This is a genomic window from Acidiferrobacteraceae bacterium (genome assembly GCA_037388825.1).
In the GTDB taxonomy this organism is placed as follows: domain Bacteria; phylum Pseudomonadota; class Gammaproteobacteria; order Acidiferrobacterales; family JAJDNE01; genus JARRJV01.
The window spans coordinates 1-55,914 of sequence record JARRJV010000014.1 but is presented as its reverse complement, the minus strand read 5'-3'; the positions used below and the strand labels follow the sequence as shown (position 1 = coordinate 55,914).

The following is a 55,914-nucleotide window of genomic DNA, read 5'->3' as shown; positions in this document are numbered from 1 at the left end:
CGGGTTTCGCGAGGTCGATCTCGCCGGGCAGCGGGGCTAGTTCCGGGACGATGCCGGCACCGGCCTCTCCGTCAATGAGCAGGCGCCCCATGGGACCTTCATCACCGATGTGGATGGGGCAGTCGCCGCGCAGCCGCTTGGCCGGCGGACAGTCCGACAGATCGGGCTTGTGTGCCTCGCGCGTATGAATGATCAACATGTCCAGTGCGCGGCATCCCTCGAGCAGGCGTTTCACCGTGGGAATGATCCCGGTCAGGCGGGTGACATCGTTCCCCAGGGACGAGCCAAAGCCGCCCGGCTCGACGAAGTCGCGCTGCATGTCGATGACAATCAGCGCCGGTTTTGTGGCTGTCAGCGGATAGGCAAAGGGTTTTGCGGCGATCTCGGTCATCAGTGCGTTCCGGCCATGAACTTGCCGATCTCGATCCGGTCGGCCTGATCGGGTGTGGTTTCGTGGACCAGCTTTCCGGACGACATCACCATCAGGCGATCGCTCATCTCCAGCAGTTCGTCCAGATCCTCGCTGACCATCAGCACCGCGGTGCCTTCATTCCGCGCGGTCATGATACGGCTGTGGATCTCATTGACCGCATTGAAGTCCAGTCCGAAACAGGGGTTGGCAATGACCATAACCTTGACCTGTTCGGACAACTCGCGCGCCAGCGTCGCCCTCTGTACGTTGCCCCCGGACAAGGTGCCAATGGGAGATTCCGGCGATTCGGTCTTGACGCGAAATTCCTGGATCAGTTTCGTTGCGTGCTGACGAATGGCCTTGCGGTTGATGAAAATTCCGTTTACGGCATAGGGCGCTTCACGGAAGACATGGAGGGCGAGGTTGTCGGCTACGCTCATTCCGGCGACGCAGGCATTTCGCAGCGGTTCTTCCGGAAGACAGTGGAACTGGTTCTCCCGAATCGATTTGGTATCGGGCGTGAACGGGTTTCCATCGATCGAGATGCTTCCGTCGAGTTTCTCGCGCTGACCGGCCAGCACCTCCACGAATTCACGCTGCCCGTTTCCGGAAATGCCCGCAATGCCAACGATCTCACCGGCGCGGACGCCAACCGAGAGATCATTGACCGCGATTTCTCCCTTGTCGCCCTCGCAGCGAAGGTGGTCCACGGTCAGCACCGGTTCGCCATCGACCGGGGGCGGCGTCCGGTCGAGTTTCTTTTCGCTCAGGGTGTCGCCCATCATCATTTCCGACATCGTTTTCACGTCGGTATCGGCCACACGAACGGAACCCACAAAGCAGCCTTTGCGCAGAACGGTTACCTCGTCGGCGAACCCGGTTACTTCACGGAACTTGTGGGTGATGATCAATACGGTAAGCCCGCGGGTCTCCACCAGTTCGCGTACCCGTCCGAGCACCTCATCCGCTTCGCTCGGGGTCAGCACCGAGGTCGGCTCGTCGAGGATCAGCAGGCGGCTGTCGAGGAGGAGCTGTTTCATAATCTCGACCTTCTGTTTCTCACCGGCTGCCAAGGTATTGACGTTGGCCTCCAGCGGTACCTGGAACGGCATGGTCGACATTCGTTCATCGAGTTGAGCGATCTCCTTTTTCCAGTTGATCGCCATGGGCAGATTGGGCCGCGCCAGGACCAGGTTCTCGGCAACCGTCATGTTCGGGATGAGGGTGAAGTGCTGATAGACCATTCCGATGCCAAGTTCGTGGGCATCGCGAGGGCTGTCGATTTCCACCTCGCGCTCGTCGAGCATGATCTGGCCTTCGTCCGGGTGGTAGTAGCCCATCATGCACTTCACGAGCGTACTCTTGCCGGCGCCGTTTTCGCCCAGCAGGGCGTGAAAGCTTCCCCGTCGCAGGCGCAAGGTGACATCATCCAGCGCTACGAGATCACCGAAGATCTTGCGGACGTTCAAGGCCTCTATGAGGTAGGCATAGTCCGTGGTCATGCGATGGCCTCCAGGAGGGACTCCGCCTTGGTAACAGCACCGAAGATGCCGCCTTTCTGCTTGACCATTTCAACGGCGGCAAGATGGTTGTTTGCATCGATTGCGCCGCAACAGTCCTCGAGTAAGAGGCAGTCGAATCCACGATCGTTGGCTTCGCGCAGCGTGGCATGTACGCAGACATCGGTGGTGATGCCGGTAAAAACCAGATTCTCGACTCCCCGTGTACGCAGCAACAGCTCCAGGTCGGTTGAAAAGAATGCGCCCTTTCCGGGCTTGTCGATGATGGCCTCACCGTCGGCCGGATAGAGTTCCGGAATAATGTCCCAGCCAGGCTCACCGCGAACCAGGACACGGCCGCAGGGGCCATCATCGCCAATCCCGGCGCCGAAATAGCGGCTGCGCCACAGTTTGCACTCGGGCAGGTCGGAAAGGTCGCCCCGATGACCTTCGCGGGTATGAAAGATGTGGTAACCAAGCTTGCGCAGTGCGTCGAGAACGCGGCGAATCATGTTGATGGGTTTCCGGGTGAGCGAGATATCGACCCCCATGCGATCGATGTAGCCGCCGATGCCACAGAAGTCGGTCTGCATGTCGATCACCATAAGAGCCGTATTATCCGGACGCAGCTCGCCATTGTAGGGCCAGGTATAGGGTTGTGCGTCGACGTAGGTGGCCATGGCTGGTTCGGAATCCTAGTCCAGTGCCTTTAGCACATGAGTCGAGGCGCTGACCGCCCCGAAGACGCCACCCTGCATCTTGATCATGCTGATAGCGGCGAGATGGTTGTCGTGATCCGTCGCCCCGCAGCAATCCTCCAGCATGACGCATTCGAAGCCACGGTCATTGGCCTCACGCATCGTGGTGTGCACGCACACATCGGTAGTAATTCCTGTGAGAATGATGTTCTCGATTCCGCGGGTGCGCAGGATCAATTCCAGGTCGGTGGCGCAGAAGGAGCCCTTGCCGGGTTTGTCGATGATGGGTTCACCATCCTGCGGATAGAGTTCGGGAATGATGTCCCAGCCAGGCTCACCGCGAACCAGGATCTTGCCGCAGGGACCGGGATCACCGATGCCGGCGCCAATGCGTTGGCTGCGCCAGCGCTTGTTGGCGGGCAGGTCAGACAGATCGGTGCGATGCCCTTCGCGGGTGTGAATCACCATCAGTCCTTTGGCGCGGGCGGCCTCAAGCACGTTCTTGATCGGTTCGATCGGCGCTCGCGTCAATGACAGGTCGTAGCCCATCTTGTCCACGTAACCCCCAACACCGCAGAAGTCGGTCTGCATATCGATGATGATCAACGCCGTATTCTCCGGGCGCAGATCTCCGTTGTAGGGCCAGGGGTAGGGATCGGCGACGACAAACTTGCTCATGGTGCTCCTCGGTTACGGATTGCCGGAGAACTGGCCGGGCATACCGGACAGGACCCGTTTGGCTGACGAACTGTAGATCATGATGAGCAGGGTCAGCACGTAGGGGGCGGCATTGAACAGGTAGTAGCCGCGGGTTACCCCTACCGACTGCAGGGCCGGGCCCAGGGCCGCGGCACCGCCGAACAGGAGGGAGGCGAAGAAGCAGTAGATCGGGTTCCAGCGCGCGAAGATCACCAGCGCCACCGCCATCAGACCCTGGCCGCTGGAAAGGCCTTCGCTCCAGGCGCCCGGGTAGTACAGGGACAGGAACGAACCGCCGATTCCGGCAAGAAAACCGCCGGCCATCGTGGAGAGCATGCGCACCCGGTTGATATGAAAGCCGAGGGCGAGTGAGGCATTGGCGCTTTCGCCCACGGTGCGCACCATCAGGCCCCAGCGCGAATACTTGAAAAACGCCCACATCGCCGGTGCCAGCAGTGCGCCGATCACAAACAGGGAGTTGATTCGCAGCGCTTCCTGCACCGCGGGATAGCTGCTCCAGCTCCCCAGGGCGAAAGCCGGCAGGTGCGGTGCCTGCGGGTGAATGAAGGGCTTGCCCAGAAAAAAGGCAAGGCCGGTGCCCAGGATCATCAGGGCAATGCCGACGGCGATGTCGTTCACCCGCGGCATCTGGCACAGGAAGGCATGGAGCCAGCCAAGGAGGGCGCCGGTGATTCCGGCCACCAGTACGCCCACCCAGGCGGAGCCGGTGAAATAGGAGGTGGCGAATCCGCTCATCGCCCCGAGAACCAGCGTCCCTTCGAGACCGAGATTGATACGCCCACTCTTTTCCGTCAGGCACTCGCCCAGGCTGACGAACAAAAACGGCGTGCCCACGCGGGCGGCGCCGCCAAGGACGGCGACGATCACTCCGAACATGCCGAGATTTCCGGGTTCGGTCATGCCGTCCTCCAGCGCGATGGCAATCGCAGGCGGCCGTACAGGGCCTCGCTGCCAAGAATGAAGACGAAGATGATCCCCTGCAGCACGAGCTCGGTCGCGTCCGGCAGATTGTATACACGCTGCACCAGTCCCCCGGCGGCGCGGATCCCGCCGAGCAGGATCGCCACCGGGATGACGGCAATGGGATTGTGCCGCGCTATGAACGCGATCAGGATCCCTTCGTAGCCATAGCCGGCGGCGAGGGAGGTATTGGCCGAGCCCTGTACCGCCGCGATCTCGATGCTGCCGGCGAGACCGGCGGCGCCGCCGCCCAGGAAGCAGGTGGCCAGGACCAGTTGCGCCACCGAAAGGCCGGCAAGCTGCGCGGCACGGCGGTTGCCTCCGGTCACATCCACGGAGAATCCGAATGTGGTAAAGCGCATGACGATCCACAGGCCGACACAAACCACCAGGCTGATGACTAGGCCCCAGTGGATGGACGTATTGCCGATCTCCGATATCTGAAAGGCGGAATCGATGGGATAGGTACTGGGATTGTTGAGCGAGGCCGGGTCACGCAGGGGTCCGACCACGAGAAAATCGAGTACGGCGATGGCGATGTAGTTCAGCAACAACGAGCTGATGGTCTCGTTCACGCCGCGGTAGTATTTCAGGGCGCCCACCATGGCGATCCACAGGCCGCCGCTAACGATGCCGGTCAGCAGCATGGCCCCCAGGCCGATGATTCCAGGAGTGCCGGAAAACCCGAGGCCCACGAGGGCGGACAGCAGGCCGCCGACGACGAAGGCACCTTCGGCACCGATATTGATCAGTCCCATACGCGCCGGCAGGGCGGTACACAGGGCGGTGAGCATCAATGGCGCCGAACCCAGCAGGGTATGTTGCCAAGAGAACCAGGTTCCGAATCCCCCGCGAAACATGGACTGGTAGACGCCGATCGGGTCGGCGCCTACCAGCAGGATGAATATGCCAAAGACGATCAGGGACGCGGCCAGGGCACCGATAGGTAATGCGGCTGACTCTATCCATTCTCGTCGAACATGCATGGCTCTCACCCTTTTTCCAACTCAGCTCTTGGTGGTACCAATGACGCCCTCCACCAGGAAGTTCATGCTTTCCAGCCAGATGTCCTTCTGGTGGTATTCCTTGCCCTTGGGAATGACGGTCTTGCCCGTGTTGTCCTTGATCGGCCCCTTGTAGACCACCATGGTTCCCTTCATGAACTTCTTGTGCACCTTGTTCGCAACCCTCTTTGCCTTGGCGCTGACGGCCGGACCGTAGGGAGAGCTCTTGACGATGCCTTCCTTCAGGCCGCCGCGCACCAGGTTGGGGATCTTCTTCTTGGTGCGGATCATCTCGGCGTAGTCGAGATAGACCTTGCCCCAGTTCCACTCAGCGCCCGTGAGGAAGCCCTTGGGCGCGAGTACAGCCTGGTTGGTGTGATAGCCGCAGCAGTAAACGCCACGTTTTTCCGCGGTCTGTATGATCACCTTCGGGCTGTCGACGTGGCAGGTCAGCACATCGATGCCTTCATCGACCATGGAGTTGGCCGCCTCGGCCTCCTTCACCGGGTTGAACCAGCCACCGGTGAAGACTACGTGGGTCGTGACCTTGGGGTTTACGCTGCGCGCCGCCAGGGTGAAGTTGTTGATATTGCGTAGCACCTGCGGAATGGGAATGGCAGCGATGAAACCAAGCTTATTGGTCTTGGTGGTAAGACCGGCCACGAGACCGGACAAATACACGGGTTCATCGATGTAGCCGAAGTAGCTGCCGACGTTGGTCGGCATCCCTTTTTTCCACAGTCCGCCGCAGTGCAGGAAGGTGACGTTGGGGTATTTCTTCGCTTCCTTGAGGATATGCGGATTGAAATAGCCAAAGGAGGTGGGAAACAGCACCTGCGCGCCATCGAGGTTGATCATGCTTTCCATAACCTTCTCGACCTCCACCGTCTCCGGCACGTTCTCCTGGTCGAAGGCGTTTACCCAGCTCAGCTTGCCGACCTCGGTCTTGCCTTGATAGTGCGACTGGTTGTAGCCGTAGTCGTCACGCGAGCCGACATAGATGAAGCCCATGTTGACCTTGTCCGCTGCCTCGGCCGTGCGCAGACCAAAGCGGTTGAGTACACCGGCGGCCCCCACGGCCGCAATCCCTTTGAGGATGCTGCGGCGCAGGGGGCTTTTCGGTGTAAAACCGGAATTACCATTCATGTTGTCTCTCCCGTCGTCCAATTACGTATTAATTAAAGAATCCACTTGAGCATTGCCTGCGGTATGCCTTCGTTAACGCCGCTGATACCGAACTTGTTGCTCCAGTACTGGTACTCGACGCCTGCCAGGATCTTGCCCTTGCCAGTCAGATCCACGAGGATCTGGGGTTGACTGATGATGTTGTCGGCCTTGGCGAATGATCCGCCGTTCTCACCGGCGGCATAGTCGAGGAAGCCGGTGAACTGCCACTTGGTCGGGCCAATCTTGAACGGCAACAACCAGTCGATAGTGACCTGGTAGCCGGTCTGGGAGGTACCCGCGACATCCAGTGTGCTTTGGCGTGCGTACAGGTTGAGATCAAAGTAGGCAAAGCCCGGGATCTTCAGCGGAAAGCCGACACCGTAGAGGGTACTGTGCAATCCCGCGCCGAATTCCGTGCCCAGGGCCAGCATGACGTCCTTCACCGGACCAAAGGCCAGGTTCTTGTTGAACATCTTGCCGAAGCTCAGGCGCGGAGAATACTCACCGTAAAACGTGGTGCCCGTGCTTTGCGGATTGATGACGTCGACGAAGAAGAAGTTGTCGCCGTACTTCCAGCCGTCCGCGTGTTCGAAGGTCGCGATGGTTTTGCTGCTGGCATTTACCTTGTACCCGCTGCCGGAAAGCAGCTGGATATCGGTCATGGACCAGTCGGCGGCCCGTGCCGCCTGGGTGGAGGCCAGTCCCAGGCAGGTCGCCGCAGCCAGGCAGGCGGCAAGCGACACCCGAGGGCTGCGGTGCTGCAGGGTTGGTATGCGTTGCATTGTTGTGACTCCTGTTTGGGTTGATAAATCCAACGTTGTATACAACAAAGCAATCCGCATGCCAGCACAACCAGCACCTTGCAATCCAGGCGCCAGAAATCATTCTTTCTTTAGAAAACAGTTACTTAAACTTTATATAGAAGGGCTTAGCGGAGCCCACCACGCCCGCGGAGGGCCCGCATCAGAGGATTGGTGCACCAAGGAGACACGGAGCCCGGAAAAGTCGCACCGGCCAGGTGCATCGGGCTTCAAGCGGACTTGCGACGGTGGCGCTGCTTCGCCAACTGGGTCAGGGTGAGCGTTTTGGCGAAGTTTTCGCTGCGGGTGATATGGGAGTTCATGGCGGCCTGGGCGCCGGCCAGATCCCGCCGGATCAGGCGTTGGCAGATTTCGAAATGCTCCTGGTAGGTGCGGTCGATGCGCTGATTCTCGGTGAAGTCCAGGCGGCGGATGACACGAATGTGGCGATTGAGATCATTGAGGTAGCGCGCCAGCACCAGGTTGCCGCCTCCCTGGGCCAGGGCGATGTGGAATCCCTCGTCCCGGGCCTCCATTTCGTCCGGGTTGTCGCTGCGGTCCTTCTGGTGCGCAGGGTCCCATTCCTGGGCCAGGGCCTGCAGCTCCTGGTCTGACATGAAGGTGACGGCGAGCTCCAGGGACAGGTTTTCCAGGTTCTGGCGCACGCGGTAGTACTGTGCCAGCGTGTCGATATCGATCTCGCGGATAAAGCAGCCCTGCTTGGGAATGACTGTCAGGTAGCCTTCCGCTTCCAGGCGCTGCAGGGCGGCCCGGACCGGCGTCCGGCTTACATCGAAGGTCTCCGCGAGTTCCGTTTCGGTGATGCGCGAGCCCGGATAGAGCTCGAAATCCAGGATCATGTCCCGGATCGAGCCGTAGATGTCTTTCGATGCCGTTTTCTTCATTCGCGCTGCCCGGCAGGCCTGTAGTGCCTACCTTACCGCAATGTGCGAAGTCGGGGCAGTGCCCAGGATCGGTATCAGGAATTTTCCGGTGAAGGATTCCGGGTGGGCCGCGATTTCTTCCGGCGTGCCCTCGGCAACGATAGTGCCGCCGCCTTCCCCACCCTCGGGGCCGAGGTCCACGATCCAGTCGGCCGTCTTGATCACATCCAGGTTGTGTTCGATCACCACCACGGTGTTGCCGTGATCCCGTAGCCGGTGCAGCACATCCAGCAGGTTCTGGATGTCATGGAAGTGCAGGCCGGTCGTGGGCTCATCCAGTATATATAAGGTACGGCCGGTGTCGCGTTTGGACAGCTCCCGCGACAGCTTGATGCGCTGGGCCTCGCCGCCGGAAAGGGTAGTGGCGCTCTGGCCCAGGGTGATGTAGCTCAGGCCGACGTCCATGAGGGTGTCCAGCTTGCGCTTGACCACCGGAATGGCGTCGAAGAAGTCGGCCGCAACCTCGACCGTCATCTCCAGCACCTCGTGGATGGTCTTGCCCTTGTAGCGGATCTCCAGGGTCTCGCGGTTGTAGCGTTTACCCTTGCAGACATCACAGGGCACATAGACGTCCGGCAGGAAGTGCATTTCCACCTTGATCAGGCCATCACCCTGGCAGGCCTCGCAGCGGCCGCCGCGCACATTGAAGGAAAAACGCCCCGGGTTGTAGCCGCGCGAGCGCGCCTCGGGCGTACCGGCGAACAGTTCGCGGATGGGCGTGAACAGGCCGGTGTAGGTGGCCGGATTGGAACGGGGCGTGCGCCCGATGGGGGACTGGTCGATGTCGATGATCTTGTCGAACTGCTCGAGTCCGTCGATGCCGTCGCAGGGGGCGGGTTCAAGGTTGGACTCGTACAGGTGCACGGCCACGGTCGCATACAGGGTGTCATTGATCAGCGTCGACTTGCCCGAGCCGGACACGCCGGTAACGGCCGTGAACAGGCCCACGGGAATGGACACATCCACATTCTTGAGGTTGTTGCCGCGGGCCTTGCGGATCACCAATTTGCGCTCGGGATCATTTTCCGTGCGCGAAACGGGGACCGGAATTTCCTTGCGGCGCGAAAGATACTGGCCGGTAATGGACGCCTCGTTTGCTTCAATGTCGGCCGGCGTTCCCTCGGCAACTACGCGGCCGCCGTGCACCCCGGCACCGGGGCCGATGTCAAGCACATGATCGGCGGCGCGGATCGCGTCCTCGTCGTGTTCGACCACAATTACCGTGTTACCCAGGTCACGCAGATGCATGAGGGTCGCCAGCAGGCGTTCGTTGTCTCGTTGGTGCAGGCCAATGCTGGGTTCGTCCAGAACGTACATCACGCCAACAAGGCCGGCCCCGATCTGGGAGGCCAGGCGAATCCGCTGGGCCTCGCCGCCGGACAGGGTCTCGGCCGAGCGTTCCAGCGACAGATAATTGAGACCGACATTGACGAGAAAGCCCAGGCGCGCGCGCACTTCCTTGAAGATCTTTTCCGCGATTTCGCCGCGCCGTCCCTCGAGCTTCAGCCCTTCGAAAAACTCCAGGGCCCGGCCCACGGGCAGGCGTGTGACTTCATGTAGCGGCTTGTCCTGCACAAAGACGTTGCGCGCCTCCACTCGCAGGCGCGACCCTCCGCAGGCCTCGCACGGCTGATGGCTCAGGTACTTCGCCAGTTCCTCGCGCACACTGTTGGATTCGGTATCCCGGTAGCGCCGCTCCATGTTCGGAATCACGCCCTCGAACGGGTGCTTGCGCCGGTAACTGGAACCGCGATCGCCGTGATAGACGAAGCTGATGGTCTCGTCCCCGCTGCCGTACAGAATGATTTCGCGGACTTTCTTTGGCAACTTCTCAAACGGCTTGTCGATATTGAACTTGTAATGCTTCGCAAGCGATTCCAGCATGGCGAAATAGAACGCATTGCGCCGGTCCCAGCCGCGGATGGCGCCCTGGGGCAGGCTGAAGGCCGGTTCGTGCACGATGCGATCGGGATCGAAGAACTGGCGAACGCCCAGACCATCGCACTCGGGACAGGCGCCGGCGGGATTGTTGAAGGAAAACAGTCGCGGTTCCAGTTCCGAAAGCGAGTAGCCGCAATGCGGACAGGCGTAGCGGGAGGAGAACAGAATCTCGTCGCCGGGGCCTTCATCCGGGACCGTGGCTACCAGCAACAGGCCCTCGCCCAGTTCCAGTGTGGTCTCGATGGATTCCGCCAGCCGCTGCTGTTGTCCATCGCGGATGGCAACGCGGTCGACCACCGCCTCGATCGTGTGCTTGTAGTTTTTCTTGAGCGGCGGCGCCTCGTCCAGTGAGATCACTTTCCCGTCAATGCGTGCGCGGACATAACCCTGGGTTCGCAGACCGTCGATGATGTGCGCATGTTCGCCCTTGCGGTCCTGCACCAGGGGCGCGAGCAACATCAGCTTGGTCCCTTCGGGCAGGGTCATGAGATGGTCCACCATCTGGCTTACGGTTTGCGCTTCCAGGGTGACACCATGTTCGGGACAGCGCGGTTCGCCGACGCGTGCATACAGCAGGCGCAGGTAGTCGTAGATCTCGGTGACCGTGCCGACGGTGGAGCGGGGGTTGTGGGAAGTGGACTTCTGTTCGATGGAGATGGCTGGCGACAGACCCTCGATCAGGTCCACGTCCGGTTTTTCCATCAGCGAAAGAAACTGGCGCGCGTACGCGGAAAGCGATTCCACGTATCGACGTTGTCCCTCGGCGTACAAGGTATCGAAGGCAAGTGAGGACTTGCCCGAACCCGACAGACCCGTAATAACAATCAACTTGTCGCGCGGCAGATCGACATTGATGTTGCGCAGATTGTGCGTGCGTGCGCCGCGGATTCGAATCGTTTCCATCTCTTTCCGTTCGTCGTGCAGGGTCTTTGGTTTGTGTGCGAGGGCGAACCTGCTACTATAGCGCCGCGTTTTCACCCCGGCAAAATCGACTCTAAGATGTTGCTTTTGTTCCGGAATTCGTCCCAATTGTTAATCTGATGTAAAAATGGCCTCTTCCCGCACCCGCAATCCCATGACGCCGCTGGAGCGGCGCGCCACATCGAGTCTCGCCGCGATCATGGCCCTGCGTATGCTGGGTCTGTTCCTCATGTTGCCGGTCCTGGCCCTGTACGCGGAAGACCTGCGCGGACACACACCGTTCCTCGTCGGCCTGGCCATGGGTATCTACGGCCTGACCCAGGCGCTGTTGCAGATTCCCTTTGCCATGGCGTCGGACCGCCTCGGGCGCAAACAGGTGATTGTGACCGGGCTGCTGATCTTCGCCGTTGGCAGCGCTGTTGCCGCCCTTGCCCACACCATCGAAGGTGTGATCATCGGGCGTGCAATCCAGGGCGCCGGTGCCGTGTCCGCGGCGGTGATCGCCCTGGTGGCGGACCTGACCCGGGACGAGCAGCGGACCAAGGCCATGGCTTTTATTGGCATCAGCATCGGCTCGTCGTTCATTATCGCCATGCTGGTGGCGCCGCCATTGCAGGGCATCATCGGGGTTCCGGGCATCTTCTGGGCCACCGGAGGCCTTGCCCTCGGCGGCATCGTACTGTTGTTGTTGGCGGTGCCGGCACCGCAGCGCTTCACCCCGGCAACCACGCCGGTTGCGGATCTGATGCGCATGCTGCGCAACCCGCGGCTGCGCCGATTCGATCTCGGTATCTTCACCTTGCACGCCACCATGACCGCGGTTTTTCTGATGGTGCCGACCCTGCTCAAGGAGCACGCCGGACTTGCGATCCATAACCAATGGAAGGTTCTGCTGCCGGCCATGGTGCTGTCGGTCTTTATCATGTTGCCGCTGGTCTATGTCGCGGAGCGCTATCGCAAGATTCCCACGGTGTTCCCGATCGCCATCGTGCTTATCATCGTTTCCCAGGGCCTGATGTATTTTGGCCGCGACTCCGCGGTCGACCTGACCATTGGCATGATGGTGTTTTTCGGCGGCTTCAACGTTCTCGAGGCCCTGTTGCCGTCCCTGGTGTCCCGCGCTGCGCCCCCGGAGAGCAAGGGCGCGGCCATGGGCGTGTACAACAGCTCCCAGTTTATCGGGGTATTCGTCGGAGGTGCCGTGGGCGGCTGGCTGTTTGGCACCTGGGGCGCCGAGGGCGTCGTCATCGGGGCCGTCGCGGTGCTTGCCCTGTGGCTTCTGCTGACCGTCATGGGCTCCATTCCGCTGTTGCCGGAGAATCCGGGCGCCTCCACCCCCGGGGCGCGAGAGGCCGAAAGCTAGCCGGCGCACGAAGAATTCCCGTTCATCGGGATTACACTGCCCGGCAGACCGGGCGGAGCGGCAAACCCGCCGCCCCGGCGTCAGCCAACAGCCCAGCATACCCAGGAGGAATCATGGCACGCGGTATCAACAAGGTTATTCTCGTCGGACATCTGGGTCGGGACCCGGAGGTGCGTTATGCACCCAGTGGCCAGGCCATCGCCAATGTCACCATCGCCACCTCCGAGCAGGGGAAGGACAAGAACACGGGCGAAAAACAGGAGCGCACCGAATGGCATCGGGTGGTGTTCTTCAGCCGACTGGCGGAGATCGTTGGTGAGTATCTGAAGAAGGGGTCCCAGGTCTACGTCGAAGGTCGTCTGCAGACCCGCAAGTGGCAGGACAAGGATGGCAACGACCGCTACACCACCGAGATCGTTGCCAACGACATGCAGATGCTGGGTGGTCGTGGTGGTTCCGGCGGTCCCTCGGAGACCTACAACCAGGAACCGTCCGCAGCCCCACAGCCGGCGGCGACTGGAGCCGGCGGCGGCGATTTCGACGACGACATTCCGTTCTGAGCCCGGCCTTAGCCCGGCGGCCAGGCCATCGTTCGGCCGCCGAGCACGTGCAGGTGCACGTGCCACACCGATTGGCCGGCATCGGCATTGCAGTTGATCAGACTGCGGTAGCCGCTGTCGGCAATACCCTCATCCGTTGCCACCTTCTGCGCCGCCAGATACATGCGCCCGATCAGTTCCGCCTGTTGCGGCGTGACATCGTTGAGCGTGGTGATATGTTCCTTCGGAATGACCAGAAAATGCACCGGCGCCTGGGGATTGATGTCGCGGAACGCCAGCACATGATCGTCTTCATACAACACATCGGGCTTGATCTCTCCCTGTGCCATTTTGCAGAACAGGCAATCGTTGGCCATGGCTCTCCTTCCTCGAGGTCGTTTCACCGATTAAACCACCGGCGTGATCGGGCTGTCGACCGCATGCAAAAGACGCACGCTTTGGAACGGCTATGGATCGATTGACGGTATCCGCCCTGCACAGCCAGGGCGTTATCGGGCCGTGCACGCTGGCGCTGGCGCCGGGGGAGTGCGTGTGTCTGTCGGGGCCTTCGGGTGCGGGCAAGACCCTCCTGCTGCGTGCCATCGCCGATCTCGATCCCCACGACGGCGAAGTAAATCTCAACGGCGAGTCCTGCACCGCCATGCGCGCACCGCAATGGCGTCGGCGCGTCGGGCTGCTGCCGGCGGAGAGCGCCTGGTGGTACGACACCGTCGGACCGCACTTCCCGAACGGCGATCTCCAGGTGCTGCAACAACTCGGGTTTTCAGCCGAGGTCCTGGACTGGCAGGTACGTCGCCTGTCCAGCGGCGAGCGCCAACGCCTGGCCCTTGCGCGCCTGCTGGCGAACCGGCTGCGATCGGCAATTGCGTCTGCAGGACGGGTGCGTGGAGCCAGCATGAGGACCGTGCTTCTGAGCCCTGGCGACCTGGCGCTGGCAGCGGTGCTGGTGTTCCTGCTTGCGGCGTTGTCGTTTCGCATGAAGCTGGGGGTGCACGGGCAGTTGCTGGTTGCTGCCGGCCGTACGGCGGCGCAACTAACGATCGTCGGCTTCGTACTCAAGCTGGTCTTCGACGACACACGTCTGGTGTGGGTTGTTCTGGTTACCGGGGTGATGCTGTTGGTGGCGGGCCGTGAGGTCATGGCGCGACAGCAGCATCGACTTGCCGGATGGTGGGGCTTTGGCATCGGCAGCGCATCCATGTTCGTGTCCTCGTTCGGCATCACTGTGCTGGCTCTGCTCACCATCATCCAGGTGCATCCCTGGTATGAACCCCAGTACGCCATCCCGCTCCTGGGTATGATGCTGGGCAATACCATGAACGGGATCGCGCTGGGCCTGGACAGGCTCCATGCCTCGGCAAGCGATCAGCGGTCCGTGATTGAGGCGCGGCTCATTCTCGGCCAGGAGTGGACCGAGGCCATGGCCGATATCCGCCACAGGGCAATGCGCACCGGCATGATCCCCATCATCAATGCCATGGCGGCCGCCGGCATCGTCAGCCTGCCGGGCATGATGACCGGCCAGATTCTGGCGGGTGCCCCGCCGCTGGAGGCGGTGAAGTATCAGATCCTGATCATGTTCATGATCACCGCCGGCACCGGTTTTGGTACGCTGCTGGCGGTGTCGGCGGCGGCGCGCCGGCTGTTCGACGAACGTCAGCGCCTGCGGCTGGATCGTCTGATCAAAACCGATATTTGATACCGGTACTGAAGCTGGTGTCGGTGGGTTTTACGCCGGCCGGTGGCCGGCTGTCGTGGTATATGTTGAGGGTCATGGCAAGATCCAGGGTCTTGCTGATGGATACGATGAGACCGGCTTCCTCGGACAAGCGAAAATCCGCCACATCGTTCATCGCGGGCTGGCAGTACGTGGTTGTCGCGAAGTGGGTATGGGAGCCAATGGCGTGTTTCCACACCAGATACAGGTTCGCTCGCCACAGGTCTTCGGTCCCGTTGCCACTGAGCTCCTCCTCCGAATAGAAGGCCCCGACCCCGAACCAGGCCGCCTTGTCATCCTGTTTCATGAGCGTGCGGCGCATGCCCCCGCCGAGCAGGGCGCGGTAGTTAAGTCGGCGAAATTCATTCTGTTCGATCTGGCCGAATCCTTCCCAGGCCCAGCGCGGATTCAGGGTCACCACGTGGCGTCCATGCAGGAATGATTTGTTCACATCTCGCACGCCGTTGGACTCGCCGAAATCGTAACTCCCGACCACAAAGTCCAGCACGTCGCCGCGCTTCCAGTTAACGCGCCCGCCGGTGCTGACGTGCAGGCCGCTGCTGTTGCCGCTCAGGCTGGTGGCACTCAGATCGAAGCGCCCGCTCACGCCTTCCGGAGGAGTCTTGGCGCGGATGTCCTCGATATTGACGATGGCGTATGCGGAATGGCTGGTCAAAACTGCCAGCACAAGGAAAAGCGCACGCAGACGGGTGAAGCCCTGCGCCTGGTTGTGGGTATTGCCATGCATTGACTGCATTGTACAGGATTCCGGACCCGCGCTGCGGTACCCACACTGTGCATGGCATAATGGATAGCGCGGCCGGACGGGTCGCGACTGTGATCCTACACCGGTTACCATCTCCATGAGTGCAAATCAGGCCTCAGCACAGCGCTGGCAATTCTGGATCGATCGTGGCGGTACCTTCACTGATATCGTTGCGCGACGACCGGACGGGCGCCTGCAAACGCGCAAGCTCCTGTCAGAGAACCCTGGCCGCTACGACGATGCCGCCCTGCAGGGCATACGCGAATTTCTGGGTCTGGGCAGTGATGATGCGATCCCGCCCGAGCAGATTGATTCGGTGAAGATGGGCACCACGGTTGCCACCAATGCGCTGCTGGAACGCAAGGGCGCCCGCACCCTGCTGCTGGTTACGCGCGGCTTTGGCGACGCTTTGCGCATCGCTTACCAGAACCGCCCGGCCATCTTTGCACGCCACATCCAGTTGCCACAGCTGTTGTATGAACGGGTGGTCGAGGTAGATGAACGCCTGGATGCGCGCGGTGAGGTGATCAGGTCCCTGGATGCCGATTCCGCGTGCGGCGCGCTAAAGGCAGCCTTCGGCGATGGTATACGCTCCGTGGCCATCGTACTTATGCATGCCTATCGCAACCCGGATCACGAAAGGAGGCTCGCGGCGCTTGCGCGGGAAGTCGGCTTCGAGCAGGTATCGCCCTCGCACGAAGTAAGTCCGCTCATGAAACTGGTGGCGCGGGGCGACACCACGGTCGTCGACGCCTACCTGTCTCCGGTCCTGCGGCGCTACGTAGACCGGGTGGCCGCTGCCCTGGGCGACACACGCCTTCTGTTCATGCAGTCCAATGGCGGCCTCGTGGACCACATGTACTTTCAGGGCAAGGACAGCATCCTGTCCGGGCCGGCCGGCGGGGTCGTCGGTGCGGTGCGCACAAGTACCGCCGAAGGCTTTGAACGAATCATCGGTTTTGACATGGGCGGCACCTCCACAGACGTATCCCATTACAGTGGTGAACTGGAACGCAGTTACGACAATCAGGTCGCCGGGGTTCGCATGCGCGTGCCGATGATGTATCTGCACACCGTCGCCGCCGGTGGAGGATCGATCGTCCAGCTGGATGGCCAACGCCTGCGCGTTGGTCCGGAGTCCGCGGGGGCGGATCCCGGACCGGCCTGCTATCGTCGCGGGGGTCCGCTCACGGTCACCGACTGCAATGTGATGGTGGGCAAGCTCAATGCTGAATTTTTTCCCCGGGTCTTCGGCGCGGACGGCAGGCAGTCCCTGGACACCGATGCAGTGGTCCGCGGTTTCGAACGCCTGGCCAGCGAAGTCGGTGCAGCCACGGGCGCAGCGCCATCACCGGAAGCCCTGGCCCATGGCGCTTTGCAGATCGCGGTGGAGAATATGGCCGCCGCCATTCGGCGGATCTCGGTGCAGCGCGGGCACGACGTCACCGACCATGTGCTGTGTTGTTTTGGTGGTGCCGGCGGGCAACACGCCTGCATGGTGGCCGATGCGCTGGGTATGAGCACGGTGTATCTGCATCCCCATGCCGGCGTGCTTTCAGCCTTCGGGATGGGTCTGGCGCAACTGCGCTGGATGGGAGAGCGGGCGGTGGAACGTCATGTGGACTCCGATCTGCTTAATGGGCTGGAGGCCGCGTACGGCGAACTCGAGGCGGAAGGCACGCGCGTATTGGGCGAGCAGGGCGTGGATGAGGTTCGCTGCCAACGGCGCATGTTGTTGCGCTACGAGGGCACCGATGCCGGACTGACGGTGGACCACGGGTCGGCGGAACAGGTCCGTACCGCCTTCGAGCGGGCCTACCGTGCGCGCTACGGCTTCACAGAGCGCGGGCGCGCCCTGGTGTGCGAGGCTATATCCCTGGAGGTGCTGGGCGGTGGCGTGGAGGATCCGGGTCCGGCGGCGGTATCGACCGCTTCGCCAGGGTCTCCGGTGGCCCACACCGAATTCTACGCTTTCGACTCTGCCCGCCGTGAAGCCCGGGAAATGGAGGCGGCGGTGTACCGACGCGAACAAGTGGTCGCCGGGCAGAGCATCGACGGTCCGGCGATGATCATAGAACCGGACAGTACCATCGTCGTCGAGGCCGGCTGGAGCGCGCGGCTGGGTTCCCATGGCGGCCTGGTGCTGGAACGGTTTGCCCAGCTGGGCAGGGCCGTGCTGGAAACCGGCGTTGATCCCGTCCGCCTCGAGATCTTCAATCAGTTGTTCATGTCCGTGGCGGAGCAGATGGGCGTCGTGCTGGAGAAGACCGCCCATTCCGTCAACATCAAGGAGCGCCTGGATTTTTCCTGTGCCGTGTTCGACGGTGACGGGGCGTTGGTGGCGAATGCGCCTCATGTTCCCGTGCACCTGGGCTCCATGGGCGAGAGCGTGCGCGCCGTCATTGATGCCGCCGACAAGCTTCACCCGGGGGATGCCTGGGTGCTGAATGCGCCCTACCAGGGGGGAACCCATCTGCCGGATATCACCGTGGTTACCCCGGTGTTCGACCAGGCCGGGCAGGAAATCCTGTTCTACGTTGCGTCGCGCGGACACCATGCCGATGTCGGCGGAATCAGCCCCGGGTCCATGCCGCCTCACAGCCGTGTGGTGAGCGAGGAGGGCATTCTCATCGAGCCTATGCCCCTGGTGCGCGATGGGCGCTTTCGCGAGCAGGAGCTGCGTGAGTTGTTCGGCGCGGGTCCCTGGCCGGCGCGCAAACCGGAACAGAATCTCGCCGACCTGCGGGCTCAGGTGGCCGCCAACGAGGCCGGCGCGCGGGAGTTGCGCAAGATGGTGGATCACTACAGCGCGGCAACGGTACGGGCCTACATGCAACATGTACAGGACAATGCCGAGGAATCCGTACGGACGGTGATCGACCGTTTGCACGACGGCAGCTGGTTGTGTCCCCTGGATGACGGGAGCGCGATCCGGGTTTCCATCCGTGTCGATCACGCATCGCGCAGCGCCACCGTGGATTTCACCGGGACCTCGGCCCAGCGCGCAAGCAATCTGAATGCACCAGGCTCCGTGTGCAAGGCGGCGGTACTCTATGTCTTTCGTTCCCTGGTGGACCGCGACATTCCTCTCAACGCCGGTTGTTTCAAACCACTGACGCTGATTGTCCCGCCCGGGAGCATGTTGAATCCCCAATACCCGGCGGCCGTGGTGGGCGGAAACGTCGAGACTTCGCAGTGCATCGTCGATGCTCTGTTTGCCGCCCTGGGCGAAATGGCAGCTTCCCAGGGGACCATGAACAACCTGACCTTCGGCAATATGGATTGGCAGTACTACGAGACGATCTGCGGTGGAACCGGCGCCGGCCCCGATTTTGACGGCGCCGATGCGGTCCAGAGTCACATGACGAACTCGCGCCTGACCGACCCCGAGGTGCTGGAATGGCGCTTTCCGGTGCGGGTGGAGTCATTTTCGATCCGTCGGGGCAGCGGCGGGCTGGGCCGGCATCGCGGTGGGGACGGGGTCGTGCGCAGTCTGTGTTTCCTTCAGCCCATGTCCGCGGCCATCCTGTCCGGGCGGCGCAAGGTCGTTCCCTTTGGGCTGCACGGCGGGGGCAATGGCGCCCCGGGGCGAAACCGGGTGTTTCGTGCCAACGGAACGGTGGAAAATCTGCCGGGCGCTGCCGAGGTACAAATGGATACCGGAGATATCCTGTCCATTGAAACCCCGGGTGGCGGTGGCTTCGGGGAATAGATTGAGGTCGGGAAACATCTGTAGCAAACGGCAGCTTTTCGGAAGCGACAAGGAGAAGAGATGACTCGATTTGTGCAACTTGTCCTGGTGTCCCTGTTGCTGGGCGTCGTGGGGACGGCGCTGGGCGACGACGATCTGGTGCATCGACTGGAAACGATGGGTCACGACCAGCGCTGGAATTCCTTTGTCGATCAGATCTATGCCCTGCACAAGAAACTGATTGCCGGCCGCGATGTAAGAACCAGCGACCGCATCGGCGGCTATTATCGTGAGCCGAAGTTCTATCGTGAGGTGACCTATACGGACCTGAAGACCGGGCAGGTGATCAGCCGTATCAGCTGGGAGCGTGCACACCCGGATCGCATCCACGTGATCCAGGTTTATCTCTACGACAAGCAGGGCAGAGTGATTCGGGACTATACAGGCGCCTATCGCACCACGGACCACGACTCACCGCAGGCGACGGAAATCAATCTGCACGCCTACCATGGAAAGCTGCATGCCTTCCGACAGTTCAATGCTTCCAACGAGATTTACTATGAAAAGTGCACCGGTACCTGGAACGGCAAACCGGTCGATATCCGACTGGACGACGAGGACCTGGCCAACTTCGAGGGTGAGTCGGATACCCCAATGACCACTCCGGAGTATGCCCGGTGCTTTGCCGGACTGCCGGAGAGCGCGGGGAAGTATCTGATCCCGCAGTAGGGTGCTGGGGAGAGGAACGTGCGCCGGGCGTTGGATTCCGGCCCGGCGCCGGAAGGGTTCCTGTCTAGACCATTTCCTTCAGGCCCTTGAGCGCGGTCACCTTGACGGTGTTCCGTGCCGGCTTGGCCTTGAACATCATTTTTTCGCCCGTGAACGGATTTACGCCTTCGCGTTCCGGCACGGCCGGCTTGTGTACCACTTTCACCTTCATCAGGCCGGGGACGTTGAAAACGCCAACGCTTTTCAGGTCAGTCTGCATCATACCTGCCAGGGCATCGAAGACAGCAGAGATGTCTTTTTTCTTGAGCCCCGTCTGCTCGGCGAGGTTGGAATAGATTTCTGTTTTGGTGGAAGGTTTTCCGTTAGCCATCAATCGCTCCTACGCAGTAGTTCGTAAGGTTGAAAATTCTGAAGACCGGGTTTCGGTTCTTGTCGTGCCGCGCTCGTGTCATCCGGGAACTGCGCTGCGAGGATTATTATGCGAATTCCTCGCTTCCTGCAAGCGATTAAGCAAAAAAACCGCGCACTTTTTGCCTTTGAGAATTATGGAATCGCGAAACCGTCTTCGGTTTGGTGAATAATCCATTCATTTGCAAACGCAATTTTTTGTTTGGTCCCGTCTGCAATCAGTTGCGGATTTCTTGCGGAGAAAGCGAAAATCCGGAATCCGGATGCGCTCTTTCCCGTTGGACGGACCGCCGGGTCCGGATCCGGCGGCCGTGGCCCCGCCCGCAAAACCGGCCATGGACTAATGCGCAGACGCCGGGCCGCCGCTATAATCCCGCCTTGCATTGGGCGGGCCCCGTCCCCACAAAGCAGCTGTCTACGACGGAATTCGAGGAATTGGTCATGCCGATCTATGAATATCGCTGTCAGTCCTGCGGCCACGAGCTGGAGGCCATGCAGAAGATGAGCGAGGCAGCACTCACGGATTGCCCCGACTGCGGGAAACCGGAACTGAAGAAGCTGATTTCGGCCGCCGGATTCCAGCTCAAGGGTACCGGTTGGTATGCCACGGATTTCAAGGACAAGGGCGGGAAAAAGGAGCCGGCCAAGGCCGAATCCGGGCACGCCTGCGCGGCCGGCGGCGCCTGTGGCTGCAAGTCCTGAGGCCTGACGGCCATGAGTCCGCTGCGCCGCTATCTTGTTGCCGGGCTGCTGGTGTGGGTCCCCCTGGGCGTGACGGTGCTGGTGATCCGTCTTCTGGTGGATCTGATGGATCGCACGCTGTTGCTCCTGCCGCTGGCCTGGCGGCCGGAGCAGCTGATCGGCTTCCGTATCCCCGGTCTCGGTATCGTGCTTGCGGCGGCCGTGGTCCTGGTCACCGGTGTGGTGGTGGCCAATCTGTTGGGACGGCAACTGGTGGCGCTGTGGGAGCGGTTCCTGGCACGGATCCCCCTGGTGCGATCGATCTACGCCGGCGCCAAACAGGTGGCGGAAACGGTATTTTCCGGATCCGGACGCTCTTTCCGCGAAGTGGTTATGATCGAGTACCCGCGTGCGGGCACCTGGACCCTGGCCTTCGTCACGGGTGACGGAATGCGGGAAGCGCGGGACCGGATCGGAGACGACGTCATCAACGTTTTCGTACCCACGACACCGAATCCGACGTCGGGTTTCTTTCTCATGGTACGGCGCGCCGATGTCGTGCCACTGAAGATTCCGGTGGAAGAGGGGCTGAAGGTCATCATCTCCGCGGGCGTACTGGTCCCGGAGAACAACAAATAGGCGGACCCCAAGACGGAGGGCCGCGCCAACAACCACCGGCGCATGCCGATGGGCGAAAGACAGGAAACCAGGTAGGAAATCATGCGTAGTCATTTTTGCGGGGAGGTAAACGAGACTCTCCTGGATCAGGACGTGGCCGTTTGCGGATGGGTGCATACACGTCGCGATCACGGCGGCGTCATCTTTATCGACCTGCGCGACCGCGAAGGTATCGTTCAGGTGGTATGTGATCCCGATACGCAGGAGGCCTTCACTACCGCAGAGGGTGCGCGTAACGAATTCGTATTGCGTGTCCTCGGGCGCGTGCGTCGTCGTCCGGCAGGAACCGAGAACCCCGAACTTCCGACGGGCCAGGTCGAGGTGCTGGTGAAGGAAATCGAGGTGCTGAACAAGTCCGATGCCTTGCCGTTCCAGCTGGACGAGTCCGATGTCGGCGAAGCAGTGCGTTTGAAGTACCGCTACCTGGATCTTCGGCGCGACTTCATGCATCGCAACATCCGCCAGCGACATCGCATCACCCGCAGTCTGCGACGCTTTCTGGAGGACCACGGCTTCATCGAGATCGAGACACCCATGCTCACGCGTTCGACGCCGGAAGGCGCGCGGGATTACCTCGTTCCCAGCCGTACCCACGGCGGACACTTCTTTGCCCTGCCGCAGTCGCCGCAGTTGTTCAAGCAACTGCTCATGATTTCCGGCTTCGAGCGCTACTACCAGTTCACCCGCTGTTTCCGAGACGAAGACCTGCGCGCCGACCGGCAGCCGGAGTTCACCCAGCTGGATATCGAGTTGGCCTTTGTCGACGAGGAGCAGGTCATGGGTCTGATCGAGGAGATGATCCGCACCCTGTTCCGGGAGGAGCTTGGTGCGGAGTTGCCCGATCCCGTGCCGCGTCTCGGCTACCGGGAGGCCATGAGCCGCTACGGCAGTGACCGGCCCGACCTGCGCATCCCGCTGGAGCTGGTGGAGGTCAAGGACCTGATGCAGGACGTGGAATTCAAGGTCTTCTCCGGACCGGCCAGGGATCCCCATGGCCGCGTGGCGGCATTGCTCCTACCGGCTGGCGGCGGCCTGACCCGCAAGCAGATCGATGACTACACTGCCTTCGTCGCGCGCTATGGCGCGAAGGGTCTGGCCTACATCAAGGTGAACGAGGTCGCCAAGGGCCGCGATGGCCTGCAGTCGCCGATTCTGAAATTCCTGCCCGACGATACCGTCAACGGGATTCTGGAGCGCACCGGGGCTGCCGACGGGGATCTGATCTTCTTTGGCGCCGACAACGCCCAGATCGTGAACGACGCCCTGGGGGCCCTGCGCGTGGCGCTCGGCGAGGACCAGGGACTGGTGGAGGCCGGCTGGCGCCCGGTGTGGGTGGTGGACTTCCCCATGTTCGAGTACGACTCCGAGACGAGACGTTACAAGGCCCTGCACCATCCGTTCACCTCACCGCAGGCAGACTATGAGGAAACCCTGGACAGCGATCCGGTCAATGCCATGGCCCGGGCCTACGACATGGTCCTGAACGGGACCGAGATTGGCGGTGGTTCCATCCGTATCCACCGTAGCGCGGTGCAACAGCGCGTATTCGCCGCCCTGGGAATCGAGGAAGACGAGGCGCGGGAGAAGTTCGGTTTCCTGCTGGATGCCCTGCGTTTTGGCGCGCCGCCCCACGGCGGGATCGCCTTCGGTCTCGACCGTATCGCCGCGATGATGGCGGGGGTGGAGTCCATACGTGATGTCATCGCCTTCCCCAAGACACAAAAGGCCTCATGCCTGATGACCGAGGCGCCGAGTGTTGTTTCCGACCTACAGCTTCGTGAGTTGAACATCCGGCTGCGCCGTCCGGTGGAAGCGGCAGGCGAAGGTGGTGGTGGCGAAAAGGTCTGACCCGGCCGCGGGCTACAAGCGGCCCGAATCCATCATCGTGGTGGTGCACACACGCGACGGCAAGGTCCTGCTGCTTCGCCGCACGAATCCCCCGGACTTCTGGCAATCCGTCACCGGCAGCATGCGGTGGGACGAGCGCGAGCCTCGTGCAACCGCAATCCGCGAATTGAGGGAGGAAACGGGCATCGACCCAGGCCAGGGTCTGCGCGACTGGCAGCGTGTCAATCGCTACGAGATTCTGCCGGAGTGGCGGCCCCGCTACGCCCCCGACGTACATATCAATCTCGAACATGTGTTCTCGCTGCAATTGCCGGCCCCTGTCGTCGTGGTGATGCGCGACCATGAGCACAGCGAGTGCGCCTGGCTGGACTTTGCGGCTGCCGAGACACGCGCCTCATCCCGTACCGATCGGGAGATCATTGCTGCATTGCGCATGGAATACGAACAGGGCCAGCCATGAGCGAAGCCCCGGAGGCGGTGGTGCTGTTGCCGGGCCTGTGGTTACCGTGGTGGGTCTTGTTGCCGTTGCGTCGGCGCCTGCGGCGGGCCGGCTACGCGGCCTGCATCTTCCGCTACCGCTCCATGAAGGACGATCTCTTTTCCACAGTCTCGGCGGCGGTGTGGTTCGAGCCCTGTTCCATTATTCGCCTCCATCCCGGCCCGGGCGCATCGTCAGTCTTGGCTCTCCCTTGTCGGGCACGCGCGCCGGCGCGCGCCTGGCCCGCTCTTCCCTGGGGCGCATGCTGATTGGTCGTGCGGTGATGGATGTGGTCGCAGGTGAGCCGCGAACCTGGGCGCCGCCGCGACGGGACTTCGGGGCCATTGCCGGCGACCGGCCCGTGGGCCTGGCGATGTGGATGGGTAACCTGGATCGGCCGCATGACGGGGTCGTGAGCCTGGCTGAGGCGCAGCCCTCCTGGGCCACGGATCGGCGGGTACTTCACCATTCGCACACGGGCATGCTGGCAGCGCCGGATACGGCGCGCCAGCTGTGCGAGTTTTTGAAAACCGGGAGGTTTGCGGACGAGGCCCGCAACCAGGCTTAACCGGACTGCTTGGCCTGCTCGGCGGCGATCTCGGCGCGTACCTGGTCCATGTCCAGTTCCCGCGCCTTGCCGATCAGTTCTTCCAGGGCCGAACCGGGCAGGGCCCCGGGTTGCGCGAAGATCACGATCTGGTCGCGGAAGATCATCAGGGTCGGAATGGAACGAATCTGGAAGTGTGCCGCCAGTTCCTGCTGTTCCTCGGTGTTGACCTTGGCGAACACCACGTCCTCATGATTCTCGGAAATCTGTTCGTAAACGGGGCCGAAACTCTGGCATGGACCACACCACGGGGCCCAGAAATCCACCAGGATCATGCCGTTGTTGTCGACGGTTTCGGAAAAATTCTCTTTCGTCAGTTCAAGGGTTGCCACAATATAGTCCTGTCGTCTGTCTGTGATCGGGTGTCCTGCCCTGTATGGGGGCGGTCCGCCGGTGAGACAAGCCCGGCGGGGGCGGGGGTTTTCGCAAGGGGGCCTAACGCTTCGTTTTCGTGCCCCAGGCGGACCAGATGAGGACCATGAGATCGCGCCCACCGGTGGCCAGGGTGAGGCCGTCCGGGGACAGGGCCAGGGCCTGTACGGCCCCGTTCTGGCCCGTGAGAATGTCCCGAATGGAACCGCTTTCCCGGTCCAGGACCGCCACGGCGTTGTTGCTCAGGCCCACGTACAGGGACATTCCATCGGGTGAGAATGCCAGGGATTCCACCCGGTCCACCCGGGCCTGCAGGGAACGCTGGGAGGCTCTTCCCCCGGGATTCCACAGGCTAATCGCGCCCCCCTGACCCCCACTCGCGATCCAATTGCCGTCGGGCGACAGGGCCAGGGCCGATGCGTGATCTGGCGCCGTGACGGCGTGAAACCGGTTCTGGCCGGTTTTTACGTCCCAGAGGGCCACGGAACCCTTGCCATCACCCGTCGCCAGCAGGGATCCATTGGCGGAAAAGGCGAGCCCGGTGATTGCGCCCTGACCGGCATGCAGCCGAATCCCGCGACCCTTGCCATCGGCCTTCTGAATCAACAGATTGCCCCGGTTGTCGCCCGCGGCAACCCATTTCCCGTCGTTTGAGGCGGCCAGACGGGTGATCGCATCTTCCGGGCCCGGCAGGCTTGCGATGGTGTCGCCCTGATCCAGGCCGCGGATGTCGATGCCGCCGCCAGCAGCCACGGCGAACCAGCCGCCGCTGGTCGTGGCGGCGATGATGCGACCGCCGTCGGCACCATCGGCCAACTGCTGCAGGCGTTGGCCGGTACGCGGGTCCCATAGCAGGACTTGCCCGGAATCGTCGGAAGACAGCAGGCGGCGGTCGCCGTCGAGGAAGGCGACGGATCGTACCGGGGCCGAATGTCCGATCAGCGTAAAGGCGAGCCGGGACGGGCGGTCCGAGATCTGTTCCCTCGGGCCTTCGCTTGCACCGGTCCCCGAGCCGCCCCAATACTGGAAGCCGATCCCGGCGAGCGCCAGGATCACCAGGCCCGCGAGCAGCCAGCGCCCGGCCTTCCAGCGGTCCACATAGCTGTCATCCGGATCATTGGCTGTCGCAGCTTCGGCAGGCGGTGCCGGCGCCGGTCGCGGGGGCGATGGGACCTGGGGCGGGCGTCGGCGCCCCAGGAGGCCCTCCTGCAGTTCCTGGGCGCTTTGGGGGCGTCGCTGGGGGGCGATCTCCATGGCCCAGTCGATGCACTGCAGGACGAATTTGGCGAAATCCGGGACGCCCACCCGGGCCAGCGACGCCAGAGGGTCGGGCTGGTTCTGCTGGATAGCCTGGGCGCGTTTCAGGCCGCCGGCGGGCGAGATGCCGGTAACGCAACGAAACATGGACGCACCGAGCGCGTAGACGTCGGTCCAGGGGCCCGGCGCGCCCTGGTCCGGATACTGTTCCAGTGCCGCGTAGGCAGGCGTCAAGGTGATGGGCTGGAGTTCCCCGGCAGCGCTGGTGGGCTGCCGCGCGGAGCCGAAATCGATCAGCATGGGGCTGCCGTCCTGGCGCAGGTAGATATTGTCCGGTTTGATGTCCAGGTGCAGCAGGCCCGCGTCGTGTATGGCCTGCAGTCCATTGAGAATGGGAAGAAAGACTCGCAGCAGCTCCTGCTCCGTCAGTTTGTTGCCGTGGGTGGCCAGATAATGGGCAAGACTCTGGCCTTGCTCATATTCCATGACCATGTAAGCGGTGTTGTGCGCCTCGAAATAGCGCAGGACCCGCACGATGTTCTGGTGCTTGAACTGTGCGAGGGCGCGGGCCTCTCTAAGAAACTGCTGCAGGCCCCAAAGGTAGAGTTCCTTGCCGCGGACGCCCGCCTCGGGCGCGTCGGCAATGTCGGAATTTTCGTCGCGCCGGGCCAGCGACGCAGGAAAGAATTCCTTGATGGCGACGCGTGTGCCCAGATTGTTGTCCGTGGCGAGGTAGGTGATGCCAAATCCGCCCTGGCCGAGGACGGCATCGATGCGATATTCGCCAAGGGTGTGCCCCAGGGAAAGCGCGCTTGCGTTGGCGGTTGATTCCATTGCTTATTTTCGCCTGCGTCAGTCCGTGCCAAGCCTTGCAGTTACGGTAGCCACAATCCGCCGACCGGGCAACTCTTGCGGCGACGTGTGTGGGTGATATCGCTATAATCCCGGGCCGTGAGCCCTACCATTAATATAGTCTGAAGGCGCCCTTGGAATCGGCTTCCCCAACGCCCAGGGTCGCGATGGGCTGGTTCTACGGCGGCTTGGCCGTCTTGCTGGGAGTCTTCATCCTGGTCTGGGCCACGGGCTCCAATCGGCCGCTTTTCCTGTTGCTCAACGCGGTCAGCCAGTTCACGGGCGACGACCTGTGGGCCCACATCACCTTACTGGGCGAAGGGCTGTTGGCATTCGCCATCTTGGGCCCCCTGGTCCGGCGCGATCCTGAGCTTGCCTGGTCGCTGATTATTGCGGCGGTACTCGGGACTCTTGCGATACACGGGCTCAAGCACGCCCTGCACCTGCCACGGCCGGCCAGTCTCTTGGCCTCTTCGCAAATCCATATCATCGGTCCGAGGTTGCTGACCGGCTCCTTTCCGTCCGGGCATGCAAGCACCGTGGTGTTGCTGGCGACCGTGGTGGGTCTGCACCACCGGCGGCCATGGATTCTGGTTTCGCTGCCGATTCCGGTGCTGCTTGTGGCCTTCTCGCGGGTGGTGGTGGGCGCCCACTGGCCCCTGGACGTGTTGGGCGGATTGGTGCTGGGATGGACGGTGGGCCACATCAGCGTGTGGTTGGCGCGCCGCTGGCCGATCGGCCTGGGCAGGAAGTGGCAGATCGGAATCATTATTCTGTCCCTGGCCTGCGGGGCAGCTTTCTGGGATGCCAACACCGGGCAGGTTCTGGCGCGGAATTTCCAGCACCTGTTGAGCGCGTTGACCGTGGTGCTGGGTCTGTGGGCCCTCTACGGTGTTTTCCGGCGTCAGAGCGACGCTCCGAGCTAGGCGCTTGTTCGGGTCCTTGCCGGGACATCGGCGGCCGCCGTGCGCCGGCGGCTACCGCAAAATCGAAGCACAAGAGGATCCACACATGGCCGGCCATAGCAAATGGGCCAACATCCGTTTCCGCAAGGGCGCACAGGACGCCAAGCGCGGAAAAATCTTCACCCGCCTGATCCGTGAAATCACTGTCGCGGCCCGTATGGGCGGCGGCGATGCGTCCGCCAATCCCCGTCTGCGCACCGCCATCGACAAGGCCCTGGCGCAGAATATGCCCAAGGACAATATCGAGCGCGCGATCAAGCGTGGCACCGGCGAACTGGAAGGCGTCCAGTATGAGGAGGTACGCTACGAAGGCTACGGTCCCAACGGCGTCGCGGTGATGGTGGATTGCGCCACCGACAATCGCAACCGTACGGTTTCCGAGGTCCGTCACGCCTTCTCCAAGCATGGTGGCAATCTCGGCACTGACGGTTCGGTGGCCTATCTGTTCACGCGCATGGGCGTGCTGGCTTACCCCAGCGAAACCGACGAGGACAAGGTCATGGAAGCGGCTCTGGAGGCCGGCGCCGACGACGTCGTGCAGGAAGGCGACGGAAGTATCGAGGTACAAACCACACCGGAAGAATTCGATGCCGTGTGCACGGCCATGAAGAGCGCGGGACTGGAACCCGAAGTGGCTGAAGTAACGGAACGCGCGTCCACCGAGGTCTATCTCGATGGCGAAGAAGGGGAAAAGATGCTGCGCTTGCTGGATGCCCTGGAAGAGCTCGACGATGTGCAACAGGTGTACAGCAACGCCGATTTCTCCGAAGAGTTGCTGCAACAGGAGGCGGGCTAGCGTGTCCGCGGGGGAGCGGGGCTGAGCATGCGAATCCTCGGCGTCGATCCTGGCTCCCGTCTTACCGGCTTCGGAATCGTCGAAGTGGGCGAACGTGGCCGTCTGGTCTACGTCGCCTCCGGTTGTATCCGCACGCCCCCGGAAGAACTGGCCCCACGCCTGAAGTCGATTTTCGACGGAATTATCGAAGTAATCGCGACTCACAACCCCGATGTCATGGCGATCGAGAAAGTATTTCTCGCGCGCAATGCGGACTCGGCCCTGAAGCTCGGTCAGGCCCGTGGCGCGGCCATCTGCGCCGGTCTACACCATGATTTGCCCCTGGCCGAGTACACGGCCCTGCAGATCAAACAGGCTGTGGTGGGTACCGGTCGTGCGCAGAAGAACCAGGTACAGCACATGGTGACGGCCCTGTTGCAGTTGTCCGGCACGCCCCAGGCCGATGCGGCTGACGCCCTGGCCTGTGCCATCTGTCATGCCCATAGCAGTTCCGGCATTGCCGCGGCGTTCGCGGGCATGAAGAGGGCACGCCGATGATCGGGCGCTTGCGCGGTACCCTGGTTCATAAGGAGCCACCGGTGCTACTGGTGGATGTCGGTGGTGTCGGCTACGAACTCGAGGCACCCATGGCGACGTTTTATGATCTTCCAGTCGTGGGGGAAACCGTGACCCTGCACACCCACCTGGTGGTCCGCGACGATGCCCACCTGCTCTATGGCTTCTCGCGCGAGTCCCAACGTCGCCTTTTTCGCAACCTGCTCAAGGTCAGTGGTGTCGGTCCGCGCGTGGCCCTGGCCCTGCTTTCGGGGCTCAGCGAGCAGGAGTTTGCCGATTGCGTCGCCAGCGAGGACATCGCCCGCATCAGCCGGGTCCCCGGTATTGGCCGGAAGACCGCCGAGCGCCTGATCGTGGAAATGCGCGACAAGGTGCAGGGAGGTACAGTGGAGCCCGGTGGGCCGGCAGCAGCGAGCGATGTGCCCCTGAATGCCGTGGGCGAGGCGGTGAGTGCGCTCATGGCCCTGGGGTACAAGCCGAATGAGGCCAGCCGCCTGGTGCGGGGCGTGCAGACCGAAGGCCTGGGTACCGAGGACATTATTCGACAGGCGCTCAAGGGCGCCGCGGGGTAGGGGCAGGAAATGATCGAAAACGACCGACTGATATCGGCCCATGTGATGTCTACACCGGAGGAGCTGGCCCACGATCGCGCCCTGCGTCCGCATCGCATTGGCGAGTACATCGGCCAGCCCCATGTGCACCAGCAACTGGAGGTCTTCATCGCCGCCGCGCTCAAGCGCAAGGAGCCGCTTGACCATGTGCTCCTGTTTGGCCCGCCCGGCCTGGGCAAGACCACCTTGGCCCATGTGATCGCCAACGAGATGGGGGCCAACCTGCGTCAGACCTCGGGCCCGGTGCTGGAGCGTCCGGGAGACCTGGCAGCGCTCTTGACCAACCTCGAACCCAACGACGTGTTGTTTATCGATGAGATCCATCGCCTCAGCCCGGTTGTGGAGGAAATCCTGTATCCGGCCATGGAGGACTACCAGCTCGACATCGTGATTGGCGAGGGACCGGCAGCCCGTTCGATCAAGCTGGATCTGCCACCCTTTACGCTCATTGGTGCGACCACCCGTGCCGGCCTGCTCACGTCACCGCTGCGCGACCGTTTTGGTATCGTTCTTCGGCTGGAGTTCTATCGGCCTGATGACCTTGCCAGAATCGTGCAACGTTCTGCCGGTATCCTGAGCGTGCAAACCACTTCCGAAGGCGTGCAGGCCATCGCCGCTCGTTCCCGTGGTACGCCCCGCATTGCCAACCGCCTGCTGCGGCGGACCCGCGACTTCGCCGAGATCAAAGGCGATGGCACGCTGACCGGCGACATTGCCGCGTCTGCACTCAGCATGTTAGAAGTGGATGAACAGGGTTTCGATACCCTGGATCGGAAGCTGATCCGCACCGTGATCGAGAACTTCGACGGCGGCCCGGTAGGCATCGACAGTCTTGCCGCAGCCATCAGCGAGGAACGCGGCACCATCGAGGACGTGGTCGAACCGTTTCTGATCCAGCAGGGTTTTCTCATGCGTACGCCGCGGGGCCGGGTCGCCACGCGCAAGGCGTGGGAGTATTTCGGACTGGCTGTGCCGCAGGCGGCGGCGCGGCTGCAAGAGGATTTGTTTGACGAATCCTGACCCCTTTTCCGCCACCGTTCGTTTACAGGAATACCAGGCGGTATCGTGAGTACGTTTACACTTTCCATGCGCGTCTACTACGAAGACACCGATTCCGGCGGGGTCGTGTATTACGCGAACTACCTTCGTTTCATGGAGCGCGCCCGAACCGAATGGCTGCGGTCCCTGGGTTTCGAGCAGGACGAACTTTTGCGCGATAACGGAATCCTATTTGCCGTGCGTACCGCGAGACTGGATTTCCTGAAACCGGCGAGATTCAACGATCTGCTGGAAGTGACGGCGGAACCGGAGCGGCAGGGCAAGGCCAGTGTCGACTTTCGCCAGCAGGTACGCCGCGGCGAGGAACTGTTGTGTACCGGGGAGATTCGCCTGGCGTGTATCGACGCCGAGCGTTTTGTCCCGGCGCCGATTCCGGAGGAGATTGCACGCCGGTTTTCGTCCGCAGGGAGCCCGGCGGCGGGAACTGTAAAGGCGCGCACGGTACGATGAACCCGGTATCACAAAAGGTATCCATCCTTGGGCTGGTTGGCGAGGCGAGTCTGCTGGTGCAGCTCGTGATGCTGCTCCTCCTTGCGGCCTCATTCGTGTCGTGGACCATGATCTTCCGCAAGTGGTTTCAGCTTCGCCGTGCGCGCCGCATTGCCGACGAGTTCGAGGATCGCTTCTGGGGAGGCGCGTCCCTGGATCAGCTGTATACCGAACTCAATCGGCGGGACACCGACGCCATCGGTATGGAAGACATATTCCTCAGCGGCTTTCGTGAGTTTCGCCGTTTGCTCACCCACGCCCACGGGACCACTACCGAGATGCTGGATTCCGTGCGCCGCTCCATGCGCGTGGCCATGACCGCCGAAATCGATGAGCTGGAAACCCATTTGTCCTTCCTGGCCACGGTTGGCTCCACCAGTCCCTACGTAGGTCTGTTCGGCACCGTGTGGGGCATTATGAATTCCTTCCGCGCCCTGGGTGCGGTACAGCAGGCATCCATCGCCCACGTCGCGCCCGGTATCGCCGAGGCCCTGATCGCGACGGCCATGGGATTGTTTGCGGCCATTCCCGCGGTCATTGCATACAACCGTTACTCGAATCGCGTGGAGCGCCTTATTACCCGCTACGAGATATTCATGGAGGAATTCTCCAGCGTGATCCAGCGCCAGCTGGTGAGGGCGCCGAAATGACCGAGCCTTTGTTACGACGCCAGCCACGCAAGCCGATGTCGGATATCAATGTCGTACCCTACATCGACGTGATGCTTGTTCTGCTGGTGATCTTTATCATCGCCGCGCCCCTGTTGAGTCAGGGGGTGAAAGTGGACTTGCCCCAGGCCGCTGCGCGGGCCGTAGATACGAAAGATCCGGAAAACTTGGTGGTGACTGTGGATCGTGAGGGTCATTACTATCTGGACGATCGGCCTATCGATGAAAAGGCCCTGCGACGCAAGGTCGGCGCCATCCTCGCGGCGCGGCCACTGACCACGGTGTTGATCCGGGGCGATCGTCGTGTGCCCTACGGGACCGTTGTGCAGGCGATGGTGCTGCTGCAAAACAGTGGCGCGCCCAGTGTAGGCTTGATCACGGAACCGCCCCCGCGGCGGTGATGTCGGTGGCGATTCGGCACCGATCCCATGCCAAGGATTCGGCCCGGGCGCTGGGTCTTGCCCTGTTGGTGCATGGCACCGTCCTGGCCCTGCTGGCGATCCAGTTGCGATCCAGTGCGCCGCTGGCGACGCCGGCACCGGTAATCCAGGCCAAGGTAGTTCGTGCTACCAGCCAGGCACCGGAGCCTAGCGCGGCCCAACGCGCGGCGGCGCGCAGGGAAGCGGAAAGCCGCAAACGGGCCGAGGAGCGGGCGCGGCAACAGCAGGCGCGGCACGAGGCGGAGCTGAAGCGTAAAGCGGACGCGCGCAAACGGGCCGAGGCAAAGCGGAAGGCCGAGGCAAAGCGGAAGGCCGAGGCAAAGCGGAAGGCCGAGGCAAAGCGGAAGGCCGAGGCGGAACGGCAGAAACGCGCGCAACATCAGTTGCAGCAACAACTGGCGGCAGAAGAGGCGCAGCGCGCGAAGGACGCAGAACGTGCGCGGGCCATGCAGGAGGCGGCGGGATTCAAGTCCAGGATCTTCGCGCGCATCAGCCGCAACTGGATTGTTCCGCCTCAGGTCGATCGCGGTCTGTCGTGTACGGTACTGGTGCGCCTGGTCCCCGGCGGCGAAGTGCTCAGTGTCGCAATCAAGAGGCGGAGCGGGGACGCGAATTTCGACCGCTCGGTGGAGAACGCGGTATACAAGTCGTCGCCTTTACCGGTACCGGACGATGCGGCGGCCTTTGAACAATTGCGGGAACTCGAGCTGACGTTCTCGCCCAATGACATACAGCGGTAGATCATATGCGCAGCCTGGTATCCATTACATTGCTTCTTGCAACCCTCCTGCCTGCAGCACCGGCAGCGGCCATACTCAAGATCGAAATCACCCAGGGTGTGGCAGGCGGGATCCCGATTGCGGTGGTCCCGTTCGGCCGACCCAAGGGTGCACCAATGCCGCAGGATGTCGCCGCCATCGTCCGGGCCGACCTGGCGCGCAGTGGTCGCTTCGCGCCACTGGCGGCTGACAAGCTGCCGGCAAGGCCAACGCGCAACCGGGACGTAGTCTACAAGGACTGGCGCCTGGTGAAGGTGGACGCGCTGGTGATTGGAACTGTCCAGCGAAGGAAGGATGGGCGCTACCAGATCGAATTTCGCCTGATGGATGTGTACAAACAGCGGCAGCTGACCGGCTATCGCTACGTGGTTGCAGAGAAACGCCTGCGCGCGATCGCGCACCAGATCGCAGACCGAATCTACGAAAAGCTTACCGGCGAGCCGGGTGTGTTCAACACACGTGTTGCCTACGTGAGCCGCCAGGGTGTGGGGAAGAATGTCAGGTTCCAGCTGAATGTAGCCGATTCGGATGGCTACAATCCGGTGGCGATCGTGACCTCGCCCGAGCCGATTATGTCGCCGGCCTGGTCTCCTGACGGCAAACAGATCGCCTACGTGTCGTTCGAAGCCAAGCGCTCCATGATTTACCTGCAGAGCGTAATCACCGGCAAGCGCGAGCGGCTGGCCCAGTACCCCGGGATCAATAGCGCGCCGGCATTCGCCCCCGATGGGCGACGGCTGGCCATGACCCTGTCCCGCGATGGGAACGCGGAAATCTACGTCATGGATCTGAAGACCAAGCACCTGAAGCGTTTGACCTTCGATCCCGCCATCGATACGGAACCGACCTGGTCTCCGGATGGCAGTCAGATCATTTTTACCTCGGATCGTGCCGGCGGCCCGCAGCTGTATCGCAAGTCCGCCTCAGGCGGAGCACCCACGCGTCTGACCTATGAAGGAAGCTACAATGCTCGTGCGCGCTATGCACCGGATGGCAAGTCGGTCGCCTTTGTGACCCGCAGGAACGGCCGCTACGACATTGGTGTCATGAACCTGGGCAGCGGTTCCGTGGACGTTCTCACCAATACCCGTCTGGACGAGTCCCCGAGTTTCGCGCCCAACGGGAGCATGATTCTGTACGCAACCGAGATTCAGGGACGAGGTGTATTGGCCTCGGTCTCTTCCGACGGGCGTGTGCGCCAGCTGTATACCCTGACCGATGCCGACATCCGCGAACCGGCGTGGTCCCCCTATCTTCCCCGTTGATGCACTGAAGGAGTCGACGATGAAAATGCCTGCGAAACTGATCTGGACCGCGATGCTGCTGCTCGCCCTGGCCGCCTGCCAAACGGAACCGTCCAAGGAGGGCGGGCCGGAAGGCGCCGGGGGCGAGGTGACCACCGGGACCGCGGGGGGGACCGGGGAAGTCGGTGGTGAGGTCCTGGGGGGTGAAGAGCAGCCTGTGGTAACGACTGTTAACTTTGCGTTCGACAGCAGCGAGGTTGACGACCACAATCGCGAAACCGTCGAGGCCAATGCCGCCTGGCTGGTCGCCCACCCGGACGTGAAGGTCCGCCTGGAAGGAAATTGCGACGAACGCGGGACGCGGGATTACAATCTGGCCCTCGGGGAACGTCGCGCCAAGGCCGTGATGCGCATGATGGTGGTTCTGGGTGTCAGCCGCGATCGGATGGAAACGGTGTCGTACGGCGAGGAGAAGCCATTGGATCCGGGGCACAACGAGGCTGCATGGGCGCGCAACCGACGGGTGGAGATTGTCTATCCATGAATGTCCGGGCCGTACTGACGACGACACTTTTGGGATTCCTGGTAATCGCGGGATCGCCGTTATCCACTTACGCGGGCTGGCGATCCCAGGGTCCCGAAGACCAGAAGGCCGCGGACAAGGACGCCCCCGCGAACATTTCAAAGGAAACCCTGGTCGAGTTGTTGCAGCAACTGGATTCGCTGCAGACCGAGGTGCGCCAGTTGCGCAATCAGGTGGAGGTCCAGGGGCACGATCTCGAGGAATTGCGTTCGCGCCTGCAAGATCTCACGGCCGATCTCGATCGCCGGGTGCGCAGCCTGGAGCGCGTGGGCGGGCCTGCGCCACCCGCAACGGGTTCGGCGGCGGCTGGAAACACCGGCCCGCAACCGGCCACTTCCAGTGCGATTCCTACGGCAACGGAGCAGCACGCCTACGATGCCGCGTTTCAGCAAATGAAGCAGGGGGACTACACGGGTGCGGGGCGGGCCTTTCATGCCTTCATTGCGAAGTTTCCCTCCAGCCCGCTGGCGCCCAATGCCCAGTACTGGATTGCCGAGACCAGCTACATCAAGAGAAATTTTGCCAAGGCACTGAAGGACTACATCAAGGTACGGGAAACCTATCCGGGGAGCCGCAAGGTTCCCGATGCAACGCTGAAGATCGGCTACACCTACTACGAGTTGCATGAATGGGACAAGGCGCGCACCTTTCTGAACGAGGTTGCCTCGCGCTATCCGAATACCGTGCTGGCGCGCTCCGCAAAATCCCGATTGGCCCTGATGCAGAAAGAGGGCCACTAGATCCCGCGTGAGTGCGATGTCCACTTCCGAAACACGCGCGCGGGAACGCGTCCGAGTAACAGAGATCTTCCACTCCGTGCAGGGGGAGGCGAGGTCCGCGGGCTGGCCGACGGTTTTCGTTCGCCTGACCGGCTGTCCGCTGCGATGCGGCTACTGTGACACCGAGTACGCATTCACCGGCGGACATTGGATGAGTTACGATGACATACTTTCCGCCGTAGCACCCTACGGAACGCGCTATATAACGGTGACGGGGGGAGAGCCCCTTGCCCAGACCGGTTGTCCGGATCTGTTGCGGCGTCTGTGTGACCATGGCTATCACGTCTCTCTGGAAACCAGTGGCGCGCTCGACATCGAGGGCATTGATCCGCGGGTCAACGTGGTCATGGACATCAAGACCCCCGGGTCCGGGGAAGTGGCGCGCAATCGTTTTGAGAATCTCGCCCATCTGGACAAGAATGACGAGATCAAATTCGTGATTACCAGTCGCGAGGACTACCTCTGGAGCCGTGAGCAGGTGGAGGCGCGAAACCTGGACGGGCTTTGCGATGTGCTTTTTTCGCCAGCGGAGGGATTGGTAAATCCGCGCGAACTGGCGGAGTGGATCCTGGAAGACCATTTGCCGGTGCGCATGCAGGTCCAGTTGCACAAGATTCTCTGGGGCAATGAGCCCGGACGATAGAAAGTCACCGCTGGCCGTGGTGTTGGTATCGGGCGGCCTGGACTCGGCCACGACGCTCGCCATTGCCCGCAGCCAGGGCTATGCATGTTACGCATTGTCTTTTGACTATGGACAACGTCACCGGGTCGAACTGAAGGCGGCGAGCCGTGTCGCCGCGAGCATCGGCGCGGTCGAACACCGGACCATGCGGCTGGATATCGGCTGGATGGGTGGGTCGGCCCTGACGGATACGGATGTCCCTGTTCCCGAAGAACCGGGAGAGGGCATCCCGATCACTTACGTGCCCGCGCGAAACACGATATTTCTTTCGGTCGCGCTGGGGTGGGCCGAGGTTTTGGGCGCGCAGGATATATTCATCGGGGCCAACGCCGTGGACTATTCCGGCTATCCGGACTGTCGTCCCGAGTTCATTCGCGCATTCGAGGAACTGGCGAATCTGGCGACCCGTGCGGGGGTGGAGGGGCAGCGTTTTACGATCCATGCGCCCCTGATTGCCATGAGCAAGGCCGAAATCATCCATACCGGCGTAGGTCTGGGAATAAATTATGGCCTCACCGTGTCCTGCTACAATCCCGGCCCAAACGGCGAGGCCTGTGGGGTCTGCGATTCCTGCCGTTTGCGGGCCCAGGGCTTCCGGGAAGCCGGTGCTCCGGATCCGACCCCCTACAAACCGCGCTAGAATCGCGGTGGTGGCGGGGCCGGGAAATGCGATAAAATTGCGTTTCCGCTACCGGTTTTTTTCAAATAAAACAATGAGGTCCGGTGTCGTCTCAAGCGCGCCGTCGGGCTGTACTGAGCCAGAAGGAACCAGATTATGCATCTCACCACACATCACGAGGTCTTGCTGATTGTCTTTCTCACCGCGGTCGTACTGGGCGCGGTCGCCAACAAGACCAATTTTTGCACCATGGGCGCGGTCTCGGACTGGGTCAATATGGGGGATACCGGGCGCCTGCGCGCGTGGATCTTCGCTATCGCCATTGCCATGGCCGGCGTACTGTTGCTGGAGTCCACCGGGGTCATCAAGATCCCGATCGGGAGTGGAACCTTTCCTCCCTATCGCACGCCAAATTTTGCCTGGCTGCGCTACGTGCTCGGGGGCTTTCTGTTCGGAATCGGCATGACCCTGGGCAGTGGCTGTGGCAACAAGACCCTGATCCGTGTCGGTGCGGGCAACATCAAATCTCTAGTGGTACTGGTGTTCGCGGCGGCGGTTGCGTACGCCATGCTGTGGACCGACTTCTTCGGGCTGTACATCTTCCCCGCGGTTCAGGCCACCACCATCGACCTCGCACGCCACGGCATCGACAGCCAGCAGTTGGGGACCCTCGTCGGCGGCCTGTTCGGCGCCTCCGCCTCGGGTACGCTGAACGTGGTGGGTGACCGGTGGTTCCCTGGGGGCGCGCTGGATCGAGGACGCCCAGTTCTCGGCCGAACCGCCCAGCCGCGTGGCGGTGCAGTCGTATACCTTTATCAGTCCCATGGGTGACAGCTTCCGCTATGTTATGCACCCGACCCACCTGGGCTACATCAATTTCGGCATTATGGCCCTGACCGGCGTGATCGTCGGTTCTTTCCTCTATGCCGTGATCACCCGCAAGTTCCGAATCGAATGGTTCGTGAACGGAAAGGATGCCGCCAATCATGTCGCGGGTGGCGTGCTCATGGGCTTCGGTGGCGTGCTCGCCATGGGCTGCACCATCGGCCAGGGCATCACCGGATTCTCCAGCCTGGCAGTGGGTTCCATGCTCGCGTGGATGTCTATCGTATTTGGTGCCGCGCTGACGATGAAGACACAGTACTATCTGCTGGACGAGCAGGGCTTCGTGAAGGCCCTGCGCATGGCGCTTGCCGACATGCGTTTGATGCCGGCGGCCAAGTAACGGCTCTGTCTTGTCAAACCAGGTCCCGCGCCGGGACCTGGTTTGACATGAACAGGGGCGGTCGCGATAATCCCGCCTCATTTTTTGGGCCGTTAGCTCAGTTGGTAGAGCAGTGGACTTTTAATCCATTGGTCGTAGGTTCGAGTCCTACACGGCCCACCATCTTTCTTCCGTTCGCCGCGTCGCTTCGCTTCGCTAGAACCACTTCTTCCGTTTGAAGAAGATGATCATCCCGCCAATCATGGCCACCATCAGGAACCAGGCGAACAGGTAGCCGTAGGGCCATCCCAGTTCCGGCATGTTCCACGAACCTGCCTGACGATCGAAATTCATTCCATAGACGCTGGCGATGAAGGAGGGCGGAATAAAGATCGTAGCAATGACGGTCAATACACGCATGACTTCGTTGAGGCGATTACTGACGCTGGACAAGTACACGTCCACCATGCCGGAAATCATGTCCCGATAGGTTTCGAGCAGATCCATGATCTGGATCGTGTGGTCATAGCAGTCGCGAAGATAGATGTGGGTATCGTCGCCGATCAGGGGCGAGGCCTCACGCATCAGGGTATTGAGCACTTCCCGTTGCGGCCACAACATGCGGCGCAGCAGTAGCAGATTGCGCTTCAGTTCATGAATCCGCGCCAACCAGGTCCAGCAGGGTATACAAGAGGTAGCCAGCGCCTCGGGTACGTAGCCTGCCGACTCCGTTGCGCAGGCGTTTGCGCACCGGCTCAAAGGGGTCGTCGCGCCCCTGATGAAAGCTGACTACATAGCGATCGCCCAGGAAAAGGCTGACCTGTTCCACCTCAATACTGCCGTTCCGCTGCACTGGCAGCGAGGCGATTACAAAATACTGGTTTGGATACGTCTCGACCTTGGGGCGCTGCCCGGAATTGAGAATATCTTCCAGCGCGAGCGGATGCAGATCTAACTGGGTACCCAGCTCGTACAGGACATCGGGTTCGGCGGTACCCTGAACATGAATCCAGGTAATCGTCGGCTGGTCGAGATAGGCGCGGCAATCTGTGGCCCCTACCGTACCGGCATCTTCAAAGTGATCCGCATCGTAGTCCATGACGCGGATGCTAAGGGGCCACACTTCCGTTGATTCCGACGGGATCAGGGTTCCTGGCGCCGTACCGGGCGGATGGTAGCGTTTTCCGAAATAGGCCATGATAGCGAGTATCCATGCCGAACTGAGCAGGTTATACGCTACCACTATCCCCAGCCTACGTGAAACGCAGTGGAAGGAGGGCGTAGATGGAAATGGAGCAAGCCGAACGGCAGCAACGACTGTTTTTCGCGCTGTGGCCCGAGCCGGCAGAGCAGCGCCGCTTGTACGATGTAGGTCGCGGTCTTCTTGCCGGACAGTCGGGAAAGCTGATTGTGCCCGAGGCCATCCACATGACTGTGGTGTTTCTGGGAAATGTCTCCGTGGAGCAGTTGCCGCAAATACGGGAGATTGGGGCGGAAACCCCGTGGCAAGACGTGAATGTATGTTTCGACCGCATTGGGTGGTTTCGTCGCGCACGGGTCGTCTGGGCCGGCAGCAGCAATCCGCCCGAGGCCCTGGCGACCGTAGTCGAAGGTCTGCAGGCACGGCTACGCGGTGCCGGCCTGCATGTGGATCGAAGAAATTTTCAGCCGCATATTACCCTCCTGCGGAAGATTCGCCGGCCGCCGGCACAAAGGGAAATGGAGCCGGTCGAGTGCTGTTTCAGACGAATCTGTCTGGTGCGTTCGCAATTCGACAGGGGCGGCTCCCGCTATGTGAACGTGGACTGTTGGCCCACATTGGAAGAAACATCCGATACATCAGGCGGGAAATAAAAAGCCCCGCGTCCTTGCAGAACGCGGGGCCGGTTCAGCGCCATGGTAAGCTAGGCGTTCTTCTTCTTTTCCATCATTTCGTGAATCATGGGCGTCAGAACGAGTTCCATGGCAAAGCCCATCTTTCCGCCCGGTACCACGATCGTATTGGGGCGTGACATGAAGGAATCGCCGATCATGTTCAGGAGATAGGGAAAATCGATCCCGTCAGGATCACGGAAACGGATGACGATAAAGCTTTCGTCAGGCGTCGGAATGTCGCGCGCGATGAACGGGTTGGAGGTATCCACGGTCGGTACGCGCTGGAAGTTCACGTGCGTGCGCGAGAACTGCGGCGTGATATAGCGCGTGTAATCCGGCATACGCCGAAGAATGGTCTCGACGATTGCCTCGGCCGAATACCCCCGTTCCGCGGCATCGCGATGGATCTTCTGAATCCACTCCAGGTTGACGATGGGCACGACTCCTACGAGCAGGTCCACAAAGCGCGCGACATTGGCGGTGTCGGTAACCACTCCGCCATGCAGGCCTTCATAGAACAGCAGATCAGTCCCTTCGGGTATGGGTTCCCAGGGGGTGAACTCGCCGGGTTTCAGGCCTTTGTACGGGGCCGCTTCCTCATCGCTATGCAGGTACAGGCGCTTGTCCCCGGTCCCGGTCTCGCCGTACTGCTTGAACAAGGCCTCGAGCTTGTCGAACAGGTTGGCGTCAGCACCAAAGTGGCTGAAGTGGCCGGTCGTGTCTTTTTCGGCCGCCTCTTTCATTTCGACGCGATTGTATCTGTGGAAGCTGTCGCCTTCGATGATCACCGGATTGATTCGTTCGCGATGGAAGATGTGCTCGAAGGCGCGCTTGACGGTCGTCGTGCCGGCGCCCGAGGAACCGGTGATGGCGATGACAGGATGCTTGACGGACATGCAGGGTACTCCCCGTTAATCGTTGGTCTTATGGGCCAGAATTCTCGAAGCCGCCGATTCTACCCCAAGGCCCCGCACCACTTCCAACCGGGATAACGTACTGTTTATACAGGATAAATGTCGCAATCCTCAAGGCAGCACGCAAGCGCGTGGCCGCAGAGCCGCGGGATCAGGGCAGGTATAATCGCAGTTTGGAAGAAATCGAGCGGAGGAAGAATGAGAAAATGGACTGTCATGGCGCTGGTGGCGATGATGTCGCTGGGCACGGCCTGGGCCAACCAGGTGGAGATCGTGGCCACGGAATTCGTGTATCAGGGGGGTTCGTGGACCGTGAATACGACCTTGCGACACCATGATACTGGTTGGGATCACTATGCGGACGAGTGGCGTGTCGTTGATTCCAGCGGAAAGATTCTGGGCGACCGCGTGTTGTTTCATCCCCATGAGGATGAACAGCCGTTCACCCGAGGTCAGAGTGGAATCGTGATTCCTGATTCTACTCACATCGTGTTCGTCGAGGCCCACGACAAGGTGCACGGATGGAGCCCGCAGCGGGTTCGCGTCGACTTGCGAAAACGAAAGGGTCTGCGTTTCCGTGTGGAGCGGCGCTAGGAAAAGAAAAGGCCCGGCGATGCCGGGCCTTTTCTGCTACATCTCCCTGGTTCAGGTGTAGGCCAGACCAGGATTTCCCTTGACCCCTTTGATGATCGGCGTGTTCGGCTTGTTGATCTTGACCGTCTTCTTGTCCCGAAGGTAGTCCGCCACCACGTCCCAGATATCAGGCAGGGAGTCCGCCTGGGGATGGATACTCGCCCAGCCTGCGACCAGGTAAGTCTTCCCCGGGTCGATGCGTTTCCCACGAAGGGTCATGTCCGAAATTCGGTGACCAATGTTCTTCGAGGGGTTGATGGTATAGTGCATTCCGCCCAAACGAACCATATCGCCGCCCTGCTGGTAGTAAGGGTCCTTGTTGAACAGATTGTCGGCGATATCCTCCAGGAGATCCTTGATCTGTTTGCCGGTCAGATTGTTCAGCGTGGACTTTGGATAGGTGATCGCGGTCTGATCCATCACCCGCTCCATCGTAATGGGGTCGCCCGGAAGGATGGAGGTACCCCAGCGGAAGCCCGGTGAAAACGCGATATCCGCTCCGCGCACCTCCAGCATCGCATCACATATCATCTGATCGAACGTACCGTTGAAGTTGCCCCGGCGGTACAGGACGCTGTCCGCAACGGCCAGCTTTTCATTCAGCTTATTGAGATAGGGCGCACGGACCTTGTTGATGTATGCATTCATTGCATGGTCCGGGTCGATCAGGTTGGAGAACACCGGAAGCAATTTGAAGCGATGGCCTTTGACCTTGCCTCCACGCACGTCCAGATCGAGGACGGACACGAACTTGCCATTTGATCCGGAGTTCATGACCATGGTAGTGCCCTTGGCGTTTTTTACCGGCACCACGCCCGGGACCGCATCGTGGGTGTGGCCACCGAAGATGGCGTCGACACCGGTTACGCGGGAGGCCATCTTCAGGTCCACGTCCATGCCGTTGTGGGATACGATGACCACGACGTCCGGTTTCTCCTTCGAACGGACCTGATCCACGACTTCCTGCATCTTGTCGTCGCGGATACCAAAGCTCCATTCCGGGAACAGGTAGCGCGGGTTGGCGATAGGGGTGTAGGGGAAGGCCTGACCGATCACCGCCACCCGGACGCCGTGCAGGTTTTTGACCGTGTACGGCTTGAAGGCGCGCAGGGTGTTCTCATTGAACCCGGAGAAATCCGCAAACTTGTAGTCGAATGCCGCTGCGTCGGTAACAAAGACATTCTGTGCGACAAAGTCCCCCTTGAATTCGTTGATGTTGGCGATTGTCTCAGTGTCGTGATAGGTGAATTCCCAGTGACCGGTCATCACGTCGACGCCCAACTGGTTGGTAGCGCCGACCATGTCCTTGCCACGGGTCCACAAAGCGGTACCGGAACCCTGCCAGGTATCGCCGCCGTCCAGCAGCAGCGAACGGCCTCCCGGGGCCTCGGAGCGCAGTTTCTTCACCAGCGTGGCAAGGTGGGCAAAGCCACCGACCTTTCCGTACTGATGCGCTGCATGCTCGAAATCCAGATAGGTGAACGCATGGGCATCACGCGAACCCGGCTTGACGCCGTAGTATTTGAGCAGATGCTCACCGACCAGATGGGGCGGTTTGCCCACGGACTGGCCGATGCCAATGTTAATCGACGGTTCGCGAAAATAGATTGGCAGCAATTGTGCATGACAATCGGTGAAGTGAAGCAGGCGAACGTTGCCGAATTTGGGCATGTCGTAGAATGCATCCACGCCATCCCGATTCTTGGCTGTTGCGCCCAGGGGCAGGCCGGATGCCGCGGCGGCGGCCAGTACCTGCAGAAACTCACGTCGTGAAAGACCCATTGATTCCTCCGAAATGCTTCGTACGCATGTCAGTTTTGTATTTGTACAACGATGTGAAAAGTCACCGTTTTATTCCCTGTAATTCCATCCAAAAAAACGGGAAGAAAAAAGCCCGGCCCGGAATTACCGGGGCCGGGCTCCTGTTTCTGACGACCGTGGGTCGTATTAACCGCGCTGGCTGGGTGCCTTGATCGGAATACCGGTGTCCATGTACATCTCATAGACTTCCAGTGCTTTGTATTCCTTGCTCTGAGCTGCGAACGGCTTGGCGCGGACCTGCTTGTTACAGCCACCGTAACGGCGGTGCAGGGTGCCGAGATTGCCCCACTTGGAACGGTACACGGGGAAGCCCGTGCCGTGGCCCAGGGCGGGGCCGAGCACCTCGCCGCCAATGAAGTTGCCGGCGGCGTGCAGGTGGCAGTCGGCGCAGGCAAAGTTCAGCTGGCCGCGCTTGGCCCAGAAGAACTTCTTGCCGTACTCGTACATGGCCTGCATGCCGGGATCGGAGACGTCGATCTTCATCTTGTAACCGTTGGAAAGGGATTTCATGTAGGCCACGACCTCGGCCATCGTTCCCTTCTTCAGATCCTTGATCGCCTTCTTGCCCTTCTTGACGAGGCAGCTGTTGATGTCATTAACGATGGTCCGGACCTCTTTCGCCCGCTTGTCCCAGTAGGGATAGTGGGCCGCGACGCCCTTGCCGCCGTTGCGGAAGCAGCTGGCGAGACCGTTGGCTTCCCAGAACTTCTTGCCCTTCGCCAGTTCCAGCTCGTACGGCGGGAATACCATGATTTGTTCCCACTGGGCGCGCGCCGCCTTGTCTTGCGGAAGCGCGTATACGCCGTCGTGGAAAGAGCTGAGCTTCACTCCCGGGAATTTCTTCAGGAAGTAGCCCTGAAAGGCCTTCAGGTCACTCTTGGGATCTGCTTTCGCCGCCAGAGGTACGCTGAGGACCACCCCAAGGGTGATGAGTATCGTTGCAATTTTTTTCATGAACTCCTCCTATCGAGACCTTTGCATGCCGACGCCGTGGTAGGGACGATCGGCATGTTCCGGCAATGACCTAGCGAACCTTCTGCGAAGCGGATCCGCTTTCTTTCATGTTGTCGTTCCAGCTAACGGTGACGGTGTCGCCGGACTTCACGCCACTGACACGAACGCCAACCATCGCGTTCTTGGATACCGCCGGGCCCAGGTTTGCGGAAGCGACTTCTTTTCCGTTCACGGCGAAATTGAACTTCTCGATGAAGTGCGCCGGAATCAGCTTGCCGGTTTTCTTGTTCTTGGCGCGGCCGGTGTCCATCGGGTGGTTGACCAGCGCCAGGATCTCGGTGTGGGACCCAACCTTGCGGGTCCGGATACGGGTTAGTCTAGCCATTTCTGAATTCCTCTCGTCTAATTCTTCGGTGGGGGTGTCTCGGCCGGTATTAACCGCCGCAGCCACCCACGGTTACCTTGACCAGCTTCTTCGTCGAATACGTCGTCCCACCCACGCGGACCACGGCGACGATGTCGGAGGTCTTGCCCATCTTCACACGGGTACGGAAGTATCCGGTTGCATTGGACGCGAGGTCGACGCTGGCTGCGAGCGTGGCCGGGTTGTTGGGAATCATGATCGCGATGGATTGGGCGTTCATGCTGGTTTCCACCGTGACCGGGACCACCGCTGCATTCTCCGCCTGAATTGGCGCGTCCAGTGTGATCTTGGAGCTGGCGGAATGGGCCGTTGAGCCATACAGGGACTTCAGGGTGTCTTCCACGCCCTTCGTCTTGAAGGCAGCGGAAGGGTAGGCTGCCGCGGCCAAGACCTCGGTGGGCCGAAGCAGGCCGGCACCGGCTGCAACGGCAACCACGCCGCTGGCCATGGCGCCCTTCAGAAAGGTTCTGCGTTTCATCGTATTCACGTGCATTCTCCTCAAATACAATAGGGGACGTTATAAAGCTGTGTTTTGCTGGTCTGGAACCCCTACAGGGTCATCAGCCAGTCCACAACTTCATCGAGTTCCTTGCTGCTCAGAATATGGTGGGCACCATAGGGTGGCATGAGCGTCCGCGGATTACTCGTGCGCTTGTCGTAGACCAGGGCCTTAACTTGTGCCTTGGTGTAGCGTGCCTTGAGATTTTTCAGGGCAGGACCAATGTTGCCGGCCTGCAGGCGGGTTTTTTCGATCCCCTTGAATGCGTGGCAGGCGTGACAGTTGCCCTTTTTGCGGTCGGTGGCGACACAGCCGCCCTTGACCACTGGATCGGTAGCCTTCTTGCAGACTTCCGGGCTAGGCATATTGCCCACGGCGTAGGCCTGCGAAGTAAACGCCATACCGCCGATCAACATGGCTGCGGCGCCGACTCCGGCGAGGATCTTCGGGAAATTACGCATTGCTCCTCCTAACTTCCGTTACGTGAATCCGGTTTCTCCGGTCTCGCTTTTTTTAATTGATTCCGGTGGTCCGGGCTTTCTTGGCGATGTACTGAGACAATCGGTGTCGCCTTTCGGCATCGCTGCGCCTCGTTACTCTGTGGAACGATACCGCGGCGCGAGGGCGTTAGCATACATAGGCCTTTGCCACGATAGCAAGCCCCGAGGCCGTCACAGCATAAGGTAAATGCGTTTGGACGATTTAGCGCACGGACAAGACCGCCAACATTCGCGTGCGGTATGTTCGTACATAATTAAATAATGAAATAGGAATCCGATATCAGATTCCCGTGCACGCCTTTGGGGGGTTACTTCTTCTGATTCTCGGCCAGGCCCTGGGCCTGAAGTTCTTTCATGCGGGCCTCGATCTGCGCGGTCGCATAGTAGTCACCCTTGGCGCGGCCCATGGCAATATCAAGCTGGCGCATGGCGGAGTCCCGGTCGCCACTGAGCACATAGTATTCCGCCAGCGCCCGATGGGCCTCGACCAGCTTGCCCGTTTCTCCCGCCGCCCGGGCAAACAGCTTCTGCAGCGGTGCGTCGTTGCGATGGCTGCGCGCCAGGGGTCGGAGCACGGTGTAGGCATCCTTCGGGTGGCCGGCGGCAATCATTGCCGCGGCATATCGTTGCGTCAGCCAGTTTTCGGATTTCCGACCGGCAAAGGCGCGCTTGTACAGGGCGACCGCGGCCGGGGTCTGTCCGGCCTTTAGCAGAATGTCTGCCTTCGCCAACAGGTAGTGGACGTTCGTTGGATGGCTGCGCAACAACCGATCGATCTCCTGTTCAGCGGAATGCGTCTGATTCCTTTCCATCAGCGCAATCGCATATCCGTATTCCGCCGCTTCCTGGCTGCTGCCCTTCTCCAGACGTGCGCGCGCGTCCTTGAGCGAAGAACCGGCCGGAAGGCCATAGAGGGCGATGGCGCGTGCACGAAACAGGTAGAAGTCATGATTGTTCCGCCGGTGAACCTTCGGGAACCGCGCGGCGTTGTCACGGGCCTCGGCCAGGCGCTGGCTGGTTACGGGATGGCTGCGAACGAAGACGGGAACGTCGGCGCCGTTGATGCGATCCACTTTTTCCAGTTCACCAAAGAAATCCGCCATGGCCGTGGGGCGGTATCCCGCGCGCGCCAACAGTCCAATTCCGACCCGGTCCGCCTCCTGTTCGAAGGACCGCGTGAAGGTCATTTGCCGGTCCGCGTTGTTGGCGATCGCTGCGAGGGCGGGTCCGGCCGCCCCGGAATCTCCGGAACCCGCGGCGAGCACCATGGAGGTCAGCAGCGCGGCCAGTGTGACGCCGGACAAGCGTTTTTGTTCCACCAGCATGCGCTGCCAGTGGCGCTGGGTAATGTGGGAGATTTCGTGGGCCAGCACCGCGGCGAGTTCCGATTCGGAATGTGCGGCGAAGATCAGGCCAATGTCCACCCAGATCACGCCGCCGGGCACGGCATGGGCGTTGATGGTCGGATCGTTAACAAGAAAGAAATGGAATGCCGGATGACCGCCGCGAATCTTCGCGACGAGGGAATTCCCGATCCGGTCCAGGTAGTGGTTCAGTTCCGGGTCGGCGACGTAGTCCAGCGACTGACGGATCTGGACCATCACCTTGTTGCCGATTTCCCGCTCTTCGGCAGGCGAGATATCAGCCGTACTGTCCTGGCCCAGCTCGGGGAGTCCGCTGGAGCTTGCCGGTGCGGCGAGCGCTGGCAGGGCGATTGCGGCAGCCAGAATCGCCGTCATCAGGAATCGCGGGAGCCAGAAACTGCGATTGTCGGGGGTCATGCGCAGGCCACCGGGTGGTGGCAACGGTTACGGAATCTTCGCGCAGAATACAGCAAAAAAGCCTTAGTTTTCAAACCCTAATATTCCGTTTTAAAGGGAGATTTTCCCGGTTTGGGGGTTCGATCTTCTGCCGCCGCTGAGCGGGCAAAAGTACTTGCGAACTATTTGGGAACAGGGCAATCTATATAAATTGTTCAATTCAAATTAAATAATATTCTAATCGACCCGCCTGCGACTGCGGGGAATTGAGCAGAATTCCCGGGCCGGCGCCCCGTCGGCAATCTTGCCCCGTCACAGGACCGTCCGGGATGAGGTTTCTTTCCGACGTAGCGAACACCCGGATGCGGGTGCCGCGCGGCATTGGCGAGAATCGCTGGATTTATGTCAGGAGGAACAATGGCAGACCAAGAACTCGATGCACGTGGCCTCAATTGCCCTTTGCCGATCCTGCGCGCAAAAAAGGCGCTCAATGATCTCGGCGGCGGGCAGACCCTGCGCATCGTTGCTACCGACCCCGGATCCGTAAAGGATTTCCAGGCCTTTGCCAAACAGACCGGCAATGAGCTTCTGGAGTCGTCCGAGACCGGCGGCGAATTCGTCTTTCTCATCAAGAAGAAGGCGTAGTTAGCGACCCACTGGGTGGGCCGTCCACATAAGCGCAATCCACTATCACAGTCAGTATGGTTGATCGACCGATCAGGAGGGGAACATGGCAGACAAGAAAATGATGATTATCGCAACGAAGGGCACCCTGGACTGGGCGTACCCTCCGTTCATTCTCGCGTCCACCGCGGCGGCCCTGGGTATGGAGGTGCAGATGTTCTTCACCTTCTATGGCCTGCAGTTGCTGCGCAAGAAGCTCGCGCTCAAGGTCAGCCCGCTCGGCAATCCGGGTATGCCCATGCCGATGGGTATGGACAAGTGGTTCCCCGTACTGGGTACGGCAATCCCGGGAATGGAAGCCATGATGACCATGATGATGAAGAGCAAGATCAAGGGTAAGGGCGTGGCCAGCATTGCCGAGCTGCGTTCCCTTTGCATCGAGGCCGAGGTGAAGTTCCTCGCCTGTCAGATGACGGTGGATCTGTTCGACATGAAGCGTACCGACTTCCTGGACGAGGTTTCAGACTACGTCGGAGCGTCCACCGCACTTGCCTATGCCGGGGACGCGGACATTAACCTGTTTATCTGATCCGGCCCGCTTCGGGCACCGGGAAAGGGGCGCATGGGCGCCCCTTTTCTTTTTGGCCCATCGAGTTGACAGGGGGTCGCGGGAAACCTAATTTGCACTACACTAGCAGGTGAAAGTGGCGTGCCGGGTCGGGATTCCCGTCGCAGTCCCTGCCCATCACACAACGTAGGACCGGAAGACGTCGATGTCCGAAGCCAGAACGGAACCCCAGGCATCCCTGCCTGAAAATACCGACCCACTACAATTGCTGGGACAGGTGCTCGCCCTCGCGGTGCGTCTGAACGCATCCGATATCCACATTCGCAGCCGCAACCACCCGATTCTCCGGATTGACGGCGTGCTCCGCGCGGTGCGCGAGATTCCCCCACTCAGTCCGGCATTCCTGGAAAAGCTTGCGAACAGCGTCATGTCCGAGCGTCACCAGAAGCAGTTCGAGCGTGACCACCAGGTGGATCTCTCGGTGGGATTCAAGGATATCGGGCGCGTGCGTGCCAACGTTTTCTACCAGCGCGGCAGCATTGCCCTGGTGCTGCGCGTGATCAATACCAAAGTGCCGGAACCCAAGGAGCTGGGCCTTCCCGAGATCGTGCAGAAATTCACCGAGTTTGAACGCGGCCTGGTGTTGATCACCGGTGCCACCGGATCGGGCAAGTCCACCACCCTGGCTTCCCTGGTGAATGAAGTGAACCGCATGAAGGCGAAGCATATCATTACCATCGAGGACCCCATCGAATTCCTGTTTACGGAGAAGAAATCCATCATTACCCAGCGCGAGGTGGGCGTGGATACGTCCACCTTTGCCGACGCGATGCGGGCGGCCATGCGTGAGGATCCGGATGTGATTCTCCTCGGCGAGATGCGCGATCCGGAAACCATCGAAACCGCCCTGGCGGCCGCGGAGACCGGCCACCTCGTTTTTTCGACCGTACACTCGCCAGCGGCCGCGGAGACGGTGACCCGAATCGTGACGTCTTTTGCGCCCGAGGCCCAGACCGGTATCCGCGCCAAATTGGCGCAGAATCTCCTGGGTGTGGTCAGCCAGCGATTGCTGCCCCTGGCCGGCGGCAGCGGCCGGATTGTGGCGTGCGAGGTGCTGACGGCCTCGGCCCTGGCGCGGGAGCTGATCCTCGATCCGATCAAGGTCAAGGAACTGCACGAACTGATCAAGAAGGGCACATTGGCCGAGGGGATGTTGAGTTTCGATACCTGTCTATTCAACCTGTTCAAGGCCAAGCATATCGACGCCGATACGGCCCTGCGGTATGCCACGAGCCCGACGGATCTGAAACTCAAGCTCGAAGGTTTCTGAGATTCACCCATGATGGCCGGTGAAAACCGGCACAAATTCAGCTTATTGGGTTATACTCTGGGTCTATTTTCCGTCGACGGACGGAACTCAAATCCTGCCGGACCCGGCCGGCCTTGCTCTCAACGGGGTACGTGAACCACCATGGCAGATCGGCGACTGCAGGTATTCCATACGGTTGCGCGGCTGTTGAGTTTTACCAAGGCCGCGGAAACCCTGCACATGACCCAGCCGGCGGTCACGTTCCAGATTCGCCAGCTCGAAGAGCACTTCAACACCCGTCTTTTTGACCGCACGCACAACCGCATCAGTCTGACGGAGGCGGGCGATCGTGTGTTCGAGTACGCCGATCGCATTCTTTCCCTGTACGGGGAGATGGACAATGCCATCCGTGAATTGACGGGCGATGTCAGCGGCGTACTCATCATTGGTGCCAGTACGACGATCGCCGAGTACGTACTCCCCAGTATTCTGGGCGAGTTCAAGGAACGAAATCCGGGGGTAAACATCCGGCTCAACGTGTCGAATTCCGTGGGTGTGGTCCACATGGTGGAGAACAACACCGTGGACGTGGGCATCGTGGAGTCCCCCATCACCAACAAGAACCTGGCGGTGGAGGTGTGCTGGCACGACAAACTGGTTTTCATCTGTCCACCCGATCATCCGCTGGCAAAAGAGAGTTCCATCCCGGTGACGATGCTGTCGGATGTTCCATTTGTATGCCGGGAAGAGGGTTCGGGTACGAGGGACTTCATCTTTCAGCACCTGGCTTCCAGCAACATCCAGCCCCAGGACGTGAACATCAGCATGGAAGTCGGCAGCCCCGAAGCGGTCAAGAGCGCCGTGGAGGCCGGACTGGGCGTATCCGTCGTCTCCCAGGCCACCGTGGCCAAGGAGCTGGAACTCGGAACCCTGGTTGCCCTGCCCCTGGAACCGCCCCTGGAACGACCGTTTTCCATTGTCTATCAGCGACAGAAATTCCGCCTGCGTGCCATGGACGAGTTCATGACCTTCGCCTATGAGCACTGCGAAAAGAAATCGGCCGGAAATCGCAAGCTGGAACAACGCCTGGGAAGCTGATGAGTGGTCCGTCGGACAAGGAACAGCGGCTGGAGTCCGCGTTTCGGCAATTGCCGCCGGCACAGCAGGACATGGTACTGGAGTTTGCCGAGTATCTACTCGAGCGTTATGGGGAAGAGCTGCCGCCACAGGAACCGCTGTGGATCGCGCGACCGGATGACGAATCGGTAGTTGGCGCCATCAAGCGTTTGCGGTCCAGTTACCCCATGCTCGATGCGCAGGCCCTGCTCGCCGAGACCTCGGAACTAATGTCCCAGCACCTGACCGGCGGGCGTGATGCGGAAGAGGTGATCGATGAACTGGAAAACCTGTTTCGTATCCACTTCGAGAAGCTTCAGGACTAGCGACGCAGCACACTAGATTTCCTTCAGGTCCTCGAGTACGGTCTCCACGTGGCCGGGCACCTTCACCTTCCGGTATTCCTTGCGCAGTACCCCTTCGGCGTCGATGATAAACGTGCTGCGCTCGATTCCCATGACCTTTTTGCCATACATGTTTTTTTCCTTGATGACATCGAAGGCCTTGCACAGCTTTTCGTCCGGGTCGGATACGAGATCGAAGGGGAACTTGTACTTCGCCCTGAAGCCTTCGTGGGATTTCAGGCTGTCGCGAGAAACACCGAGAACGACGACCTTGCGGCGTTTGAACTTCGCGTGATGGTCGCGGAAGTCCTCGCCCTCGGCGGTACAGCCCGAGGTATTGTCTTTCGGATAGAAATACAGGACCACGGTCTTGCCCTGCAGGTCGGACAGGCGCATCTCCTGATCGCCGGTCAGGGCGAGTTTCAGATCGGGGACGGGTTTGCCCAGGCGTGCTTTTCTTGTTGCCACGTTCGATTCCTCGCCACTTCAGTATTGACGGCTGCGAAGCCTAACATCAAACCGGGGGCGGCAGTACCGGATTGGCGGCGGGACTCTAGTCAGCTTCCCGGTCGATGGTGCAGCAATGGTGCGTGGCGGCAGCGGTCGTTTCCAGTACTGCGCCCGTGACCGGATTCTCGCGGAAGGTGGTACAGCCCTTCAGACCCTTGTCGTAAGCCGTCTCATAGAGAGAGCGGAAGGCCTCGTAATCGTAGTCCGGCGGGACGTTGATGGTCTTGGAGATGGCACTGTCGACAAAAGGTTGCAGCGCAGCCTGCATGTCCAGGTGCGCCTCGGGTGTGATTTCCCAGGCGCGAACGAAGGTGTCCGGTACGGGCGTATCGCCGTGTGCCTCCGACCAGCGTTGCCGGGCGAAATCCGTGAGTTTGTAGTGGACCAGGCTGCCGTCGGCCTCCCGCACCGCACGCTGGTAGGACCAGTCGTAGACGGGCTCGATCCCGCTGGAGATATTGTTTGCCAGCAGGCTGATAGTGCCGGTGGGCGCAATGGCGGTGAGATGACTGTTGCGGATGCCGTTGCGGGCGATGCCTTCGCGAATGTCTTCGGGAAGGGCCTGGACAAAACGGCCCTGCAGGTACTGTTCCTTTTCGAACGCCGGAAAGCTGCCACGCTCGCGCGCCAGCTCGATCGAGGCGCGGTAGGCGCTGTGGCACACGGTGCGCATGATCCGGGCTGCCTGCGCGCGACCGGCATCGCTGTCGTAGCGCAGGCCCAGCAGAATCAGGCTGTCGGCGAGACCCGTGACACCCAGCCCGATGCGGCGCGAATGGTGGGCCTGGTCCCGCTGCGCGGGAAGGGGAAAGCGCGAGGCGGTGGTAACGTTGTCCATCAACCGGACGGCCGTCGCTACCGTCGACGTCAACGCTGTGAGATCGACACGCGCATCGTCTGCGAACGGACGCTGGATGAATTGGGTCAGATTGACGGATCCCAGGTTGCACGCACCGTAGGGCGGCAGCGGAATCTCGCCGCAGGGGTTGGTGGCGGTGATGTGCTCCCGATACCAGAGGTTGTTCATTCGATTAATGCGATCGACAAACAGTACCCCGGGTTCCGCGTATTCGTAGGTGGCGCGCATGAGTCGCTGCCACAGTTCCCGTGCGGGTACACGGGCAACGATCTTGCACGGGAGCGCCTGGGCGTAGCCCGGCCATTCACGGATTACGGTCTCGCCTTCACGGCCCTGGATGCTCTCGGCCGGAAACACCAGAGGCCATTCACTGTCCGCACGCACCGCCTCCATGAACTCGTCCGTCACCTGGATGGAGAGATTGAAGTTGCGCAGCGCCATCCGGTCCTGCTTCGCCTCGATGAATTCGACGATGTCCGGGTGGTCGCAGCGAAGGGTTGCCATCATGGCGCCGCGGCGCGCGCCGGTGGACAGGAGCGTGCCGCACATGGCGTCCCAGATGCGCATGAAGGAAACCGGTCCCGACGCGACGGCTCCCGCGGCGCGGGCGTAGGTCCCGCGTGGACGCAGGGTGGAGAAGTCATAACCCACGCCGCCGCCCTGCTGCATGGTCAACGCGCCTTCCTTGAGGCCGTCGAAGATGCCGTCCATGGAGTCTTCAATCACACCCATGACGAAGCAATTGAACAGGGTGACCCGGTGGGCGGTACCGGTTCCAGCCTGGATGCGGCCACCGGGCAGAAAACGGAATCCCTCGAGGATGCCGTAGAATCGGTCTGCCCATTGCTCCTGGTTTTCCGGCTCGACGGCTGCGAGGCCGCGGGCGATGCGCTGCCAGGTATCGGTCACCTCCCGGTCGACGACCCGATCCGCTTCACGATGGCGATACTTCGTATCCCAGATATGGCGCGAGATTTCGGTGAGGAAAAACTCCTGGCTCATGGTGCGATCCCGACGTGTGGATGCTTCACCTACAATTGTATCCCAGGCGCGGCCGGGGAGCCGGTCTCCCGCCCCGTCGACGGTGAAATTTCCAGCAGGGACATCAGCCGCCGCGCATCGCGCGGCGCCGCGCCTTCTCCGTCGTTGTCAAAGTAGACGTGGACGGTCCGACCCTCCCGGTGCCACCGGCGAATGCGATTTGCCCAGTATTGCAATGAGGCGCGCGCGTACGCCGATGCATAGGTGCGGGTGTGCCCGTGCAGGCGCAGGTAGACCAGGTCCGTGGTTACCTCGTCCCAAAGGGGCCAGTCCGCTGCATCGGAAAGACATATCGCAATGCGACGCTGCGCCAGACATCGGCGCGTTTCTTCGACGAACCAGGAGCGATGGCGGAACTCAATCGCATGACGCACGGTGTTCCAGGAATTGAGGGCTGCGACGAATTCCTGCAGTCGGTCGAGGTGCAGATGGAAGTTGCCCGGCAGTTGCCACAGGACCGCCGCCAGCTTGTCCCCGAGGGCATCGGCGCGCTCGCGTTCCAGCTTGATGGGGGGTCGTGGATCTTTCAGCTTCTTGTTGTGAGTGAGGAAGCGATTGCCCTTGATGGTGAAACGAAATCCGGGCGGGGTCTGGTCGCGCCAGCGCTCGAAGGTGCTGCGATTCTGCAGGCGGTAGAAAGTGGCATTGATCTCGATGCCGGTGAACTTGCTGGCGCAATAGGAAAGCCAGTCATTCCTGCGCAGCCCACGATAGAAGTCGTCGCGCCAGTGGTCATAGTTCCAGCCACTGGTGCCAATGTAAATTGGTGCAGGGTTCAGCCCTTGACGCATACCAGGGGCTCGAGTCGGGCAACCTTCCGGGCAAGGCCGGCGGCGTCGCTGGCATCCACCACCGCGGTGACATCCTTGTAGGCCCCTGGGGCCTCCTCGGCGACGCCGCGCATGCTCGGGCTGCGAATGACAATCCCGCGCGTGGCAAGCTCGTCCACGAGCTGGCGGCCATGCCATTGCCGGGTCGCGGACCCCCGTCAGGCAGGGTTGGATGACCGGGGCCGAGGGCGCGTGTTGCACCCTTGCGATGCACGAACAGGCGCCGCGGCCGGCCATCGACGGTGTGTTCCTCTTCCTTGCAGGTATTGTGTGACACGTCATACAGCAGGCGCAGGTCGGCCTGGGGCAGGATGCGGGCGAAGGCCTCGCGCGCCAGGTGGGTGACAATCTGGCGGTTCGCCAGCGCGCAGTTGATGCCGGCGCGCATGGCACCGAGATACTCCTCGCCCAGGGGTGATTCCAGCGGCGCGCAGGCCAGTTCGCGATCAGGCAGCGACAGCCCGTAACGCGGTGCCTCGGTGACCATGCGTTTGAGGAACTCGGTTCCGATCTGGTGGCCCAGGCCGCGGGACCCACAGTGGATGCTGAGGACCACGTCCCCGCCGCGCAGACCAAATCTGGCGGCGGTATCGGGATCGTAGACATCGGTGACGTGCTGCACCTCGAGATAGTGATTGCCCGACCCCAGCGTACCCATTTCGCGGTGCTGGCGTTTCTTGGCATGAGCCGAGACGGCACGCGGGTCCGCACCTGTCATGCAGCCGCGTTCCTCGATGCGCTCCAGGTCCTCCGTACGTCCCCAGCCGTTCTCCAGCGCCCACACGGC

The 55,914-nt window shown here is 61.3% G+C and carries 61 protein-coding genes and 1 tRNA gene (1 of these 62 only partly in view); 34 read left to right on the top strand and 28 right to left on the bottom strand.

Annotation, left to right across the window (positions count from 1 at the left end; genetic code table 11):
• The 10 genes from P8X48_03990 to uvrA all read right to left on the bottom strand — a co-directional run.
• Positions 1-391, bottom strand: the 5' portion of a protein-coding gene (locus P8X48_03990; GenBank protein MEJ2106479.1) for a cysteine hydrolase. It extends 284 nt beyond the left edge of the window; the window shows 391 of its 675 coding nt (coding positions 1-391); it begins with the start codon at positions 389-391; the stop codon falls past the left edge of the window.
• Positions 391-1,914: an ABC transporter ATP-binding protein gene (locus P8X48_03985; GenBank protein MEJ2106478.1), complete on the bottom strand. Its 1,524-nt coding sequence runs from the start codon at positions 1,912-1,914 to the stop codon at positions 391-393. The genes P8X48_03990 and P8X48_03985 overlap by 1 nt, the downstream gene beginning before the upstream one ends.
• The gene (locus P8X48_03980; protein MEJ2106477.1) at positions 1,911-2,591 is read right to left on the bottom strand and encodes a cysteine hydrolase; all 681 of its coding nucleotides are present in this window, start codon (positions 2,589-2,591) and stop codon (positions 1,911-1,913) included. The genes P8X48_03985 and P8X48_03980 overlap by 4 nt, the downstream gene beginning before the upstream one ends.
• A 15-nt stretch (positions 2,592-2,606) precedes the next feature.
• Entirely contained in the window at positions 2,607-3,287 is a 681-nt protein-coding gene (locus P8X48_03975; protein ID MEJ2106476.1) for a cysteine hydrolase, read from the bottom strand.
• Positions 3,288-3,299: 12 nt separating this feature from the next.
• A complete protein-coding gene (locus P8X48_03970; GenBank protein MEJ2106475.1) occupies positions 3,300-4,229 on the bottom strand; it encodes an ABC transporter permease in 930 nt (309 codons plus the stop codon).
• Positions 4,226-5,275 (bottom strand): ABC transporter permease, encoded by a 1,050-nt coding sequence (locus P8X48_03965; GenBank protein ID MEJ2106474.1) that lies wholly within the window; start codon positions 5,273-5,275, stop codon positions 4,226-4,228. The genes P8X48_03970 and P8X48_03965 overlap by 4 nt, the downstream gene beginning before the upstream one ends.
• Before the next feature lie 21 nt (positions 5,276-5,296).
• Positions 5,297-6,439 (bottom strand): BMP family ABC transporter substrate-binding protein, encoded by a 1,143-nt coding sequence (locus P8X48_03960; protein MEJ2106473.1) that lies wholly within the window; start codon positions 6,437-6,439, stop codon positions 5,297-5,299.
• Positions 6,440-6,471: 32 nt separating this feature from the next.
• On the bottom strand, positions 6,472-7,242 hold the full coding sequence (locus P8X48_03955; GenBank protein MEJ2106472.1) for an outer membrane protein OmpK: 771 nt from the start codon (positions 7,240-7,242) through the stop codon (positions 6,472-6,474).
• Positions 7,243-7,490: 248 nt separating this feature from the next.
• A complete protein-coding gene (locus P8X48_03950) occupies positions 7,491-8,165 on the bottom strand; it encodes a GntR family transcriptional regulator (protein MEJ2106471.1) in 675 nt (224 codons plus the stop codon).
• A gap of 27 nt (positions 8,166-8,192) precedes the next feature.
• Positions 8,193-11,048, bottom strand: coding sequence for an excinuclease ABC subunit UvrA (gene uvrA / locus P8X48_03945; GenBank protein MEJ2106470.1), 2,856 nt, complete (start codon positions 11,046-11,048; stop codon positions 8,193-8,195).
• Between the two features lie 145 nt (positions 11,049-11,193).
• On the opposite strand from uvrA, the gene P8X48_03940 reads away from it, so the two are divergent.
• Complete coding sequence (locus tag P8X48_03940) at positions 11,194-12,429, top strand: MFS transporter (GenBank protein ID MEJ2106469.1); 1,236 nt, start codon at positions 11,194-11,196, stop codon at positions 12,427-12,429.
• A 110-nt stretch (positions 12,430-12,539) separates the two neighbouring features.
• Complete coding sequence (gene ssb / locus P8X48_03935; GenBank protein MEJ2106468.1) at positions 12,540-12,989, top strand: single-stranded DNA-binding protein; 450 nt, start codon at positions 12,540-12,542, stop codon at positions 12,987-12,989.
• 8 nt (positions 12,990-12,997) lie between these two features.
• Here ssb and P8X48_03930 read toward each other — a convergent pair whose 3' ends face one another.
• Positions 12,998-13,345 carry a histidine triad nucleotide-binding protein gene (locus P8X48_03930; GenBank protein ID MEJ2106467.1) on the bottom strand — a complete coding sequence of 116 codons (348 nt, stop codon included), beginning with the start codon at positions 13,343-13,345 and terminating at the stop codon, positions 12,998-13,000.
• A 92-nt stretch (positions 13,346-13,437) separates the two neighbouring features.
• On the opposite strand from P8X48_03930, the gene fetB reads away from it, so the two are divergent.
• A complete protein-coding gene (gene fetB / locus P8X48_03925) occupies positions 13,438-14,688 on the top strand; it encodes an iron export ABC transporter permease subunit FetB (GenBank protein MEJ2106466.1) in 1,251 nt (416 codons plus the stop codon).
• Here fetB and P8X48_03920 read toward each other — a convergent pair.
• Positions 14,672-15,463 carry a DUF481 domain-containing protein gene (locus P8X48_03920; GenBank protein ID MEJ2106465.1) on the bottom strand — a complete coding sequence of 264 codons (792 nt, stop codon included), beginning with the start codon at positions 15,461-15,463 and terminating at the stop codon, positions 14,672-14,674. The genes fetB and P8X48_03920 overlap by 17 nt on opposite strands.
• 106 nt (positions 15,464-15,569) lie before the next feature.
• On the opposite strand from P8X48_03920, the gene P8X48_03915 reads away from it, so the two are divergent.
• Complete coding sequence (locus P8X48_03915; protein ID MEJ2106464.1) at positions 15,570-19,184, top strand: hydantoinase B/oxoprolinase family protein; 3,615 nt, start codon at positions 15,570-15,572, stop codon at positions 19,182-19,184.
• Between the two features lie 60 nt (positions 19,185-19,244).
• Entirely contained in the window at positions 19,245-19,892 is a 648-nt protein-coding gene (locus P8X48_03910) for a hypothetical protein (protein MEJ2106463.1), read from the top strand.
• A 64-nt stretch (positions 19,893-19,956) separates the two neighbouring features.
• Here P8X48_03910 and P8X48_03905 read toward each other — a convergent pair whose 3' ends face one another.
• Positions 19,957-20,262, bottom strand: a complete 306-nt coding sequence (locus tag P8X48_03905) for an HU family DNA-binding protein (protein ID MEJ2106462.1) — start codon at positions 20,260-20,262, stop codon at positions 19,957-19,959.
• Between the two features lie 479 nt (positions 20,263-20,741).
• On the opposite strand from P8X48_03905, the gene P8X48_03900 reads away from it, so the two are divergent.
• The 5 genes from P8X48_03900 to P8X48_03880 all read left to right on the top strand — a co-directional run bounded on the left by P8X48_03900 (position 20,742) and on the right by P8X48_03880 (position 24,553).
• Entirely contained in the window at positions 20,742-21,002 is a 261-nt protein-coding gene (locus P8X48_03900; protein ID MEJ2106461.1) for a zinc ribbon domain-containing protein, read from the top strand.
• Positions 21,003-21,014: 12 nt separating this feature from the next.
• On the top strand, positions 21,015-21,620 hold the full coding sequence (locus P8X48_03895; protein MEJ2106460.1) for a DUF502 domain-containing protein: 606 nt from the start codon (positions 21,015-21,017) through the stop codon (positions 21,618-21,620).
• An 81-nt stretch (positions 21,621-21,701) separates the two neighbouring features.
• Positions 21,702-23,507 carry an aspartate--tRNA ligase gene (gene aspS / locus P8X48_03890; protein ID MEJ2106459.1) on the top strand — a complete coding sequence of 602 codons (1,806 nt, stop codon included), beginning with the start codon at positions 21,702-21,704 and terminating at the stop codon, positions 23,505-23,507.
• Positions 23,491-23,967, top strand: a complete 477-nt coding sequence (nudB, locus tag P8X48_03885) for a dihydroneopterin triphosphate diphosphatase (GenBank protein MEJ2106458.1) — start codon at positions 23,491-23,493, stop codon at positions 23,965-23,967. The genes aspS and nudB overlap by 17 nt, the downstream gene beginning before the upstream one ends.
• A gap of 37 nt (positions 23,968-24,004) precedes the next feature.
• Positions 24,005-24,553 carry a hypothetical protein gene (locus tag P8X48_03880; protein ID MEJ2106457.1) on the top strand — a complete coding sequence of 183 codons (549 nt, stop codon included), beginning with the start codon at positions 24,005-24,007 and terminating at the stop codon, positions 24,551-24,553.
• Here P8X48_03880 and trxA read toward each other — a convergent pair.
• Together trxA and P8X48_03870 are read right to left on the bottom strand one after the other, a co-directional pair.
• On the bottom strand, positions 24,550-24,924 hold the full coding sequence (trxA, locus tag P8X48_03875; protein ID MEJ2106456.1) for a thioredoxin: 375 nt from the start codon (positions 24,922-24,924) through the stop codon (positions 24,550-24,552). The two genes, P8X48_03880 and trxA, sit on opposite strands and share 4 nt — an antisense overlap.
• Positions 24,925-25,027: 103 nt before the next feature.
• Positions 25,028-27,055, bottom strand: coding sequence for a serine/threonine protein kinase (locus P8X48_03870; protein ID MEJ2106455.1), 2,028 nt, complete (start codon positions 27,053-27,055; stop codon positions 25,028-25,030).
• A gap of 152 nt (positions 27,056-27,207) precedes the next feature.
• Between P8X48_03870 and P8X48_03865 the strand changes: the two genes are divergently transcribed.
• The 17 genes from P8X48_03865 (at position 27,208) to P8X48_03785 (ending at position 38,729) form a co-directional block, all read left to right on the top strand.
• Entirely contained in the window at positions 27,208-27,999 is a 792-nt protein-coding gene (locus P8X48_03865; protein ID MEJ2106454.1) for a phosphatase PAP2 family protein, read from the top strand.
• An 85-nt stretch (positions 28,000-28,084) separates the two neighbouring features.
• The gene (locus tag P8X48_03860; GenBank protein MEJ2106453.1) at positions 28,085-28,834 is read left to right on the top strand and encodes a YebC/PmpR family DNA-binding transcriptional regulator; all 750 of its coding nucleotides are present in this window, start codon (positions 28,085-28,087) and stop codon (positions 28,832-28,834) included.
• A 27-nt stretch (positions 28,835-28,861) separates the two neighbouring features.
• Positions 28,862-29,371 carry a crossover junction endodeoxyribonuclease RuvC gene (gene ruvC, locus P8X48_03855; protein MEJ2106452.1) on the top strand — a complete coding sequence of 170 codons (510 nt, stop codon included), beginning with the start codon at positions 28,862-28,864 and terminating at the stop codon, positions 29,369-29,371.
• A complete protein-coding gene (gene ruvA / locus P8X48_03850) occupies positions 29,368-29,961 on the top strand; it encodes a Holliday junction branch migration protein RuvA (GenBank protein ID MEJ2106451.1) in 594 nt (197 codons plus the stop codon). Before ruvC ends, ruvA begins: the two co-directional genes overlap by 4 nt.
• A gap of 9 nt (positions 29,962-29,970) precedes the next feature.
• The gene (gene ruvB, locus P8X48_03845) at positions 29,971-31,020 is read left to right on the top strand and encodes a Holliday junction branch migration DNA helicase RuvB (GenBank protein MEJ2106450.1); all 1,050 of its coding nucleotides are present in this window, start codon (positions 29,971-29,973) and stop codon (positions 31,018-31,020) included.
• A 45-nt stretch (positions 31,021-31,065) separates the two neighbouring features.
• The gene (gene ybgC, locus P8X48_03840; protein ID MEJ2106449.1) at positions 31,066-31,509 is read left to right on the top strand and encodes a tol-pal system-associated acyl-CoA thioesterase; all 444 of its coding nucleotides are present in this window, start codon (positions 31,066-31,068) and stop codon (positions 31,507-31,509) included.
• A complete protein-coding gene (tolQ, locus tag P8X48_03835; GenBank protein ID MEJ2106448.1) occupies positions 31,506-32,198 on the top strand; it encodes a protein TolQ in 693 nt (230 codons plus the stop codon). The genes ybgC and tolQ overlap by 4 nt, the downstream gene beginning before the upstream one ends.
• Positions 32,195-32,617 carry a protein TolR gene (tolR, locus tag P8X48_03830; protein MEJ2106447.1) on the top strand — a complete coding sequence of 141 codons (423 nt, stop codon included), beginning with the start codon at positions 32,195-32,197 and terminating at the stop codon, positions 32,615-32,617. Before tolQ ends, tolR begins: the two co-directional genes overlap by 4 nt.
• Positions 32,618-32,622: 5 nt before the next feature.
• On the top strand, positions 32,623-33,396 hold the full coding sequence (gene tolA, locus P8X48_03825) for a cell envelope integrity protein TolA (protein MEJ2106446.1): 774 nt from the start codon (positions 32,623-32,625) through the stop codon (positions 33,394-33,396).
• 5 nt (positions 33,397-33,401) lie between these two features.
• Positions 33,402-34,700 carry a Tol-Pal system beta propeller repeat protein TolB gene (gene tolB, locus P8X48_03820; GenBank protein ID MEJ2106445.1) on the top strand — a complete coding sequence of 433 codons (1,299 nt, stop codon included), beginning with the start codon at positions 33,402-33,404 and terminating at the stop codon, positions 34,698-34,700.
• Positions 34,701-34,719: 19 nt separating this feature from the next.
• Entirely contained in the window at positions 34,720-35,223 is a 504-nt protein-coding gene (gene pal / locus P8X48_03815; GenBank protein ID MEJ2106444.1) for a peptidoglycan-associated lipoprotein Pal, read from the top strand.
• Positions 35,220-36,002, top strand: coding sequence for a tol-pal system protein YbgF (gene ybgF, locus P8X48_03810; GenBank protein ID MEJ2106443.1), 783 nt, complete (start codon positions 35,220-35,222; stop codon positions 36,000-36,002). Before pal ends, ybgF begins: the two co-directional genes overlap by 4 nt.
• Positions 36,003-36,018: 16 nt before the next feature.
• Entirely contained in the window at positions 36,019-36,684 is a 666-nt protein-coding gene (gene queE, locus P8X48_03805; GenBank protein MEJ2106442.1) for a 7-carboxy-7-deazaguanine synthase QueE, read from the top strand.
• Positions 36,668-37,363 (top strand): 7-cyano-7-deazaguanine synthase QueC, encoded by a 696-nt coding sequence (gene queC / locus P8X48_03800; GenBank protein MEJ2106441.1) that lies wholly within the window; start codon positions 36,668-36,670, stop codon positions 37,361-37,363. Before queE ends, queC begins: the two co-directional genes overlap by 17 nt.
• Before the next feature lie 135 nt (positions 37,364-37,498).
• On the top strand, positions 37,499-38,173 hold the full coding sequence (locus tag P8X48_03795; protein ID MEJ2106440.1) for a YeeE/YedE thiosulfate transporter family protein: 675 nt from the start codon (positions 37,499-37,501) through the stop codon (positions 38,171-38,173).
• Positions 38,166-38,567, top strand: coding sequence for a YeeE/YedE thiosulfate transporter family protein (locus P8X48_03790; protein ID MEJ2106439.1), 402 nt, complete (start codon positions 38,166-38,168; stop codon positions 38,565-38,567). The genes P8X48_03795 and P8X48_03790 overlap by 8 nt, the downstream gene beginning before the upstream one ends.
• Positions 38,568-38,653: 86 nt before the next feature.
• Positions 38,654-38,729: transfer RNA gene (locus P8X48_03785), tRNA-Lys, on the top strand.
• Between the two features lie 33 nt (positions 38,730-38,762).
• Here P8X48_03785 and corA read toward each other — a convergent pair.
• The gene (gene corA, locus P8X48_03780; GenBank protein MEJ2106438.1) at positions 38,763-39,215 is read right to left on the bottom strand and encodes a magnesium/cobalt transporter CorA; all 453 of its coding nucleotides are present in this window, start codon (positions 39,213-39,215) and stop codon (positions 38,763-38,765) included.
• Positions 39,199-39,744 carry a CorA family divalent cation transporter gene (locus P8X48_03775; GenBank protein ID MEJ2106437.1) on the bottom strand — a complete coding sequence of 182 codons (546 nt, stop codon included), beginning with the start codon at positions 39,742-39,744 and terminating at the stop codon, positions 39,199-39,201. The genes corA and P8X48_03775 overlap by 17 nt, the downstream gene beginning before the upstream one ends.
• A gap of 86 nt (positions 39,745-39,830) precedes the next feature.
• Here P8X48_03775 and thpR point away from each other — a divergent pair, with 86 nt between their 5' ends.
• Positions 39,831-40,400 carry an RNA 2',3'-cyclic phosphodiesterase gene (gene thpR / locus P8X48_03770; GenBank protein MEJ2106436.1) on the top strand — a complete coding sequence of 190 codons (570 nt, stop codon included), beginning with the start codon at positions 39,831-39,833 and terminating at the stop codon, positions 40,398-40,400.
• A 50-nt stretch (positions 40,401-40,450) separates the two neighbouring features.
• Here thpR and P8X48_03765 read toward each other — a convergent pair whose 3' ends face one another.
• Positions 40,451-41,317, bottom strand: a complete 867-nt coding sequence (locus P8X48_03765) for a phosphoribulokinase (GenBank protein ID MEJ2106435.1) — start codon at positions 41,315-41,317, stop codon at positions 40,451-40,453.
• Between the two features lie 216 nt (positions 41,318-41,533).
• Here P8X48_03765 and P8X48_03760 point away from each other — a divergent pair, with 216 nt between their 5' ends.
• Positions 41,534-41,929 (top strand): hypothetical protein, encoded by a 396-nt coding sequence (locus tag P8X48_03760; GenBank protein ID MEJ2106434.1) that lies wholly within the window; start codon positions 41,534-41,536, stop codon positions 41,927-41,929.
• A 51-nt stretch (positions 41,930-41,980) separates the two neighbouring features.
• Here P8X48_03760 and soxB read toward each other — a convergent pair whose 3' ends face one another.
• The 6 genes from soxB to P8X48_03730 all read right to left on the bottom strand — a co-directional run bounded on the left by soxB (position 41,981) and on the right by P8X48_03730 (position 47,947).
• Complete coding sequence (gene soxB, locus P8X48_03755) at positions 41,981-43,750, bottom strand: thiosulfohydrolase SoxB (protein MEJ2106433.1); 1,770 nt, start codon at positions 43,748-43,750, stop codon at positions 41,981-41,983.
• 165 nt (positions 43,751-43,915) lie between these two features.
• Complete coding sequence (soxA, locus tag P8X48_03750; protein MEJ2106432.1) at positions 43,916-44,743, bottom strand: sulfur oxidation c-type cytochrome SoxA; 828 nt, start codon at positions 44,741-44,743, stop codon at positions 43,916-43,918.
• A 70-nt stretch (positions 44,744-44,813) separates the two neighbouring features.
• Complete coding sequence (gene soxZ, locus P8X48_03745; protein MEJ2106431.1) at positions 44,814-45,128, bottom strand: thiosulfate oxidation carrier complex protein SoxZ; 315 nt, start codon at positions 45,126-45,128, stop codon at positions 44,814-44,816.
• A gap of 49 nt (positions 45,129-45,177) precedes the next feature.
• Complete coding sequence (gene soxY, locus P8X48_03740; GenBank protein ID MEJ2106430.1) at positions 45,178-45,645, bottom strand: thiosulfate oxidation carrier protein SoxY; 468 nt, start codon at positions 45,643-45,645, stop codon at positions 45,178-45,180.
• 71 nt (positions 45,646-45,716) lie between these two features.
• A complete protein-coding gene (soxX, locus tag P8X48_03735; GenBank protein MEJ2106429.1) occupies positions 45,717-46,127 on the bottom strand; it encodes a sulfur oxidation c-type cytochrome SoxX in 411 nt (136 codons plus the stop codon).
• A 347-nt stretch (positions 46,128-46,474) separates the two neighbouring features.
• Positions 46,475-47,947, bottom strand: coding sequence for a M48 family metalloprotease (locus P8X48_03730; protein ID MEJ2106428.1), 1,473 nt, complete (start codon positions 47,945-47,947; stop codon positions 46,475-46,477).
• Between the two features lie 396 nt (positions 47,948-48,343).
• Here P8X48_03730 and P8X48_03725 point away from each other — a divergent pair, with 396 nt between their 5' ends.
• The 5 genes from P8X48_03725 (at position 48,344) to P8X48_03705 (ending at position 51,869) form a co-directional block, all read left to right on the top strand.
• Positions 48,344-48,571 (top strand): sulfurtransferase TusA family protein, encoded by a 228-nt coding sequence (locus P8X48_03725; protein ID MEJ2106427.1) that lies wholly within the window; start codon positions 48,344-48,346, stop codon positions 48,569-48,571.
• 85 nt (positions 48,572-48,656) lie between these two features.
• A complete protein-coding gene (locus tag P8X48_03720) occupies positions 48,657-49,139 on the top strand; it encodes a DsrE/DsrF/DrsH-like family protein (GenBank protein MEJ2106426.1) in 483 nt (160 codons plus the stop codon).
• 184 nt (positions 49,140-49,323) lie between these two features.
• The gene (locus P8X48_03715) at positions 49,324-50,448 is read left to right on the top strand and encodes a PilT/PilU family type 4a pilus ATPase (GenBank protein ID MEJ2106425.1); all 1,125 of its coding nucleotides are present in this window, start codon (positions 49,324-49,326) and stop codon (positions 50,446-50,448) included.
• Between the two features lie 141 nt (positions 50,449-50,589).
• A complete protein-coding gene (locus P8X48_03710; GenBank protein MEJ2106424.1) occupies positions 50,590-51,525 on the top strand; it encodes a selenium metabolism-associated LysR family transcriptional regulator in 936 nt (311 codons plus the stop codon).
• Positions 51,525-51,869: a hypothetical protein gene (locus P8X48_03705; GenBank protein ID MEJ2106423.1), complete on the top strand. Its 345-nt coding sequence runs from the start codon at positions 51,525-51,527 to the stop codon at positions 51,867-51,869. Before P8X48_03710 ends, P8X48_03705 begins: the two co-directional genes overlap by 1 nt.
• 12 nt (positions 51,870-51,881) lie before the next feature.
• Here the strand turns inward: P8X48_03705 and P8X48_03700 are convergent, their stop codons facing one another.
• The 4 genes from P8X48_03700 to P8X48_03685 form a co-directional block, all read right to left on the bottom strand.
• Positions 51,882-52,355, bottom strand: coding sequence for a peroxiredoxin (locus P8X48_03700; protein ID MEJ2106422.1), 474 nt, complete (start codon positions 52,353-52,355; stop codon positions 51,882-51,884).
• A gap of 85 nt (positions 52,356-52,440) precedes the next feature.
• Positions 52,441-54,258, bottom strand: coding sequence for an adenosylcobalamin-dependent ribonucleoside-diphosphate reductase (locus P8X48_03695; GenBank protein ID MEJ2106421.1), 1,818 nt, complete (start codon positions 54,256-54,258; stop codon positions 52,441-52,443).
• A gap of 29 nt (positions 54,259-54,287) precedes the next feature.
• Positions 54,288-55,088: a DUF72 domain-containing protein gene (locus tag P8X48_03690; GenBank protein ID MEJ2106420.1), complete on the bottom strand. Its 801-nt coding sequence runs from the start codon at positions 55,086-55,088 to the stop codon at positions 54,288-54,290.
• Positions 55,030-55,914 (bottom strand): RtcB family protein (locus tag P8X48_03685; protein MEJ2106419.1); only part of this gene is annotated, 885 nt, incomplete at its 5' end. The genes P8X48_03690 and P8X48_03685, both read right to left, overlap by 59 nt.

Coding starts and splice junctions, on each gene's coding strand:
- P8X48_03985 (MEJ2106478.1), bottom strand. CDS start 1,914: ATGACCACGGACTATGCCTACCTCATAGAGGCCTTGAACGTCCGCAAG.
- P8X48_03980 (MEJ2106477.1), bottom strand. CDS start 2,591: ATGGCCACCTACGTCGACGCACAACCCTATACCTGGCCCTACAATGGC.
- P8X48_03975 (MEJ2106476.1), bottom strand. CDS start 3,287: ATGAGCAAGTTTGTCGTCGCCGATCCCTACCCCTGGCCCTACAACGGA.
- P8X48_03970 (MEJ2106475.1), bottom strand. CDS start 4,229: ATGACCGAACCCGGAAATCTCGGCATGTTCGGAGTGATCGTCGCCGTC.
- P8X48_03965 (MEJ2106474.1), bottom strand. CDS start 5,275: ATGCATGTTCGACGAGAATGGATAGAGTCAGCCGCATTACCTATCGGT.
- P8X48_03960 (MEJ2106473.1), bottom strand. CDS start 6,439: ATGAATGGTAATTCCGGTTTTACACCGAAAAGCCCCCTGCGCCGCAGC.
- P8X48_03955 (MEJ2106472.1), bottom strand. CDS start 7,242: ATGCAACGCATACCAACCCTGCAGCACCGCAGCCCTCGGGTGTCGCTT.
- P8X48_03950 (MEJ2106471.1), bottom strand. CDS start 8,165: ATGAAGAAAACGGCATCGAAAGACATCTACGGCTCGATCCGGGACATG.
- uvrA (MEJ2106470.1), bottom strand. CDS start 11,048: ATGGAAACGATTCGAATCCGCGGCGCACGCACGCACAATCTGCGCAAC.
- P8X48_03940 (MEJ2106469.1), top strand. CDS start 11,194: ATGGCCTCTTCCCGCACCCGCAATCCCATGACGCCGCTGGAGCGGCGC.
- P8X48_03930 (MEJ2106467.1), bottom strand. CDS start 13,345: ATGGCCAACGATTGCCTGTTCTGCAAAATGGCACAGGGAGAGATCAAG.
- fetB (MEJ2106466.1), top strand. CDS start 13,438: ATGGATCGATTGACGGTATCCGCCCTGCACAGCCAGGGCGTTATCGGG.
- P8X48_03920 (MEJ2106465.1), bottom strand. CDS start 15,463: ATGCAGTCAATGCATGGCAATACCCACAACCAGGCGCAGGGCTTCACC.
- P8X48_03915 (MEJ2106464.1), top strand. CDS start 15,570: ATGAGTGCAAATCAGGCCTCAGCACAGCGCTGGCAATTCTGGATCGAT.
- P8X48_03910 (MEJ2106463.1), top strand. CDS start 19,245: ATGACTCGATTTGTGCAACTTGTCCTGGTGTCCCTGTTGCTGGGCGTC.
- P8X48_03905 (MEJ2106462.1), bottom strand. CDS start 20,262: ATGGCTAACGGAAAACCTTCCACCAAAACAGAAATCTATTCCAACCTC.
- P8X48_03900 (MEJ2106461.1), top strand. CDS start 20,742: ATGCCGATCTATGAATATCGCTGTCAGTCCTGCGGCCACGAGCTGGAG.
- P8X48_03895 (MEJ2106460.1), top strand. CDS start 21,015: ATGAGTCCGCTGCGCCGCTATCTTGTTGCCGGGCTGCTGGTGTGGGTC.
- aspS (MEJ2106459.1), top strand. CDS start 21,702: ATGCGTAGTCATTTTTGCGGGGAGGTAAACGAGACTCTCCTGGATCAG.
- P8X48_03870 (MEJ2106455.1), bottom strand. CDS start 27,055: ATGGAATCAACCGCCAACGCAAGCGCGCTTTCCCTGGGGCACACCCTT.
- P8X48_03860 (MEJ2106453.1), top strand. CDS start 28,085: ATGGCCGGCCATAGCAAATGGGCCAACATCCGTTTCCGCAAGGGCGCA.
- ruvC (MEJ2106452.1), top strand. CDS start 28,862: ATGCGAATCCTCGGCGTCGATCCTGGCTCCCGTCTTACCGGCTTCGGA.
- ruvA (MEJ2106451.1), top strand. CDS start 29,368: ATGATCGGGCGCTTGCGCGGTACCCTGGTTCATAAGGAGCCACCGGTG.
- ruvB (MEJ2106450.1), top strand. CDS start 29,971: ATGATCGAAAACGACCGACTGATATCGGCCCATGTGATGTCTACACCG.
- tolQ (MEJ2106448.1), top strand. CDS start 31,506: ATGAACCCGGTATCACAAAAGGTATCCATCCTTGGGCTGGTTGGCGAG.
- tolR (MEJ2106447.1), top strand. CDS start 32,195: ATGACCGAGCCTTTGTTACGACGCCAGCCACGCAAGCCGATGTCGGAT.
- tolB (MEJ2106445.1), top strand. CDS start 33,402: ATGCGCAGCCTGGTATCCATTACATTGCTTCTTGCAACCCTCCTGCCT.
- pal (MEJ2106444.1), top strand. CDS start 34,720: ATGAAAATGCCTGCGAAACTGATCTGGACCGCGATGCTGCTGCTCGCC.
- ybgF (MEJ2106443.1), top strand. CDS start 35,220: ATGAATGTCCGGGCCGTACTGACGACGACACTTTTGGGATTCCTGGTA.
- queE (MEJ2106442.1), top strand. CDS start 36,019: ATGTCCACTTCCGAAACACGCGCGCGGGAACGCGTCCGAGTAACAGAG.
- queC (MEJ2106441.1), top strand. CDS start 36,668: ATGAGCCCGGACGATAGAAAGTCACCGCTGGCCGTGGTGTTGGTATCG.
- P8X48_03795 (MEJ2106440.1), top strand. CDS start 37,499: ATGCATCTCACCACACATCACGAGGTCTTGCTGATTGTCTTTCTCACC.
- P8X48_03790 (MEJ2106439.1), top strand. CDS start 38,166: ATGGGTGACAGCTTCCGCTATGTTATGCACCCGACCCACCTGGGCTAC.
- P8X48_03775 (MEJ2106437.1), bottom strand. CDS start 39,744: ATGGCCTATTTCGGAAAACGCTACCATCCGCCCGGTACGGCGCCAGGA.
- thpR (MEJ2106436.1), top strand. CDS start 39,831: ATGGAAATGGAGCAAGCCGAACGGCAGCAACGACTGTTTTTCGCGCTG.
- P8X48_03765 (MEJ2106435.1), bottom strand. CDS start 41,317: ATGTCCGTCAAGCATCCTGTCATCGCCATCACCGGTTCCTCGGGCGCC.
- P8X48_03760 (MEJ2106434.1), top strand. CDS start 41,534: ATGAGAAAATGGACTGTCATGGCGCTGGTGGCGATGATGTCGCTGGGC.
- soxB (MEJ2106433.1), bottom strand. CDS start 43,750: ATGGGTCTTTCACGACGTGAGTTTCTGCAGGTACTGGCCGCCGCCGCG.
- soxA (MEJ2106432.1), bottom strand. CDS start 44,743: ATGAAAAAAATTGCAACGATACTCATCACCCTTGGGGTGGTCCTCAGC.
- soxZ (MEJ2106431.1), bottom strand. CDS start 45,128: ATGGCTAGACTAACCCGTATCCGGACCCGCAAGGTTGGGTCCCACACC.
- soxY (MEJ2106430.1), bottom strand. CDS start 45,645: ATGAAACGCAGAACCTTTCTGAAGGGCGCCATGGCCAGCGGCGTGGTT.
- soxX (MEJ2106429.1), bottom strand. CDS start 46,127: ATGCGTAATTTCCCGAAGATCCTCGCCGGAGTCGGCGCCGCAGCCATG.
- P8X48_03730 (MEJ2106428.1), bottom strand. CDS start 47,947: ATGACCCCCGACAATCGCAGTTTCTGGCTCCCGCGATTCCTGATGACG.
- P8X48_03725 (MEJ2106427.1), top strand. CDS start 48,344: ATGGCAGACCAAGAACTCGATGCACGTGGCCTCAATTGCCCTTTGCCG.
- P8X48_03720 (MEJ2106426.1), top strand. CDS start 48,657: ATGGCAGACAAGAAAATGATGATTATCGCAACGAAGGGCACCCTGGAC.
- P8X48_03715 (MEJ2106425.1), top strand. CDS start 49,324: ATGTCCGAAGCCAGAACGGAACCCCAGGCATCCCTGCCTGAAAATACC.
- P8X48_03710 (MEJ2106424.1), top strand. CDS start 50,590: ATGGCAGATCGGCGACTGCAGGTATTCCATACGGTTGCGCGGCTGTTG.
- P8X48_03705 (MEJ2106423.1), top strand. CDS start 51,525: ATGAGTGGTCCGTCGGACAAGGAACAGCGGCTGGAGTCCGCGTTTCGG.
- P8X48_03695 (MEJ2106421.1), bottom strand. CDS start 54,258: ATGAGCCAGGAGTTTTTCCTCACCGAAATCTCGCGCCATATCTGGGAT.
- P8X48_03690 (MEJ2106420.1), bottom strand. CDS start 55,088: ATGCGTCAAGGGCTGAACCCTGCACCAATTTACATTGGCACCAGTGGC.